The organism is Candidatus Bipolaricaulota bacterium (assembly GCA_035528115.1).
Lineage (GTDB): Bacteria > Patescibacteriota > Patescibacteriia > UBA11705 > DATKZF01 > DATKZF01.
The window spans coordinates 115,343-173,013 of record DATKZF010000001.1; the positions used below are offsets into that span (position 1 = coordinate 115,343).

The window sequence follows — 57,671 nt, forward strand, 5'->3', positions numbered from 1 at the left end:
AATAAAGTAGCCTGGGAATATAAGAAACAGGCCGGCAGACTTATTGATGACTTGAAAAAACAAGGTTATCAAATTATTGCACTGGAAAAAACAAAAAAGAGCCTTAATTATTTGAAATTTAAACCGAAATTTTCGGCGGCTATTATTTTGGGTAATGAGGTAAAAGGCGTGTCCGCAGCGTTGCTCGAAAAATCGGATAAAACCGTTCATCTGCCCATGATGGGAGAAAAAGAATCCCTAAACGTGTCCGTGGCCTGTGGGATTTTCGCGTATTATCTCAAATTCAATGTATAAATCGGGTGTGGTAAAAACTCGATTTTTTTAGTATAATGTAATATATGTTTTCGTTATCGGATTTTGAAAAAAAAGAACTGTTGAAACTGGCCAAAGCCGCCATTGAAGCTCAATTGGAAGGCGCGGATTTTAATCCGGAAACGCAAAATCCCGTTTTATTGGAAAATCACGGAGTTTTCGTCACTCTCTATAAAAACGGTGAATTAAGAGGTTGTATCGGCTACATCGAACCCGTTTCGACGATTTGGCAAGCTGTGATAAATAACGCGGTCAGCGCGGCTTTTGAAGATCCCAGATTTATGCCCTTGCAAAAGCAGGAATTGACGGACATTAAGCTTGAGATTTCCGTTTTGAGCGTTCCGCAAAAAACAAATATTAATCACGTCAAACAGGGGATCAATGGCGTGGTAATCCGTCGAGGAGGCAGGAAAGCGACTTACTTGCCGGATGTTTGGAAACATTTTAAAAACAAAGAGGACTTTTACGCCAGTCTTTGCGTCAAAGCGGGGCTCGAAGAAGGCGCTTGGAAAAAAAATGATGTTGATATTTACGTATATGAGACGGAGACGTTTGGACATGGATCATGTAACACATAACATGAATCATGGAGTATTGTTACGAATTACAATAATCCGTTAGGCCGATTAATATATTTTACAAATTACATTCACCTATAGCTTTAAGCCTGAGAATCTTGTAATTCGTAACAGATAACCTAAAAGCTTAATAGAATATTGTAATTAGTAACAAATTACTCATTACTATTTACTGATCACTGAATTTATAAATTTGTAACCATTAGTAACGATTTATTAAACCAAAAATTAAGGCTAGTATAATAGCCGCAATAATTCGTAACGTGTAACGTATGAAAATAAACTTCGTGGAAAATTTGGAGTTGGGACAAAAATTATCAGGTGAATCTTTTTTCGTAAAAAGCGTTAATAAATCGAAAACTCAAGCCGGCAAAGAATATTGGAATTTGCTTTTGGGTGATAAAACGGGCCAGGTCAGCGCCAAGGTCTGGGCGGATCATTTAAGCGATTGCCATGAAGCGCAAACCGGTCAAATCGTATCCGTTTCAGGCTCTGTGCAGGAATTTAAGGGGAATAAGCAAATAATTGTGGAGTCGTTAAGCATCGCTCAAGACTATGATGAATCCGACTTCATGGGTAAATCAAAAAAGAACATTGATGATCTATATAAAATTGTGGAAAAAAATATTTTTTCGATAAAAAACGAATATCTGAAAAAATTGATTGACGGATTTTTCGGTGATTCTAATTTCGAGGAAAAATTCAAAAAAGCTCCTGGCGCCGAACGAATTCATCACGCTTATTTGGGAGGTTTGCTCGAACACGTGACAGAGATGCTCAATCTCGCCTCGTTAATCGCCGAGGATTATCCGGTAGTCGATCATGATTTATTGATTTGCGGTGTTTTGTTGCATGATATCGGTAAAATGGAAGAGCTCGAAATAAACGGCGGCATTAAAAGAACGATCGGCGGCAAGCTCGTCGGGCATTTGCCATTGGGATTTTTAACCGTTGCCAAAAAAATTGATTCGATTAAAAATTTTCCCGATAATTTAAAATACAAACTGCACAATTTAATATTGAGCCATCATGGCAAGCGCGAATTCGGCAGTCCGATGTTGCCCATGTCGCTGGAAGCGGTGATTTTGTACCGCATAGATGAATTATCATCAAAGGCTAATGTGGCCGCCGAGGAATATGAACGCGGAGTCGAGGCCTCAAGCGTATTTTCCGAAAAAATATTCGCATTGGATAACACTGAGTTGTACATCGGCGATGATCGAGGCCCGGAACAAACTTCACTGATATAAGGTTTAAATTTAGTAAAAAATAAATGAACGTCACTTCTCGAATCAATATTTTGATGTTTAATATGTCTCCATATAGCGATTGGAGGCAAGGCATTTTTAATCGCAATTATTTTATTTTGCAAAACCTGCAAAAAGATCCGAGAATCGGAAAAATTCTGGCGATTGATTTTTTGCCGCTCAAACTCTCCCAAGCTCCAAAATATTATTTTAAAAATTTAATGGCCAAATCAAAAAACAAAAATTTGATTTTCGGAGATTTAACCTCGATGTGCTACCGCGAATCCGACAAAATCTACGTGTACTCATCCATTGACTCGCTGATTTCGCCGAATATCGTCCTGCGGGAAATAAGCGGACTGCTCGGCAAGCTCGCCATGACTAAAAATTTGGTAGTCTGGTCGTATAACCCGATGTTCATGCAATTTGAAACCAAGATCAAAAGAGATCTCTTTGTTTTTGACACCGTGGACAATTGGACGGAACACAAAGGTTATCTGAAATTGATGAGCAAGAAAAAATTGATAAAAAATTACGAACGAGTGGCCGCCAAAGCCGACAGCATTTTTACCGTTTCCAAAGAATTGATCGATTTTTATAAAAAAATGGGCAGAGACGATAACCTTACGCAGATAGCGAACGGGGTCGATGCCGAATTTTTCGATAATTTCAATTTATCGGAAAACTTGCCGGAAATCAAGGAAGGAAATAAAAAAATCATCGGTTATAGCGGCACGATCCAAAACAGGTTCGATGTTGATTTGGCGGCTTATTTGGCGAAAAAAAATCCTGATAAAATTTTGGTTTTACTCGGACCGATTTGGCGGGAGAAAAAAGGCGAGATAAAGAAAAAATTGGGTAATTTGTCCAATGTGAAATTGCTCGGCCGGATTAAATACACTGACTTGCCCGCATATTTGAATCAATACGATGTCTGCATTATTCCTCATAAAATCGATAATTTTATCAAATCAACGGATCCCATGAAATTATATGACTATTTGGCGGCCGGAAAACCGGTGGTAACGACTCGCGGCGCGGGCGTTGAAGTTTATAAAAATGATATTTACATCGCCGACGATTTTGAACAATTCAACAAATTTGTTAATGAGGCCTTAAAAGAGGACTCCGCCGAAATGGCGGAAAAAAGAAAAAATATTGCGCGAAAGCAAGATTGGAAATTTAAAGTCGGCAAAATGATTGATATTGTCGAGAACAAATTATGAAAAAATTATCCATAATCACGGTTTCCTGGAATGTTAAAATCTTATTGATCGATTTTCTAAAATCGATTTTTTCTAATTTGGCGGATATTAATTTTGAAGTTATTGTTGTCGATAATGCCTCGAAAGACGGCTCGGTTGAAGCGATAAAACACGAATATCAAAATGAAATCGCGGGCAGCCGGCTCAAAATTTTGGCGGAAAAAGAAAATCATGGGTTCTCCAAGGGCAATAATCTCGGTTGGCAAGCTTCAAGCGGAGAATATGTTTGGTTTTTAAATCCGGATATGAGATTTTTGGAAGATTCCGCTGAAAAAATGTTGAATTTCATGAAAGCTCAAGAAAATGTCGGGGCCGTTGGCTGTCGATTGATTTATGCGGATGAAACGATCCAGCCGAGCGTTAAGAATTTCCCCAAGGTTTGGGATCAAAGTTTGATTTTGCTGAAATTGCATCATGTTTTCAAAACCAAAAGTTTGAAAAGATATTTGGCCAAGGGCTTTGATTACAATCGGCAAGCCGAAGTCGAGCAATTGATGGGCGCTTGCATTCTGATCAAACGCGACGTTTTTGAAAAAATCGGCGGCTGGGACGAAGATTATTGGTTGTCTTGGGAAGATGTTGATTTGTGCGAAAAATTAAAATCCGCGGGCTTGAAAAATATTTATACGCCAATCACTTCAATCATTCATTTTGAGGGCAAGTCTTTTGAGCAAGTGCCCAGTTTATCAAAGCAAAAAAGGTTTAATAAGGGAATGCGAACCTATTTCAAAAAGCACGAAAGCTTTTTATCTTATTCCATTTTGTTGATATTGTCGCCATTTAGTTTGTTTTTAGCTTGGTTGACACAAATATTCAAGGTAAAGCAAAGGACTCAGTCTAAAATATAAGTTTAAAAACCATTTTGTCTCGGGACAAACTGAAGCGAGCGTCGCTAACGAAATAGAGAAATCCATTCCAGTCCGTTTGGAGAAGATCTCTCGACTGCGCTCGAGATGACAAAAAACAATACGATTCACAAACAAATATGCCAAAACTATTCGATAAAACATTCTACATCGCCCTGGGAATATTCATTCTTACTGAAATTTTGTCGATTATTGGGTTTTTCAACGTCTTCATGGAAAAGCCCTTGTTCATTTTAATATTGCTTTTAACCGCTGTTTTGGGCTGTATAAAATATGAGTTCAGTGTAATTGTATTGATTTCCGAATTGATTATCGGCTCAAAAGGTTATTTATTTTCCTGGCCGATAACTCAAGAAAGTGGCATTTCAATTCGGCTTGGTATTTTCCTAATTGTTTTCTTGATCGGTTTGATTAAAATTATTAGGGATTGTTTGAAAAAAGAGGGGAGATTCATCTTCTGGTATTCCAAATTAAGAAATTATTATTTTCTTATTTTTATTGTTATTTTTTGGGGAGTCATTTGGGCCTTGATTAGAAAAATAAGCCCCGGTGATATTTTCTTTGACTCAAACGCCTATTTGTATTTAGGTTTGGCGCCGATTTTATATCAATTAATCACCTCAAAAGCTCAAATTTTGAATTTATTGAGAGTTTTTCTGGCGGCCACTGCCCATGTTTGTCTCAAATGTTTCGTTTTACTTTATATCTTCTCGCATGGCCTGAGCTTTGCCGAACCGCTTTATCACTGGGTCAGGGACACCGGCTTTGGAGAAATCACTTTATTATCGGGCAATTTTTTCCGCGTTTTCTCACAAGCTCAGATTTACTCCTTAATCGGTTTTTTTATCGCTTTTGCATTACTGATTTCCTTGAAAAATTTAAGAACTAAGAATGCGATCGGGCTGTTTATTATTTCCGCCTCGGCGCTATCAAATGTGATTTTCAGCTTGTCTCGAAGCTTTTGGGTGGCCGCGGCCGGAACTTTTATTATATTGATCGGGGTAATGTTTTTTAAATATCGCCTAAAAATCAAAGAAGTGAGCAAAATAAAAGCTTGGTTTTTCAGCGCTTTGACAATCAGCGTTCTTTTGATCATCGCGGTGGTCAAATTTCCGATACCGCCGGTAAAAGTTGACCTTGACGCTTTGCGGCACAGGTTTCAAATCAGCGACGAAGCCGCGGTTTCCAGTCGTTGGAGCCAACTGCCCGAGCTCGGTCTGGCCATTGCCGGACATCCAATCATCGGCTCGGGCTTCGGTCAAACAGTCACTTACATTACTTCGGATCCCAGGCTTTTGTCCGAATTTCCGGATGGCAAATACACGACTTTCGCTTTTGAATGGGGCTACCTTGATCAAATCTTGAAATTCGGTCTGGCCGGATTGGTCATTTATCTGCTTTATATTTATAAAATATGGCGATTGGGTTGGTTTGCCGCTAAAAACGCGGTGAAGGAATTTGAGCGGCCGCTGATTTTGGGCTTGATCTTCGGCCTACTGGCTCTGATGGCAACGCATATGTTCAGTCCATACCTTAACCATCCTCTTGGAATCGGGTATTTAATTTTGATTGGGATTTGGTTTGAAATTTTACCAATACCTGTCGTTTCAACCTCATCACAAAAATAATCGCTGTCTCTCTATCCCGGCATCGGGGTCGTGAGGAAATAAGAGGGGAATCACTTATTCCTCTTTTAATATTGACAATTTCATTCAAAATGCTATATTTAATCTCCGATCGCAAAAAAGGAGGTGTCACATGTGGGACATTGATCCGTCGGGAACCGCGCTCAACAGAGAAGGCATGCTGGTGGCCATTGCGCTGGCCATCTTCGTTGTCGTCATCTACCTCGTCGTGAGAGGAGTCCTGATTCGACGAGAACTGCGGTACCTGGAGGAGCTCAGAAGAAACAGCGACCCACCCAGTACTGATGAACCGACTCCAATCACGGAATTGGGGGGAGACGGGGAGAAAAATGCTTGATATCCTTTGGTTTCTCAATGACAAGCAGGCCGCGCTCCTCGTGGGCTTCGGCGGCTTGATCATCGCGTACTGCTGCATCTACTTTCTGTTTGCGACTGGAGCGAAAAAAAGCACCTCGCAAGGTTGTCCGAGAAAGTGAATATCCCAAGCGCGGACTGAATCTGGTTCGCGTTTTTGAATTCTTGACAGCGAGCTAAGGCTTGTGTATATTTAGGGGAGGAGGAACCCCTTCGCGGTGAGGAGCTAGTGCCATGAAAGCTATGCCCGAAAACAGTCCTAAGGCGTACCGGTACTTCCCAGTGTTCCTGATCACTTTGTTGATCATCTTGGTGATCATCGAACTCCTCACTAAAACTTTATCCACGTGGCGCTGATCACGCCCCAAAGAGTCCGCCTGCCATAAAGGCGCGACAAACGTGAAGTGAATCTACTTCGCGTTTTTATTGTAATTTTAATCCTATGAATTCCGGATGTCCGTTGATAAAATCATTGGCACCTACTTCTTTTTTCCCTTCCAACTTAACTTTTTTGATTTCCAAGCACCCGTTTTCGCATTGAACCAAAATCCTATCGTCATGTTTAAAAACCGAGCCGACCGGTTTAGCTTCACCGCATTCGGCGACATCAGCCGACAATATATCCAATTTTTTATCGTTAAAAAAAGTAAAAGCGCCCGGCCAGGGAGTAAACGCTCTAATTTGATTAAAAATATGCTCGGCGGAACTTTGCCAGACAATACGGCCTTGGCCTTTGGTGATGGTGGGAAAGTAAGAAGCCGCCGAATCATCTTGTTTTTGCGGATTGATTTGACCTGACAGATAATTAGAAATGGTTTTAGACATGAGTTCGGCGCCGAGCACGGACAAGCGGTCATGAAGCGTTTGAAAATTATCGCTCTTTTTGATTTGCGATTTGTTCTGAGAAATAATATCTCCCGTATCCAGACCGGCGTCCATTTTCATAATAGTAACCCCTGTTTCCTTGTCTCCGTTGAGCAAAGCGGCCTGAATGGGCGCGGCGCCGCGGTATTTGGGGAGTAGGGAAGCGTGAATATTCAAACAGCCATGTTTTGGCAGATCCAAAATTTCCTTGGGTAAAATTTTGCCGAAAGCCACCACCACGCCGAGATCGGGTTGTATTTTTTTCAATTCATCAATGAAATTTTTATCCAACTTTTCCGGCTGTAAAATTAAAAAATCACGCGCTTGCGCGTATTCTTTGATCGGCGAAGCCGATAATATTTTATTTCTGCCCTTTGGTTTATCAGGTTGCGTAACGACCGCTTCGATTGAGAAATTCTCAGCCAGCGCTCGAAGAGTCGGGATGGCAAAATCGGGCGTGCCGAAGAAAATTACTTTTATGTTGTTCATACTTCCATTATACTCTTAAATTAGCTGTTACGAATTACAATCTTCTCAGGCTATGAAAATATTGGATAGCCAAACCTATATTCTTGCATCCTCTTATTTAACCATTTTATCAATAAACAAAATGCCATTTAAATGATCCACCTCATGCTGAATCACTCTGGCGAACATGCCCTCGGCGTTAATTTCAAGCGGCTCGCCTTTCAAGGTCAATGTTTTGACTTTTATTTGTTTATGCCTCTTAACTTTCCCGAAAACGCCCGGAATGCTAAGGCATCCCTCTTCGTCAATTGATTTTCGAAAACTTCTTTTGATTATTTTGGGATTTATCAAAACCAAAACACCATCCTCGGTATTGATCAAACAAACTTGAATGTTTTTGCCTATTTGCGGAGCGGCCAACCCAACACCATCTCGTTTCAACATAGTTTCTTTCATATCTGAAATAAGCCGGTGAAATTCATCGGTTTTTATAAATTCAGGGCTGATCTCCTCATTTTTCGCCCTTAATATGTCGTTTGGATGTTTGACTATATATAGTATCATAAAATATACGAGGTAAATATTGGTGAGTTAATCTGTATAATCTGGTATATTCATCTGTAATCTTGTAAATTCAAATTATATTATAACAGATTCAAAGGGTTTTTGTCAATTATAACATCATCGCTCAAATTGGAGATAAATTCGTTTTCGGCTTCATTTTTCAATAACTTCACAGCCATTTGCCATACGTAATAATCCCTGATTTTTTTGGTATAAGCGGGATAGGGGGGAGAAATTTCAAGGCCCGCGATTTCTTTGATTTTTTCGTAAATATCATCGGCTTTTTTTTGTGCGGCAATTTCTGATTTATCCCGAACAATAATTTTGAACAGCGAAAAATAAGGGGGATATTTGAACTGTTTTCTTACAAATAATTCCTTTTTGTAAAATTCGATCGGGGATAATAAAAAATCGCAGACCGCGAAATTATTCAAAAAATTGCTCTGAATCAAAAATTTCAAATTATTATTTTGTGAATAAAGCATGGCCACCGTTTTTCGAAGATCCCCGAAAATTTTCCCTGAATATGAAAAATCGGGCAAATAAAACAAACTGTCAAAATAGGCCAAAGCGGCTCGATCATATATTCTATCATCATCAATCAACGAGGGCAGCCCGACGGTAATATCCGGGTAAGCGTATTTCTTTTTTATGAATTCGCTGAATCCGGCTTCGCCGATGCCAGAGGAGAAAAGATTCACCCCGCCGCAATTAGAGCAATTTACCGGCATTTCAAAATATTTCAAACAATGATGGCAAAATAATTTATTTCCCGGATAAACGGTCAGGGGCAATTTGCAGTTTTCGCATTCAATGATTTTTTCGCAATCTTTGCAAATAAGCGAGCCGGCCACTCCTCTCTTGTTGACCAAAAGTAAGATCTTTTCTTTTTTTTCAATACCTTTTTTAATGAATTGATCCAAGTTGTCCGTCAAATAATAATTTTCCCCGCCGCTTGAAAAAACCACGCGCTGTATATTTTTTTCAGGCATTGTTTGGCCTATTGATATCATTTTGAATTTTTCTTGCGCGCAGCGATAATAATCCTCAACTTTGGGCGCGAAACCGGACACAATCAGCTTGGCCGGCAAAAACTCTGCGAGCTTAAACGCGAGCTCGCTCGCTTGATATCTGGGACTTTGATCCCATTGCTTGTAATCATCCGCTTCGGCGCGATCAATCACTATTTCCGCAACGTTTTTCAGGTTAAAAAACAAGGCGGAGCGCGTGCCGATAAGCACTTTGAATTGGTTATCCGCGACCAACCGATAATATTCCAAATATTTGTTTTTACTGGTTTTGTAGGCCTTGCTGTCTAAAATCACCGCGACTTTTTTAACCTCCGGAGGCAAGAGATCGTAAAACTTGGAAATTTCAGCCACGGTCGGAAAAAGAAACAATATCTGACGCTTGGATTTGGTTCGCAGCGCGGCCAGATCGGCGTAAAACTCGGTCATCAGACGCGTATTGTTATTTATCAGTAAACAGCCCTTTTCTTTCCCCGAAAATATCGTTTTGGCCAAGTTCAAAGACTTGCCGGTCGATTCGATCTTTTTTCCGGTTTCCAAACCTTCCTTTTTTCCGTATTCTCCTCGTTTTTTCGGAAAATCCGGCAAAATCAATTTAACGGACGAAGCCAAAGAATAATGATAGTATTCGCTGAACCATTTTATGAATTTTATCTGATATTCGGAGATCAACTCAGAGTCCTCAATCGCTAACACTTCCTTTAATTTGTATTTTGAAGGGCCGCGCTGATCAAACACTTCGGCGACCAAACCCAGCATCTTGCTGTTTTTGAATATTATGGAAACAATGGCGCCGGGATTACAGACCGAAATCAAATTTTCAGGCACAATATAATCAAAAGCCTCCAGTTTTCTGGGTAATTTTTTCAGCGGTATAATTTTAGCTGTTTTGTTCATACCCGTATTTTATCAAGGAACGGATAAAATAAACAGGGCGCGGATTGCTCGCGTTCACGCGCGTAGAGGCGGAATAATATTTCACCCCCCGCAATGGCAACGTCGTTATCCGCTGCCGACAAAAAAAACGCCGCGGCAGCGACGATTTGATGTTATTGGAAATTATTTAAAGACAAATTGTCCAACCAAATACCCGACGCCAAAAGGCGCTTCATATGATAAGACTTCGAATTCATAATTCATATTTTTCACCACTCCCAGCAAAATCAAAATTGATCTCAAGCCGCATTCTCCGGCTTCCTCGATCAAATCTTTATCCATATTGACAATGTTTTCCGGTTTTTGGGCTTTGAGCAATTGGATCAACTTTTTATCGAATTCCTTGCCGCGTTTGGAAAAGCCCGCCGGAGCGTCTTTACTCAATCGATGAGACAAATCTCCGGACGCCACGATAGCGATTCTTTTATCCGAATTGAATATGGCTTCTTTTAACGCTTTGCCGAATTCAATGTGACGCTGATAACTCAAAAGGCAATAATTAATCGGCACTATTTTTACTTTTTCAAGTCCGGCCGCCAAATAATAAAGAGGTACCGAACTGCCATGATCCAAATTCTGATGTTGACTTAGGAAAATAGGCAAATCCGTTTCCACCTGTTCTTTGAAACGATTGATGAATTCTAAGTCGGGTTTATACTTGAATTTGGTTTGAAAGTCGCCAAACTGCTCAAAATCAGCCGAGTATTCGGCGTTGGTATTGATATTGAAAGCGTCAGCGAAAAATTCTCCGTGCGGTGATATGACAATAATGATTTCCGGGTTCGCCGCGATCAAATCCTTATTCAGTTCTTTAAGCGAAACGATTGTTTTTTCCACCTTATTAATATTATCCTTGCCGATGCTGGGAATAATAATCGGCGGATGGGGGACGATTGAAGCGAAAACTAATGGCATAATGTTTTATTCGGTTTCCGTGTAATTTAAAGTGATTTCGGCGCCGTTCTCTATATTTACAATAGTAGATGGATCAATGACTTTAATGTTTGTCCATTTGTAGCCGATGGCGTCAAAAACCTGCTCGTTATCAATTAAGCACTTTTTGCCGTTGGAAATGACATAAACATTGGGAGCGTCGTAGGATTTAATCAAAGCACCGTCGCGCATCGAAATGGGCTCGCCTCTGGTGTATTTGGCCAATTCGTCCGAGGTTACTTGCCTCAACGATTGCCCCGCGTAATTGATTTCCAGTAAATATTTATTGATGATCGGATATTTAATGCCGTTTTGAACGAAATATACTCCTCCGGTCTGATTGTCCTGCAACAGGGCTCCGGCCGGATAGGCCGTGTTCATGGTGATGGGTTCGCCGGCCGGATAGGATTCGGCTTCAGCTTTTGTTATTTCAATGATTTCTTCCAAATTGAAACCTATGGTTTTGAAAACATCTTTGCTTTCGACTTTTCTGAGCTTATCGTCGGACAAAAGATAAATAGTTCCATCAGGATCGGACAAAAGCGAGTATTGAGCGTATTTTATCACTGCGCCGGCGGGATACTGACTCAAAGAATTTTTATCAACGATTAAAATATTTTCCGGATTATATCTTGAAACTAAGGCGCCCCAAGAATCAAATGGTTTTTTCTCGCCGTTTCGGATCAGCCATACGCCTTTTTCGCCGTCAGCTCGCACAATTGATCCGTCCGGATATTTTTGAATAAAATATCTATTCCATAACTTCCAAAAATTATAATTGCCGTGCAGGTGCGGCGTGTAAATATAGAGATTGGCCGTCGCCTGATTGTAAATGGTGACATCTTCATCGTCGATTTGATAAGTGCCGCCTTTTTGAAACAAAAATTTGTGGGAATTTTCCGTGTAATATTTCATGGCGCCGGCCGCGCAATCGACTTGTTTGGCAAATCCTTTGAATTTTTGAATGGCCGGATCGTCTTTGGAACATGAATCGCAAACCGCATATCCTGTCGCCCAAGCCAATTGATTTTCCGACGGATCCGGATCTTCCAACAAACTTTGTTCTTTTTGCAAAACAACCATCAAATACTTCGGATTCACTCCGTATCTTTTGGCCGCCAAATAGATGATTTGCGCCGCATCCTTGACCTCGCCATCAATGTCTTCAAAAATCATGTCTTTTAATTTGCCCGGCTGAGACATCAAAAACAATCTGACGTTTTTCTCGTCCATGGCCGAATCATTAAAAAGCTCGAAATCCGAAATAATCAGTCCCGGATCGAATTCCGCCGCCTTGGCAACACCAAAAGCGGGGGATAATAATAAACCGCAAACAGCGACATAAAACAAGATTTTTTTGGCCATATTTATTTTGATGAAGTTATTTGTCATATTTAACATTATAGTGGATAGCTTGCGATAATGCAAAGCGTATAAAGATGAAGACGCCGACCATTATCAATAATTACAAAAACCGCGGTCGGCGACATCGTCGCCGGCGTAGGAACAATTGCCCTGTTCCTACGCGCGCGAACGCGCGACCACGGTTTTTATGAAAAATTGATTTTGCCATCGCTAAAATCAGCCGTAACGGTTTTTTGTTCATTGATTTTATTGGTAACAATGCGCATGGCCAATTCATCCAAAATCTCATTTTGAATAACTCTTTTAAGCGGTCGAGCTCCATAAGCGGGATCAAAACCTTTTCGTGTCAAAAACTCCTTTAATTTATTCGTAAATTCTATAATGATCTGTTTTTTGGCCAATCTTTCCTTTATTTTAACCAACTGAAGTTCAACGATCGATGCCAAATCGCTTTTAGATAAGCTTTCAAAGACAATAATATCATCAACTCTATTTAAAAATTCCGGTTTGAATCTTTCTTTCAGTAAATCCAATACTTTATTTTTCATATTATCTCTCGATGAGGCTTTGTTATTCGCTTCGGCAAAGCCTATTTCTCCGCGCTGCGCCATTTGCAAAATCAAATCACTGCCGATATTTGAAGTCATTATAATAACCGTATTTTTAAAATTAACCACTCGACCTCGAGAATCGGTCAATCTGCCGTCATCTAACAATTGCAAAAGGGAATTGAACACTTCCGGATGAGCTTTCTCGATTTCGTCGAACAAAACCACGGAATACGGTTTTCTTCTGACCGCTTCGGTCAATTGTCCGCCTTCCTCGTGTCCGACATAGCCCGGAGGGGAGCCGATGAATTTGGCCACCGAGTGCCGCTCCATGTATTCGGACATATCGATTCTGATCATGGCGTTTTCGTCATTGAACATGAATTCCGCCAAAGCCTTGGCCAATTCGGTTTTACCCACGCCCGTCGGACCCAAAAAGATGAACGAGCCTATTGGTCGAGACTCTTCGGACAAGCCGGCTCGCGAACGTCGCAAGGCGTTGGCTACGGCGCCCACGGCTTTTGTTTGCCCGATAACTCTTTTTTGCAATTCCATTTCCGCATCCGCCAATTTTTCTATTTCGGATTGAAGCATTTTGGTAACGGGAATGCCGGTCCATTTCGAAACCACCGCGGCAATATCCTCGGCAGTGACCTCTTCTTTCAATATTTGCTTGCCGCCGGGGCCGGTCTGGAATTTAGCCAACGCTTCTTTTTGAGCCAAGATTTCCTTTTCGAGTTCGGGTATTTTGCCGTATCTGATCTCGGCCACCTTGTCGTATTCGGACTTTCTTTCCAAAATCTCCGCTTCTTGTTTTAATTTTTCAATTTCTTTGCTGGCTTCCTGAATTTTGGAAATGATTTCCTTTTCTTTTTTCCAATGAATTTCCAGCTGATTGGAAGATTCCTTCAATCCCGCCAATTGCTTTTCAAGTTCAGCCAATTTGGCAACGGAGTCTTCGTTTTTTTCCTTGCTTAAAGCCTGCTTTTCGATCTCCAAGGTTTTAATCTTTCTTTGCAATTGATCCAATTCGTCAGGCATGCTGTTAATTTCAATTCTAAGCGCGGAAGTGGCTTCGTCAATCAAATCAATGGCCTTATCAGGCAAAAATCTGTCTGAAATGTATCGTTGAGACAAGGCCACGGCCGAAACAATGGCGTCGTCAGTGATTCGCACGCCGTGATGGACTTCATATTTTTCTTTGATGCCTCTTAAAATGGAGATGGCGTCTTCGCTCGACGGCTCGGAAACCAAGACGGGCTGAAATCTTCTTTCCAGCGCCGCGTCTTTTTCAATATATTTTCGATATTCTTTGATGGTCGTGGCGCCGACGCAGCGCAATTCGCCTCTGGCCAAGGCGGGCTTTAGCAAATTTGAAGCGTCCATGGCTCCTTCCGTGGCTCCGGCGCCGACAATGGTGTGGAGTTCATCGATAAAAACGATGAATTTATCTTTATTATTGTGAATTTCTTTCAAAACCGCTTTCAACCGGTCTTCGAATTCGCCGCGAAATTTGGAACCCGCGATCAAACTGCCCAAGTCAAGAGCGATGAGTTCTTTATTGGCCAAATTTTCCGGCACATCGCCTGAGACGATTCGTTGAGCCAATCCTTCGGCAATGGCCGTTTTACCCGTGCCGGGCTCGCCGATCAATACCGGATTGTTTTTCGTTCTTCTGGATAAAACTTGCAGCACTCGTCTGATTTCGTCATTTCTGCCGATAACCGGATCCAATTTTTCTTCTCTCGCCAGCTGAGTTAAATTAACGGTGTATTTTTCCAAAGCTTGGTATTTATTTTCCGGTTCTTGATCAGTGACCTTTTGCTTGCCCCGCACCTCGGATAATATTTTCAATACTTGCTCGTATGAAATTTCATTTTCAAACAATATTTTTTGCGCGTCGCTATCCACGTTGATCAGTGTCAAAAACAAATGCTCGGTGCTGATGAATTCATCACCCAGACTTTCCGCCATCTTTTCCGAATTGCCCAGAACGTAATTGAAAGCGGGGGAGACCAGCAATTGCCCGGCTTCGTTCGCCGTTTGGCCTTTCGGCAGGGCCCTGAGCGCGTTTTCGGTCGAAGCGATGATGGCGTTAACGTTTTTATCCAATTTTTTTATGACCGTCAAAACAATACTGTCGTTTTGCTTAAGTAAAGCATACAAAAGATGCAGGACGTCCAATTGAGGATTCTTGTATTCGAAAGCCGCATTTTGGGCGTTTTGAAGCGCCTCCTGAGATTTTATGGTGAATTTGTTGATATTCATAAGGTTACAAATAATTATTTCGAGTAGGACAAGCTTGGTTGTGGTTTTTCGTTACGAATGGTTACAAATAGTATGCGATCGTCGATTTTGTCACAAATTATATAGTATTTAGCACTCTTGATACATGACTGCTAATATATTGTACCAAATAAAAAATGCCTGTCAAGGCATGCGTCACATAACACGTAACATGAATCATCAAACATGGGGAGACCGATACTTCTTTTTATAAAACAAACGGCAGTTCTATCCCGCATTTTGGACAAACTTTGTTATTTCGATACTTTTCTTCAATAATATACCCGCGGCGCAAAATCAAAAGCTCTCCGCATTCGGTGCAATAAGTGTCTTCGTATTTTGAAGTTTTTAAATTGCCCGCATAAACAAAACTCAAATCATTATCCTTGGCGATGCGAATGGCGTTTTCGATCGAGCTTTCCGGCGTCGGTGGCAATGAATCCAATTTGTATTCCGGACAAAAAGCGGTCAGGTGCCAAGGGGTGTCACTGCCCAAATCAAAACGGATGAATTTGGCCATCTTGGAAACCTCTTCGTCCGAGTCGTTTAAGCCAGGGATGAGCAAAGTGGTAACTTCCAAATGAACTTTGGATTTGGACACTCTGATCAGCGAGTCTTTGACATGTTTGAACTTGGCTCCGCAGATTTTGTTATAATTATCTTCCGTAAAAAATTTCAAATCAATGTTTATGGCGTCCAAATACGGTTCAATCAATTCAAACGTTTCCTTGGTGAAATACCCGTTTGATACCCAAACATTGAACAGTCCCTCTTTTTTGGCTTGTTTCATAACTTCCAGCGCGTACTCGACGTAAATCGTCGGCTCGGTGTAAGTGTAAGCGATGCTTTTACAATTCAGGCTTTTTGCGGAATTGACCACTTGCCAAGGAGCCACGTCTTCTCCGGGAATTTCATCGAGCGGAGAAACTTGAGATATTGAATAATTTTGACAATGCAGACATCTAAAATTACAGCCCACGCTGGCTATCGAGTAAGAGAGAGATCCGGGCAAAAAATGAAACAGCGGCTTTTTCTCTATAGGATCAACATTTTGCGAAATCAATTTGCCGTAATTCAAACTGAAAAGAATGCCGTCAATATTTTGCCTGACCTGACACAAGCCTTTTTGGCCAGGATTGATTAAACAACCTTGCAAGCAATTGAAACATTTTATGGAGTGTTCTTTTGAGTTCTCCCAATTAATGGCTTCCTTCATAAATTATAAAGACGTTACGAATTACAATATTCACAAACATCGTAATTTTACTTATATTTACACTGGCGCTGATTTAGGATATAATTAAATACAATAATATTATATCAAAATTGAGATATAATTGAAATAGACGAATATGCGTTGCTTCTTGGCGATTGAAATACCTCAAAATGTAAAAAATCAAATTTTCGCCATGGTGAAGGAATTAAAGTCTTTGAATACTGAAAACCGGATAAAATGGACATCGCCCGACAATATGCATCTGACCATGCAATTTATCGGCGAAGTGGAGTATGATCGACTTGAAGCGGTCAAACAATCTTTGAGCAACATAAAATTCGCGCCGTTTGATATTGAATTTGACTTCAGGCCGAGCTATTTCCCGAATAAGACCAATCCTAACATTATTAAATTATCAATCATAAAAGGCGACCATGAACTTAAAAAAATCAATGAGTCCATCAAGGCCGGGCTGGACAAAGAGGGGATTGAGTATGAAAAAAAGGATTTTTCTCCCCACCTTACATTAGGCCGAATAAAATATTTGAACGGGGAGTTTAAGGAAATAACTATTAGTAAAATTAACGGGTTTACTGTTCGGAATTTCAATTTATATTGCAGCGATTTGACCGAAGAAGGCCCCATTCACACCAAGCTGGCACAATTTAATTTATGAAAAAATACGATAAAAATATTTCCACGATTTTGGGCGTAAATATTTCCCTCGATAATAAAAGCGAAATATTATTTAAGATCGGAGAATTTTTAAAATCAAAGACCGGGCATAAAATTTATACACCTAATCCGGAAATCTGCTTGCTGGCGAACAGAGATCATAAATTCAAAAAATTGTTGAATTTTGCAGACATCAATATCGCGGATGGCTTCGGCCTTAAGGTTGGCGCGGCCATTTTGGGTCAAAAAATTCCCAATCGCCTGACCGGCGTGGATTTAACTTGGGATATCTTAAACATAGCCAGTCAAAACGGTTATCGAGTTATGCTGCTCGGCGGAGCCGGCAAGGTGGCCAAAACAGCGGCGAAAAACATTAAACAGCAACTGCCAAACATCAACATCGTGGGCGCGGGCGAGGGGATTGAAATAAAATATCAGCGCGGAAGCATTGCTTATGATATCAATAAAAACAATAAAGTCTTGGATTTTATAAATAAGGCTCAAGCAGATATTGTTTTCGTGGCTTTTGACGCGGCCAAGCAAGTTTATTGGATCGATCAAAATTTATTGAAGCTCAAAACCGTCAAACTGGCCATGGGAGTGGGTGGAACATTTGACTTTATGGCCGCCAAAGTAAAAAGGTCTCCAAGCTGGCTGAGAAAAATCGGTCTGGAATGGCTTTTCAGATTGCTGAAACAGCCCAAACGAATCAAAAGAATTCTAAACGCCGTAATTGTTTTTCCACTGATCTGCTTAAAATGGAGAATAGGCTGGCTCTGCAAATATAGACCGAATCTGCTCAACATTATCTACAATAAAAACAATGAAATTTTATTGATGCTTAATCCCAGATTCAATTACTGGACATTGCCTCAAGGCGGGGTGGAAAAAAACGAGGATTTGCGCTCAGCGGGCAAAAGAGAATTGAATGAAGAATTGGGTTTGCCCGAAGATAAAATCGAATTGATAAAAATCCTGCCCGATGAATACAAGTATGACTGGCCCGACTGGGCGAGATTAAAACAGCCATACAAAGGCCAGAAACAAAAATTCGCGCAATGGAGATTTATGGGCGAGGAAAATGATTTCAAATTCAGGCGCTCGGATGAAGCTCAGAAAATACAGTGGGTCAAGAAAGAAAATATTTTCAAGGTGCTGGCCAAAGTGAGGCAAGAAACGATTAAAAAAATCTTTGATAAAATTTAAAATTCGTTACGAATTACAGTCATCTTTTAGGCTTTCAGGTTATTTGTTACAAATTACAATCTTCTCAGGCATAAAGCTATAAATGAACGTACTTCGCAACAACCGCATAGAAGCTAACCGGAAGAATGTAATTTGTAACTTTTTTAAAATACTGAACCCGCGAAGAATGACCTCGCGGGTTTTTGGGTAGGATTTGGGGGTGGGTGAGTTACCGGTGGGAACTACTTGCCGCCGTTCACGAGCTTCAGGCGCACGCGGACGGAGCCGGAAGCGACCTCGGAAGCCGCGCGCTGGAGCTTTCGCTCGTTCGCGCGCTGGAAGCGATTCCACAGCCAGCTCAGCGTGGTGCTGAGAGGCTGAGCCTCCGCCTCAACCTCGATCCTGCTTCCATCGCGGAAGCGAGAATCCTTGAGGCCGGACTTTCTGGCCAGCGCCACGGCCATGGAGGCCTCGCTCGAGTGGAGGAGAACGACCCGATCCTTGTCCTTGACCTTGAAGGTCATGACGAGAATCGGGCAGACGTCCATGCCCGCAATGGCGTCCGGGTGAGGGCCGAAACCGGTCGGGAACAAGCCGCTTTCGACGCAGAAGGCAACGATCTCCTTCCAGTCGAACACCGGCCATTCCACCCGATCGCTCGGGTGTGCGAACCTCTCGGTCTCCGAGTTTTCGAAGACCTCCTTGAGCCGCCGCATGAGCTCGAACGGCTCGAAGTTCAGCGGGTCGCTCGACTCGAGGCGAGCGACCACCTTCGCCGTCTTCTCCTGACGCTTCTTGTCGCGGCCGGCCATGTGCTTGGCCAGCCGGAACAGATCGGCCGCTCCGTCCTCGAGGCGGTCGAAGACCAGATCCTTTCGGACCTGGCAGATCGCCACCGCGTTCAAGCGGCCGAGGATGGCGAATCCGGGCCGTCCGGTCGCCCGCGACACGAGAGCGAAGTCGCGCTCGCTCTTGTCGAGCGCGAGCGCTTTGGCGCGCTCGGCCAACCTTTCGGGGTTGAGCTTGCCCTTGCCGACGATGTCGTCGCCGAGAGCCTCGGTCATGGCTTCGGCCGAGAGGAACTTCCCCTCGCCGGAAATAGCCGCCTTGACCTGCTCCTGCCGAGCGGCCCAGGCCAGAGGGTTGATGAGCGGTACGATCTGCCGCTGATCGATCTTGGCCTGACGGCTAATGCCCAGCCGTCGCGCCTCTTCCTTGTCGCGCGCGGCCAGCACCGCGGCCGCGCACTTGCGGTGGTAGATGTCGCCCTCGCCCTTGACAACGAAGGCTTCTGACACGGAGATGACACCTGTCATTTCCGCCTTCCGGCACACTCTGCAGTGCACCTTCAGCTTGTCTAGGGGGAGCGAGACCTTGCGGTCATCAACTCCCGACTTTATTAGGTGGGTGATCTGGTCCGGGCCGGAAATGGTCGTCTTGCCTTCCTCGCCGATGAAGGTCACCGGCAGGATCTCGTTGTTCCCGTTCTTGACCGCCACGGTCGTGCCGTGGAATGCGATCACCTGGGCCACAGTCTTCAATTCCTTAGTCGCCATGATCATGCTCCTTGCCCGACCTCGCGGGCTTTTCTGGGTGTTCTCGAATCTGGCCGATCTTGCGATCGGATTACTCGCGCTTTAATGCTTGCTTAGCGGAACTTTTTGGCAATATACTAAATAATCGTTCGGCTTTTTCGCCGAATCGAACATTAAATAATATCACATTTTACTCAAAAAGTCAATATAGTGCTTATTTTTAAGCTAATTTTAGCGAATTTTAAAAACATTTCATTTAATCAACCGATTTTAACAGCTAAAATTGACAGCGGGGGATAGCTGGCTTATAATTATAAACAAGTGTTTATAGCTTAAAATTATGGAAAACAAACCCTATTCAAAGGTAAGGGTGCGCATAGCGCCAAGTCCGACAGGATTCGTGCATATCGGCAATTTACGGACAATTTTATATAATTACCTGTTCGCCAAACATTATGACGGCGATTTTTTGGTTAGAATCGAAGATACGGATCAATCAAGATACGTGGAAGGCGCGGTGGAAAATTTACTGAATGTTTTGAATTGGACAGATATAGAATACGATGAAGGGCCTTTTTTGACTGAAGGAAAGATAGCTCAAAAAGGGGAGAGCGGACCGTATTTTCAATCCGAGCGTTTGGATATTTACAAAGAACATATCGCGCATTTGATTGACAGCGGCAAAGCCTATTATTGTTTTTGCGACAAAATCCGTTTGGACAATTTGCGGGAAGAGCAAGCAAAAAATAACCTGCCGCCAAAATACGACAATCATTGCCGTCATTTAAGCAGGGAGGAAATTGAAAAAAAATTAAACAACAAAGCGCCTCATGTGATCCGTTTCAAAATGCCGGAGGAAAAAGATATTGTAATCAATGATGAAATTCACGGGACAATAACGGTCAACACAAAGGATTTGGACGACTATGTTTTAATCAAATCCGACGGTTTCCCGACCTATCATTTCGCCAATGTCATTGACGATCATTTGATGAAAATAACGCATGTTCTACGCGGAGACGAATGGATCCCCAGCACGCCCAAGCATGTGTTGCTTTATGAAGCTTTCGGTTGGCAGCCTCCGATATTCGCTCATTTGCCGCCACTGGTCAATAAACAAAAAAAGAAGTTGAGCAAAAGGGAAGCGTCGGCTTCTGTCCATGATTTTATGGACAAAGGTTATTTGCCCGAAGCATTGATTAATTTCATCGCTCTTTTAGGCTGGAATTCCGGGTCGGATCAGGAAATTTTCACCATGCACGAATTAATCAAACAGTTTAATCTGGACAGAGTGCATAAAAGCGCGGCGGTTTTGGACGTGGACAAATTGGACTGGATGAACGGCTATTACCTGAAACAACTCACGGTTGAAAAATTCATGGCCATGGCTCTGCCTGTTTTGGAAAAAGCCGAATTGATCGCTTTGACCAAAAAGGAGTACAAGGTTCTCGAAACCAAAGAAAAATTGACATATCCCGTGTTGAAACAAATTATAGAATTGGAGAAGAACCGCGTTAAAAAACTTTCGGATTTGCCCGAGGCTTTAAAATATTTCTTTGTGGCGGATATTGATTATGATGTAAAAAGCCTTTTATGGAAAAAGAACACCAAGGATTCCACTGAAAAACATTTGAGCGCCTTGCTTAACTTTCTGTCGAAATTGAAAACCGACGACTTTTCCGTAACCCGCTTGGATTCGCTGATCAAAAATTTTATTCAGGAAAATAGCTTCGAAAACGGGGATGTTTTGTGGCCGATGAGAGTCGCTCTTTCTGGCAGACAGGCTTCTCCGGGACCGTTTGAAATAGCGGCCGCTCTGGGCAAAAAGAAAACCATTGCCAGAATCAAAAAAGCCATTTCCATGCTTTGAGAAATTATGCTATAATATTGTCAGCGTAATATTCACTCAATTTTGAAATGGAAACAAAAACAAAAGGGTTGATTAAAATTTGCGCGATCGCGGCGATAATCGGTTTATTCGCCAATTTTGGTTTTGCCAGAGCGGATATAGACAGCGAAATCAATGACATTAATTCCCAAATAAAAGACAAACAAAAAACCCTGGAATCATTGAAAAAACAAGCTGATTCTTATCTTGATAATATTAATGCAAAACAAAACGAAACGGTCAGTTTGCAAAATCAATTATCAATACTTGAAAATAAGATCGCCAAGGCGGAAATAGATATTCAAACCACGGAAGCCACCATTGAAAAAACCCAGCTTGAAATAAAAGACGTGGCGATTCAAATTTCAAACAGGGAAGCGGATATTCTAAAAAAAGACGACGAACTCCAAGAATTGGTCAGATTATTGTATAAATCGGATCAACAGGGGACACTGCAAATATTATTGGCCAATGACACCTTGTCCGACTTTTTCGATCAAGTTAAACACACCAAATCATTGCAAGGAAACCTGCAGAACTCATTGATTTCCGTCAAATCATACAAAGCTCAATTGGAAAGCAAAAAAGATACTTTGAATAAAAAAAATGATGAGTTGGACAAGTTAAGGAAACAAGCTGAGCAGCAAAAAATAGCTTTGCAAGAAGAATTGGATTCCAAAGGATATTTATTGAAAGAAACGAAAAATTCCGAAGAAAAGTTTTACAATTTATACTGGCAAACCAAACAGGAACAGCAAAATTCCAGCGCGGAAATTTATTCATTGGAAAAAGAAGCGAGATTAAAACTCGAAGAGTTGGAAAACAAAAGAAAAGAAGCCTCCCCATCAAAAACGGAGTCCGGATTTAAGCCTTTGAGCGATTCGACCATAATGTGGCCGATCAAAGATATTTCCAGAGGCATTTCTGCCACTTTTCACGACCCGACTTATCCGTTCAGACATTTGTTCGAGCATCCCGGCATCGATGTCAGGGCTTATCAAAGCACGGCCATATACGCGGCATCCGATGGTTATGTGATATCAGCCAAGGATAACGGCTATGGCTACAATTATATTTCAATCATGCATGCCAACGGCATTTCCACGGTTTACGGCCATGTCAGTAAAATTCTGGTCAAACCGGATCAATATGTCATCAAGGGGCAACAAATAGGCCAAACCGGCGGCATGCCCGGCACGCTTGGAGCGGGCAATCTGTCCACCGGGCCTCATCTTCACTTTGAAGTCAGATTAAACGGTATTCCGGTCAATCCGCTGGATTATCTGCCGGATATGGGATTTTAATAAATAGCAAAATAAATAAAAAATCGCCTCAAAAAGGCGTTTTTTCTTTTAAAATGATTCAGCCGTCCACTTGTTAGCAGACGGCTGAAAATGTCGTAGAGTCCGACCAAGATCTGCCATCACTCGATGGCTTCACTCAGTCGGCGCCGCCGGGTCACTCGGTCAGGTCGCGTCGCGCTGGCCGTCACGATGCCGTCGTCGAGGCACAGACATTTGGAACCGTATGCCGAAACAGCGACTCACTGGGAACCCTCCATGGCTTTCCTCCTTGCCATGTGAGTTTTAGACACCCTCGCACACCTTTGTGCAAGAGATCCAAAGAAAAGAACTGACAACATTATAGCAAATATTTATATATTGTCAATAGCCAGAAGGCATTATTGATGTTTTTTATCTTATTTTAGACAAAAAATCAAAATTCATCCATTACATTTAAAATTAAAAAACCGTCCGCTCAAGAGCAACGGACGGTCAGGTTGTGGGCGCCACTTGGTGGACGCCGGTTGCCGGTTTCGGAGCTCTCCCGAGAGACGCTCCAGCCCAACGGACAGGACCAGAACCAGCACATCGAGCTATCTTTCGCTCTTCCAACCTAACGCTAGTCCATTTTTTTGGCCAACAGCTGAAGCGTTAGGGCGCTTGCGAATTAGCTCGATGGCATAATAATATCAAACATCGTAAAACCCGTCAAGTATATCAATATTTGCATTTCGTGGGTCATAAAACTCAAAAACCATGGGGGATAGCAAAAATTTGTCTATAATTTGAAATGAGCGATATTATTTACAACAAGTTAAGAAGAAGGAAAACAAGCAGCCGTTGATTTATTATTTATTTAATTGTCTTTGCTTCAAGCTCAGATTTTGAGATTCAGGCGGGGAGAGTAGCGCTCATCGCATTGGATTGGAGGATATGAAGCGTCGCACAATATACCTTATGCGACACATTAACCAACTTTCCTTGGGCTATGTGTCGCATAAGGTTCGCATATTTTGCAACGCTTGCGGTGCAATCTCGCAAAATATGCGTAATAGGCCTTAAAACGCAATTTTGAGCCTCGCTTTTGGTCTATTTTGTGTTAATATTATTGACTTAAACGAATCTTCAACAGAAAAAAATTTCAGCTCCTTTAAGACATTTAAAATTTAAAAATCCGGATTTGCCATCCGAACCCTTTTTCCATGATTTATTTTTTATTTTCTATTACTTAATACTCGTTACCTATTGCTGGTTTATAAAAACCCATTTCCCCATTATCTTCATCGCTCTCTCCCACTATGCGTCGCAAAACATGATACCAAAATTTTAGCAACCGGATTAACTTGAAATATCTATTGATAAAACACTTTCTCCCCGAAACGCAGGTCAATATAGTTCAATCTGTCCAGCTTGTCCGAAAGCCCCTCTTCCCTAATCAATAGATTCAACCTCTTCAGTTGATCGGTGATGCTCAGCTTTTGGTTGAAGTATATCTCAAACCCTTTTTCGGTCATCACTCGAAGATCCGAATTTGAATCGGAAATTTGCTTAAATGTCTTTACCTTGTTGCCTTGGCCTTCCAACTGGTCATTCAATTCAATGATATAGTTTATTTCCTCCGACGACAGTACATTGTCTCCCACGCCGACGCTCTTATCCCCTTCAAATCTGATTTGAATAAACTCGGAGCTTCGATCATTGCATTTCTCAACGATATCTCCCTTAATATCTATATTAAAACAATTTTCCTGCGTGATGTAAGCCAAGGTGGAAACTTTTTCTTGTAAAATTATTGACACATAGGCGGGATGAAAGCTTTTTTGAATTTCTATCCATTCCAATAAATAAGTTTGAGCTATTTCACTCTGCAGATCATTGATATTGAACAAAAAAACATTATTATGTTTGAATAAAACCCCTCTTTGCATCTCCTGCTTGACTATGTTATCGAAATCTTCATTTTTAATGTATTTCAACCCAAAAATCTCCACTTGCTCTATTCTAAAATAAGAAGACAGATAAAAAAAATAAACAAACGCCATGCCTAAAATAATAACCGCGATCAAGGTTATTATCAAATTTTTCTTTTTCAAAACTTTCCCGTCTCTGACCTTTTTCGGATTTTGATAATTGGACACGACAAAATCCTTTGACAAGTGACTTTTGTTTTGGTCCATTCTCATAATCATTTGATTTTTCGCCTTATGGAGCTATTTACTCTGACCAATATTTCGTATGAAATCGTATTAATCTGTTGGGTGATACTGTCCACGGAATTCAAATCCCGGGGGTGTTCACTGATTATCGTTATTTCATCGCCTATTTTCAAATTATGATCCTTCAAGTCAATCGCCGTCAAATTCATGCAGACTCTCCCCACAATGGGTAAAAAATCGTTTTCATATTTGACTTTGCCCAAATTGCTCAAGCGGCGATCCAAAAACTCATAATATCCCACGGGTAAGATTCCTATTTTTATCGGTTTGTCAGCGCTAAAGGCGCAATTGTAGCTGACCTTTTCGCCTTCGCTCAGCGATTGAACCGACACAATGGTGCTGATAAGCCGCAAAGCCGGCCTTAGATTGGCATCAAACGGCTTTATGGGATTATAACCGTATAAGCCGATGCCAAGCCTAATGGCGTTTATTTCAGGGTTTTTAATCCGAAAAGAACCGCCGGTGGCCGAGATATGTCTATATTTGGGATTAAAGCCTTCTTTTTCAATAATGGTTAAAGCTTGGCTGAATTTTTGACGCTGACTCTCGGTAAATGATTGGTCCTCATTGTCCGCGTCAGCCAAATGTGAACACACTCCTTCCAGATTTATACGTGAATACTTTTTTAGTTCGGCCAAATACAGCGGTAAATCGTCCATGGATATTCCCTCGCGATTCATTCCCGTGTTGATGAACAAATGAATGTTTATCTTCTTACCCAAATTCCCTATCGCCTTTAAACTCCCTGAATCAAAAATGGCAATCGAGAGATTTTTCCATTTGAAATTTTTATAATTTTCCGGTTTGGTATAACCGATCAGCAATATTTTTCTATTCGTAACCTCTCTTATCTGAAGAGCTTCATAATAACTGTCAACCACGTAATACTCCACTCCCCTCTTCTCCAATATTTGAGTAACTTCTTTTAAGCCATGGCCGTAAGCATTTGATTTTAAAACCGGGAAAATTTTAGCTTGGGGATTTTCTTTTTGAAAATAATCGAAATTATGCAAAATATTGGCCGAAAGAATCTCAACCCTGCTTAAAGTTGCCACCTGCCGCTCAAATTTCGATAAATATCTGTTATATAACATTTTAAACATAAACAAAATCAAACTTTTCGCTCAATTCGCTTTTGGCCATCCATGTATGGCCTTAAAACTTCCGGGATTTCCACCGAGCCATCCTGATTTTGATAAATTTCCAGCAATGGAATTAAAATCCTGGGCGTGGCAATGGCCGTATTATTCAGCGTATGGCAATAATGGACTTTGCCATCCATGTCGCGGTAGCGCATATTGAGTCTCCTGGATTGAAAATCGTGGAATGTGGTGCAAGAATGAGTTTCACCATAGCCTTTTCTCGATGGCATCCATGTTTCAATATCATTGGCGTAAACCTTACACATACCCATGTCTCCTGTGCATAAAACCACCACTCGATAAGGCAGTCGCAATTCCTGCAATATCTCTTTGGCGTTTTGCATCAATTCCTCATGCATGCGCTCGCTTTCCTTGGAATCGTTTTTGCAAACAATCACTTGTTCGACTTTATTGAATTGATGGACTCGGTACAATCCTCTGGTGTCTTTGCCGTAGGTGCCGGCCTCTCTGCGAAAACAGCTGGAAACGCCGATAAACTTTTTCGGCAAAGTCTCTTCATTCAAAATTTCATCCGCGTGATATGAAGTCACGGCCACCTCAGAGGTTCCGGCCAAGTACTTGTCATCTTTTTCCATGAAATATGTTTGTTCTTCAGCTCCGGGGAAATAGCCGGTGCCAACCAGCGCCGCTTGATTAAGCAAAACCGGCGCGCTCATTAACGTGTAACCTTTATTTATCAATTTGGACATGGCGAATTGCAAAAGAGCCTGCTCCAATCTGGCTCCATCGCCCACCAAAAAATATGACCTCGAACCGGCGATTTTCACGCCTCTGACGGAATCGATAATTCCCAGTTTTTCGCCTAATTCCAAATGATCCTTAATATTGAAAGCAAACTGCGGTATTTCTCCCCAACTTTCAATTTCAACATTTTCCGAGTCATCTTTGCCTTCGGGGATCCGAGGATCCATAACCGCCGGCACAAAAAGCATCAAATGTTCGAATTCTTCGTATATTTCTTTATGTTTTAATTCCAATTTCTTCTCTTTTTTCGATTGTTTTTTGAGCGATTTCAAAACTTTCTTTTTCTCAGCCTCGGATATGCCGCTCATTTTTTTGCTGAATTCTTTTTTTTCTGCCTTGATTTTTTCTATTTCCTGTTGCAATTCACGCCTTTTCTCGTCCAATTTCAAAAGCCGCTTCAAATCCAAATCAATACCTTTCAATTGCGCGGTTTTTTGGATAAGTTTTGGATTTTCTCTGATGAATTTTATATCCAGCATATTTTACATCAGATCAACGGATAACAACGGATGAAACGGACTAAACTAAATTTCAATGTATCGGTTGCCAATCCGTCGATCAGTGTTAATTATTCTTTTGTTTTCATAAGAGGAAAAAAGACCACGTCTCTCAAATTCTCCTGCCCCGTTAAAATCGTCATCAATCTGTCAATTCCAATCCCCCAGCCGGAAATGGGAGGCATGCCGTATTCCATGGCCGTGATAAAATCCTCATCAATCTCAGACGCTTCCTCGTCTCCCGCGGCCCTGTCCTTCATTTGTTGCTCGAATCTTTGTCGCTGATCGATGGGGTCAACCAATTCGGAATAAGCCTTGGCCAGCTCCCAAGTATTGATTACCAATTGAAATTGATCGACGACTCTGGGGTCTTTATTGTTTCTGCGAGCCAAAGGCTGGAGCGATTCCGGGTAGTAATATAAGAACGTGGGCTGTATTAATTTTGGCCGACTCACTTTTTTATACAGGTTATCTATCAGTGTATACAGGTTCATTTTTTCCATGCCCTCAATCTTAATCCCTTTCTTTTTTATATCTTTCAACAATTCTTTGACGTCGGTATAATCCAAAACATCAAGTCCCGTATCCTTTTTTAATAAATCAATAAAATTCACTCTTTTAAACGGCGTGCTGAAATCGACTTTTTTCATTTTGCCGTCTCTGTCAGGCACGTCTATTTTTCGATCGAGGCCGAGTTTATCAAATAAATAATCAAACATCTTTTCCGTAAAAGCTATATTATCCTCAAAATTCCAATAGGCCGCGTAATGCTCCAAATGCGTATGCTCGGGCAAATGCGATGGATCAATCCCTTCGTTTCTGAATGCTTTGCCAAGCTCAAAAATCTTCTCATAACCTCCGACGATCAGCTCCTTGAGCGGCAATTCATGCGAAATCCTCAAATATACATCCATATCAAGCGCGTTGTGATGAGTTTTATAAGGTTTTGCATGCGCTCCGGTCGCTTCATGCAGTAAAACGGGGGTTTCAACCTCTTGGAATCCTTGCTCCCAATAAAACTCGCGCAGGCTTTTAATCAAGCGACTGCGCAAATTAAAAATCTGTCTCGCTTCATCATTCATTATCAAATCCAAATAACGCTGCCTGTATCTGGTTTCAACATCTTTTAAACCATGCCACTTCTCGGGCAGAGGCCTCAAAGCTTTGCCCAAAAATTCATATTTTTTAACCAAAACCGAAATTTCTCCTTTTTGGGTGGTAAAAATCTCTCCATTAACTCCCAAAAAGTCCCCAATGTCAAAATTCTTAACAAAAACCTTGTACGCTTCCTTGCCGACCTCATCTTGTTTCAAAACAATCTGCATTTTACCGGAAGCGTCCAATAAGTGGCAAAAAGTCAATTTGCCCATGTCGCGCAAAAGCATGATTCTGCCCGCGACGCTGACTTTTTTGCCTTCAAACAATTTTTTCGCCTGAGCCAAGGTCTGCTTTTTTTCAAATTTCTCAGGATATGGCTCAATACCGGCCGCTCTGATTTTTTCAAGATTTTGCAATCTCGCTTCTTGCTCTTTGGTTATTTTTTGGTCCATATTCAAATATTACTATTACGAATAATTAAATGTATTAGGATTTAGCTTGGTTTTCAGCATTTGATTTTAAGTTTTACTGCAAATAGTTGCGAATATCTAATATCTAAATCCAAAAGGACTATTAATGTCTATATTTTACCGCATTCGATTACCTTTGGCAAATTCAAAAACCGGACAAAAGCCCGGCTTGAAGCGCCAACGAGCCAAGACGTCTGGCTCTCTATCTTATCTCTATAATCTCATACGAGATCACCCCGGCAGGGACTTCTACTTCCACCACTTGCCCTTTTCTCTTGCCTAAAAACGCGCTGCCCAAAGGAGATTCATTGGAAATAAAACCGGCCGAAGGATTGGCCTCATTATATCCCACTATTTTGTAAGTTTGTTCGCCGAATTTGGATTTAACCACCACTTCGGATCCTACCCCTACTTCTTCCTTGCTGCCGCTGGCTTCGGACACCACCGCGCTTTTCAACAAACCTTCAAGCTCCTTTATTCTAGCTTCAACCATGCCTTGTTCGTCTTTGGCCTCATGATATTCCGCGTTTTCAGACAAATCGCCCAGTTCCTTGGCTTTTTCTATTTTTTCGCTAATTTCTCTTCTTTTTTTATTCTTTAAATAATCAAGCTCTTTTTTAATCTTTTCCAAACCATCTGGAGTTAATACTGGAACCATAAAATATTTTTTTAATTATATTGATAAATACTACAATTTTTTAATTATCGCGTCAAGAAGCTATCCACATGAATGATTGTTATGAATTACAATCATCTAGTAGGCCGATGAATATATGTTACAAATTACATTCATCCATGGCTTTAAGCCTGAGAATCTTGTAATACGTAACAAATTACCTAAAAACTAAATGGACGCTTGTAATTCGTAACACTTTACCCATTACCCTTTACTAATTACAACTTCTTATATTCAGCAAAATACCATTTCAAAAAATCGTAGGCCACGGGAGCGGCGGTGACGCTGCCTTCTTCTCCCTCTTCAATTAAAACGGTAACCGCTATCTCCGCGTCTTCATACGGAGCGAAAGCCGTAAACCAGGCATGCGCGTCCTTATCAGTTCCCCACTGAGCGGTCCCCGTCTTGGCCGCGGAAGTGACCGGCAAGCCGGATAGAATCTTGGCGCTGCCAAAGGTCACCGCCTGCCTCATGCCTTGCCTGACGATATTGAGATTGTATGGCGATATGAAATTCTCCCTTTCCACTTCATAATTGACGTTCTTCACTTCTCCCGTATCAACGGAAATAAATTTATTCACCAAATGAGGTTTGATAAACTTGCCCTTATTCGCCATGATCGCGGTCATATTGGCTATTTGCAAAGGAGTAACCAGAAAATCTCCTTGCCCGATGGCCAAATGATAAGTGTCGCCGATGTACCACTGCTCGCCCTTTACTTCGAATTTCCATTCCGGGGTTGGCAGAAATCCTTGATTTTCTCCGGCCAAATCAATTCCGGTCGCCTGACCGAAGCCAAACAAGGCCGCGTAATAATTTATTTTCTTTACGCCAAGTCCTTCAAAATTGTTATATCCTCCGCCGATAATGTAAAAAAATGTATTCACCGAATCCGACAGAGCTTTTTTCACGTCCGTCAATCCGTGGCCTCCCGCTTTCCAGTCAGGAAAAAACCACTCGCCTATTCGAATGCCACCGGTGCTCAAAAATGAAGTGTTTTCCGTGATTATTTTTTCTTCGAGCGCGGCGCTGGCGATAACCGGTTTAATGGTTGATCCGGACGGATACTCGCCTTTAATAACGCGATTAAAAAGCGGATTATCTTCATTGTCGATCAATTGCTTGTATTTATCCGCCTTCATGCCTTGAGCGAAATCATTATTGTTGTAACTCGGCAAACTTACCATGCCCAAAATCTCACCGTTTTGCGGATTCATCGCTATGGCCACTCCTTTCTTTTTCTCCGCGAGAAGTAGTTCGTTTCGCAACAATTCTTCAAGTTTTTTCTGAATATCCAAGTCAATGGTCAGCACTACGCCTTGACCTCGTTCGGCGTCTTCTTGCGCGATTATTTTCTTTTCCTTGCCTTGAGAATCGACTTCTATTTGCTTTTTCCCATGCTTGCCCTTCAATGCTTTTTCATAACTCAATTCTATGCCGCTTTTACCCGTCCGGTCGCTCAACAAATAGCCCGACTCTTTCCAATCATCGTATTCTTGCTCGGAAATCTTTCCCTCATACCCGATAATATGCGATAAACTGTTATATAAATATTCATTTGCCGACACTTCTTCAATAAATTCATATTTTCTTTTGGCGTCATACAAAACACCGACTCCGGATAAATTAGACGTGTAAACATCCAACCTCAAAGCGATGTCGTAAGGAATGTCCTCGCACAAATCAAGCGGCTCGAAATACTCACGTTGGCGCGGAGTAAACTTCCTTATGTCTTCCAGACGATCTCCCAGCGGGTAACCCACGATTTTATCCAATTCGGCAATTATTTCATTTTGCTCTTGTTCATCTTTGGGAAAATCAAACGGCGTGATGTACAAATGAAAATTAGGCACATTGGAAACCAGCGCTCTGCCCGCTCGATCATAAATAATGCCGCGCGGCGCTTTAACATACTGAATTCTGATTCTGTTTTGTTCGGCCGTGGCCAAATATTCATCCCCTTTAATCACTTGCAAATGCACCGAACGAGCCAAAAGCAAACCCAACCCCAAAAAAACGATAAATAAAAAAATATGAATAACCTTCTGGTTGATCGACAAGCCGAAATAAATTTTGTCGGATCGGTTTATATCTCTATCCGAATAATTGATATACGCTTCTTCGGTCCAAAACACACGGCTGTTTCTGGATAACGCCTTGTCTTTTATTTTCGTCAAACTGAAAATATCGGAATTCTCGGATGATTTTTTCTCTTGATCCTTTTTTTCCATAATTATGTTGCGGAATCCAAATAAACCGTCTTTAATTTTCTGGAAATAAAATTCACCAAGTAAAAAACGATTATGACGAAAATCGAGGACAAGATCAATTGCCAAACAAAACCGCTCGCCAAGAAAGACAACCTGACAAAGCCTTCCACTGTTTTATTCACATAAAAATAGTAGGATAAATACAAACTCGCGGAAAGCGACTGATAAATCAGCAAAAATATGAAATTTAAAAAAATTATAGAATAAAGAGATTTGTTGGTGAAGAATTTGTTATAAATCGCGATTAAAAGGATCGAAGCGAAAGGCACCGAAATCATGACAAAAATAAACGGCAAGGAAGATGTTAATGAGATAAATATCGCGAACACGACCGCAAATATCAAAGTGATTTTTTCTCCGTATAAAATCATGATGAAGATCAACATGGGCAAAAAAATATTAAAAGCGCTGATCGGATAAAAAAAACCCGTAATTAAACTGGTATGAAAAACATACAAGGCCGCCAACGACAAAACGATTTTGAGCCATTTAATCAGCATATTCTATGGTCAAAACATTTACGTAGTGTATTTTGTTAAAATCTATCGGGGATCTCACAAAAGCCGTTTGGAACAATTCTCCCTCGGTGTAAACGACATTATCTATTTGACCGACCAAAAGACCTCGAGGCACGGCTTCTTCCAGCCCGGAAGAGATGACAAAATCTTCTTCGCTCAATTTTTCAGTTTGGGGTATCAAATCTATCTTCATGCCCAGACCGAATTCCCCGCTCAAAATGCCGACGGAATTATCGTTGTTGTTCACGGACACAGCCAACTTGGAAAAACTGTCATTGACAAGCAATGCTTTGGACGTGTATTTGGATACTTCGTAAATCTTCCCTACAATGACATTTTCATTGGTCACCGCGTTGCCGACCTTGATTCCGTGCTTTTCTCCTTTATCAATTATTAAAAAATTTTGATAATTGTCGTTGCTTTTGCCGATAACGTCGGCGATCACGCCTTTAACATTCCGACTGTTTTGAAAATCAATTTGTCTTTTATAAAAATCGAGCTGCGATTTCAATTCCTGATTTTCGCTTTCCACAATTTGCATTTGTATCAACTCTTCATGTAATTTGTCGTTTTCCGCAATCAATTCATTTTGTTTTTTCTGATTGTAGTAAAAGTCATTGATCCTGCCGGACAATCGATAAACCGCTCCGCCGACCGGCTTAACCGCGGCCATGAATAAATTTTCAACGGGAGAGAGCGCTCCCGTGTAATGCAAAATCACGATAATTAAAATCGAGGCAAAAGAAACAATACTGATTTTTTTTAGATTACCGCTTTGCATATAAAAAAGGTAGCAAGCTTAAGGCTTGCTATCTCACCATTTTTTCTTCATTGGCCGGAGGCAGCACTACCTCATTGAGCAGTTTATGGTCATCGAGCAAGATACTCAGCCCCCTGATGGTGCAAGTTTGCGGGTCATCAGCCACTCTGACCGGGATCTCAATGCTTGACGAGATGGCGATATCAAGCCCTTTGAGCAAAGCGCCTCCTCCGGCCAGAACAACTCCGCGCTCATATATGTCCGCCACAAGTTCGGGCGGAGTATTTTCCAGCGTGGCTTTAATATTATCAATAATCTGGCTAATCGACCCTTTGATCGCTTCCCTGATCTGATAATCATCCACGATTATTTCTTTCGGCAAACCGGAAACCAAATCTCGTCCGCGCATTTCTATCGAGGCGGATTCGCCCGTTTGATAAGCCGAGCCAATGGCGATTTTAATATTTTCCGCTATTTTCTCGCCGATCAATAAATTAAAATGATCTCTGGCGAAATAAACAATATTTTTATTGAGCTCTTCGCCGGCCACGTCCAGTGACTTCCAGGTGACCACCCCGTTGAGCGAGGTGACGGCGATTTCGGTTTTGCCGCCTCCGACATTGATGATCATGCTGCCCGACGGATCCTGAATCGGCAATCTGGCGCCGATGGCGGCGGCCATAATTTCCTCCACCAAGTAAACCTGGCCGGCTCCGGCGGACAAAGCGGCGTCTTCAACCGCCTTTTTTTCCACTTCCGTGACGTCCAGCGGAATGCCTATAACCACCATTGGCCTGGCCGAAAGATTAAAACTTTCTCTTTGAATTTTATCGATGAAATACTTTAGCATTTTTTCCGTAACTTCAAAATCCGAAATAATCCCATTCACCAATGGTTTGGAAATCGTAATGAACTTCGGCGTCTTGCCCAACATTTTTTTGGCATCTTCGCCCACGGCGATAATTTGGTCAAATCTGTTATTTACCGCCACAATCGAGGGCTCATTGATAATAATCCCCTTTTCTTGAACGCAAATAATGGTATTGGAAGTTCCCAAATCAATACCCAATCTTTTCGAGAATTTATTGAAGAATTTTTTAAACATAATACTTGATCAACTCTTCATCAAACTTTTTAATCTTTATCAATTCACTTTCCTTCTTATTTCTGTGTTTGATTTCAAAACTGTTTTTTTCCAGGCTCTTCGGACTGACGATAATCCTCAGCGGCAAACCAAGCAAATCGCTTTCCGCCAATTTTTCTCCGGCGGATTTATCCTCGCGATCGTCAAATAATATTTCATCCGGATGCTGTTTCGACAAGCGGTCGTAAAGCTCTCGAGCTTGCTTCATCACAACGTCATCTTCCGCTCCTATGGCCACCAAATGAATCTTAAAAGGCGCTATTTCCCACGGCCAGATCAGACCGCTTGAATCATGGTGAATCTCGGCCACCGCGCCCATCACTCTGCTCGGACCCAAGCCGTAACAACCCATGATTATCGGCTTTTTCACTCCTTTTTCATCCGTATAATGAGCCTTCATTTGCTCCGTATACTTGGTCTCCAGCGTAAATATATTACCAACCTCAATCGCTTTGTCAATTTTCAATTTTGCTCCGCATTTGGGGCAAAGATCGTTCAACTCTTTCTCCACAATTTCCTTATTCTGAGAAAAATCGCAATCCGTGCAGTGGATGATGGTATCTTCTCCGCTCGGACAAATCACTTGAAATTCATGAGAATATTTTTCCGTAAAATCTCCGCCGGACGCTTCGGTGATGATCGAATCCAGACCGCATCTTTTGAAAATACTGAGATAAGATTCCTTCACTCGCGCGTAAAATTCATCAAAGTCGTCCATATCTCGATGAAAACCGTACAAATCTTTCATGGAAAATTCCACGCCGCGAAGCAATCCTGATTTCGCTCTGGGTTCATTTCTGAATTTGTCTTGAATTTGATACAACGCGACGGGTAAATCCTTGTACGAACTTATCTTTTTTCTGATAATGTCCGTGATAATTTCTTCATGAGTCCAGCCCAAGCCCATTTTCTTCCCCGAACGTCCTTCAAACTGGAACATAATTTCCTTGCCTTCTTCCCAACGGCCCGTTTCCTCCCAAATTTCCTTGGGGTGAAGCGCGGGCATCAACAGTTCTTGCGCGTCCAGCTTATTCATTTCATCTCTGACTATGTTTTTAATGTTATTCAAAACTCTAAATCCGATCGGCAAAAAGGAATAAACACCGGCCATTAATTTATCGATGAAGCCGCCGCGGATCAATAGTTCCGCGTTAATGGACGTTTCGTCCTTTGGTTTTTCCTTGGTGGTTTTTAAAAAATACTTTGATTGAAGCATAATTTTTATTTAAGAAAAAAAAACAATTATTGAATTTTTTAATTTTACTTTTTACGGTTATCTGAACTTGCGATAAGAAATTAAGAAAATTTCAATCAGCAACGTAATCGCCAGCAAAATGATGAAGTTCCACCAGGTCAAAAGACGTTGTGATTGCAAAACCAAAGCGACAATGAAAAGCAATCCCAAAATGATCGACTGCCTGGACGAAATATCAATTTTTTTATAAATCTTTTCATCCTTGTTGAAAATCATTCGAAACACGAAGCCAAGCAGCGAAAACGAACCCACGATCGACACGAATAAACTCAGATAAAAGAATGAAAACCCCAACCAACCGGCCGCGTTGGGATTTGTGTAATTCACGGCCAAAGCGAAAGTCAACCAGCATAATGCCGTGCAGGCGGTCAAAAAAATTAAATATTTACGTAAGGTCATAATTTACGCTCTCTGTTTTAATTTTAGCAAAAAATATCGGATTTTGCAAATGAATGGATAGCTATTCCGAATTGATAATTATGGCTATTTTTACGGTCATAGACCCCTTCAGTTTGGCGCCTAATTGAAGAATCAATTCCCTTTCGCGCAATTTAATCTCTTGCGCCACCACGGAGCTGGAACAGCCGATTTTAATCGTTTTATTTTTATAACTCACGAATTTCAGGCTTCGATAAATATCAGGACTTAACTTTTCCCGGCACAGCATTTTAAACTTATCCAAAACAATGCTGGCGTAAAGCGGTCTAGCCAGTTTTGATCTTGCTTTGCCGGAAAGCAAATTTTTCAGTGATTCCAAATCTTTCATAAAATCTATAACTTTTTGTATTCACAAATATCTTTGAAGTCACAAAAACCGCAGACGTGCGAACCGGGCGTCGGAGCAAAATCCAAATCATGTATCCGGCGGATATCTTCCAATATTTTCTGAACCAATTTCTCCTTGTCTTTTTCAACTCCTACAAACGGCAATTTTTTATTTCCTTCCAAAAAATAATAAACCAAATTCCCGGCTTGTTTGTTCAATTCTTTTTCCACGGCCAATTGATAAAGCAAAAGTTGCCGTTTGGAATCGGCGTCAAGGGACTCTTTGGCCTGGCCGGTTTTATAATCAATAATTTCCACTTGGTCGCCGGCGATTTTATCGATTCTGTCGATTCTGCCGGAAATGGTGTAATCCCCCACTTTCATGGTGAACGGCCGCTCGAGCAACCAGACGTCAGGCCGTGTTTCTTCAAAATCGCGATAAAAATTTTTCAAAGCGACGCGTCCTTTTTTCCGATATTTCATTTCGGTTTCTTTATCCGGATACCAATCAGAGCTCCAGTTTTTCTCATACATCTCCAGCAAATCTTTTTCCGACAAAACATCGGCGGATTCTTTGGACTGGGAGCCGAAAAGATCGGCTTGCGGCGAAGCGCCCGCATTGGCGCGAATGGCCAAAAATTGATTCAAAGTGCGATGAATAACGTCGCCGAAAGTGAACTGAAATTTCCCGGGCACCGGAATTTTTAAAACATTGGCGAATTTATATTTCAGCGGACAGCTCTCGTAGGCGGTCAGCTGACTGTGGCTGAATCTTTTGGGAATTTCATAAAAAGGTTTTTCATCTTTTTTCTCCTGAGTTCTTTCCATTTCCAAAGCAGGCTCAATCTCCTTTTTTTCATAACCCATTTCCGCCAAAAACCTGGAAGGTTTTCTGGCGCGGCCGGAACCGAAGTCCTTGGCGGACAGAAAAAACAAACCGTTTTTGGCTCGCGTGGCCGCCACGTAAAAAAGCCGGCGTTCTTCCTCAATATGAACATCTCCGGACGGCAGTTCAAGGTGCAACAAAGCGTCGGGAATCTCGATCGGGTCTTTTCGGCGATCCGGCGGAAATTTTCTTTCCACCAAATCAGGGATAAAAACATATTTGAATTCCAAACCTTTGGCTCCGTGTACGGTCATCACCTTCACCATGTCCGGCCCGCTGTCAAAATCAATTTCCACGGCGCCGGTTTCCCCTGACGACAATTCCAGAGTCATCAATTCTTTGAAATCCGCCAGCTTGGCGCCAATGGCTTCTTTTTCGAATTGTTGAATTTTTTTGTAAAAAGTTTGCAAATAAGAGAGGCTGAGTTGATTCTCTTTGTTTTCTTTGGATTTTAAATAATCAATACAACCGGAATCATACAAAAAGCCGACAAATACTTTAGATATTTGATCTTTTTGCGACAAATTCAAATATTTATCTATCAATTGAATCAAGCCTGACGCTTTCGAGTATGTCCGTTCTTCCAAACCTTTGATCGCGTTGATTTGTTTTACGGTCTCATAATATGATTCGTTTTTTCTTTTGGCTTGATAAATGATTTTAACCACGTCCTTTTCCGGCAAACCCAGCCAAGGACTGATCAAAACGCGATACATGGCCGAGGCCTCATGATAATTGTCCAGTAAATTAAAGAAAGCCAGCGTGTCCAAAATAACCGGTTTGGAATATAAACCTTTGAGCGATAAAAATTGGTGCGGCACGTCGGCGTCTTCGAGCAGATGATTGAAAAATTCTCCGGAGTCGTTTGATCTGACCAGGATCGCGAAATCATTCCATTCTGCGTTGACATCGTTTTTTTTCAATTCAATGATTTTTTTGATAATAATATCGGCCTGATCTTTCTGGCTTTGAGCCAAAAAATATTCGATTTGACAATCTTCGTCTTTTTGAGAAATCAACCGCTTGTTGATGTTCAATTCAACCTCGAGTCTGTTGGGATTGTTCAGTTTGATGAATTCATAGGCTTTGTCCAAAATTTTCTGGCAAGAACGGTAATTGTTTATCAAAACTATTTCCTTGGCGTCAGGATAATCTTTTTTGAACTGCATGATATTGCTAACCGAAGCGCCGCGAAACCTGTAAATGGCCTGGTCATCGTCTCCGACCACGGTCAAATTATTCGTTGGCGCGGCCAGCATTTTAATCAATTCGTATTGAGCCGTGTTGGTGTCCTGAAATTCGTCAACCAGAATGTATTTGAATTGTTTTCTAAAACGACTCAGGATCGCCGGCCTTTTCTTGAAAAGCTCGATCGCGTAATTTATCAAGTCGCCGAAATCCAAACAATCATTGTCCAGCAACAATTGCTGGTAAACATGATACGCCTCGGCCACCTCGCCGACTCTGAGAATTTCCTGCTTGGTCGCCTCTTCCCTTTCCGACGAGGACATGTTTTCCAAATCCAGAGTCTGCACGAAATCAGCGGAATCGGTGTTCAACTTCAATTCCTCGGCGTATTTTAAATAATCGGCCGGGGAAATCAATTCATCCTTGCAACGCGAAAAATGCCTAAGCAGAGAATGAATGTGTTTATTGGGATTTCCCAGCGGACGATAATAATCGAGCTTGAATTTGTCGAAATTTTTCTTTACCAAAATCCATTGGCCGGTCTGGTCCAGCAATTTGTAACCAATGGGCAGGCCCATGTCCGAGCCGTAAAGCCTCAAAATTCTATCCGCGAAAGAATGAAAAGTCAGAATCCAATTATCGAAAGTCCCGTACGGCAACAAGCGATCGACTCGCTCGGCCATTTCCTCGGACGCTTTTTCGGTAAATGTGACGGCCAAAATTTGATCCGGAGAAATCTTTTTTTCCTCGATCAAATAAGCTATTCTGCTCGTAATCACCGTTGTTTTGCCCGTGCCCGCGCCTGCCACGATCAAAAGCGGCCCGTCACTATGAACAATAGCCTCTTTTTGCTCTTGATTGAACTTAGATATATCCATATGAGCCTATTTTATCGCAAAAACATTTAAAAATCAAAAGGCGCGATCCTCGCGCCTTTTCATACCGATTTCATTATTTCAGGGCAACTTCAACGGCCGAAATAGCCTTGTGCAACGCATTCACTTGAGCCATCAAGTTTTGAACTCTCACGTCAATTTTTTTCTTTTTTACTTCAACTCTTGTTTTGTGCAAAAACGAGAACATCAACCATTTTCTGAAAGAAGAGGCCAAACTGCGATTGAGAAGGATCAATTTATTGGTTTCCTCATCAAGCTGTTTTTCCACCATAGACATCTGCGACATGAGCTCCTTTTTCGCTCTGACTAATTCTTTTTTCGTGTCTTTATCCGCCGATTGTTCCCCTGTCGTCTTCTCCGCGGCTACCGCTTCCTTGGCGACTTCGCATTCTTTTGCCGCCACCTCTTTTTCTCCGGATGCTTCCTTTATCTCTTTTTTTCTTTTTTCTATTTTGGTTTTCAATTCTAATGCCCGCATTTTCTCTTCAAAAGTCAATTGACTGGTCGGCAAGGCCGCATGCTCCAATATATCTTCATATTCGAACGCGATTTCAATCACCTTGGCCTCCTTGTCCTTTAACCCGCTGACTTCGCTTTTCTTTTTTGGAATATTAAATTCGTTATCCAAAGCCTTCATTTTTTCCTCAAAAGTCAGCTGACTTGACGGCAAATAAGCGTATTCAATATTTTTAAATTGTTCGGCTTCTTTTTCAAGCGAGCCCAGCTCTTTTTCAGCTTCCGCCAATCTTCTCGAGGATTCCATTTGAAGCAGGGTATCTTTCCAGACCGTAAATTCGGGAGATGAGTTATTAAATTCCACTTTTTCTCCGGCTTCGATTTTTTGTCTTATTTGATCCGCGATTGTCAAAGCTTCTTTTTTTAATTCTTTATTATCCTTTCCGCCCTCAAGAAGCGTCAAGACAGGTTTTTCACCGGTTTGTTTTTTCCCCCCATCAAACTTATTCGGCGCATAAAAATTTCTTTCCGCAAGAACCATAAATTTTCAATTATTTGTTAGAAACAAGTTATATTTTATCAAAAAAATCGACTTATTAACAAATTTTATCCACAATTCAAAAAGCGTCGCTTGGCGACGCTTATTCGTAATATTGTCTCTCCCACGCGTCGGGCATGAAATCCCTGTGAGTCCGACTGAAATAATTAAACGCGTAAATGGCCCCAATCTCGAGCAGAACCCCGCTTGGATTTTGACCCAATCTTGACGAGGGGGAAAGCCCACTCAGCCGTTTGGCCAAACACTCGATCTCCCTCCTCTCTGTCATTAACTGGCCTTTTGGCTTGTTTGTGTAGTAACTCGGAGACAGGGCTTCACAAAAAGACCTCCACAATGAGCTTCTGGCTCGCTCTTTTTTCAGTATGATTTGAAGCCGGTTCTCGGAATCAATCGAAAAAAGTAGCCCGTTATCCTCTCGCGGATACCAAAGACGATATCCGTCTTCCCATTTGGCAACATTGCCAAAGCCCGAGCTGATTGAGGAAACCGCGTAAAACATACCGATTTCTTGGTAGCTGGGCCTTTCCGCGACTTGAGCGACAAAGCCGAGGCATTTCAACAACCGACTTATTGAAACTCTCATTTCATTGCCAAGACAGCCATTTTTGAATTTACTCCAAGCCTCTTGCCGAACGCGTCTCGGGCACAACATGCCAGGGTCGGTCAGAATCGGCGCGCCAGTTCTTCGCGCAAAACATCCATCGCCCTCGAATGCCTGACGCGTATTTTCGAACGCTTCTTTTTCTGTTCTTCCGGACAAATCCTCTCTGGCATCAAACTTTCCGCCAGGGCAGGTTTGGAAAAACGGGACAAATCGACGGTTGGCTGTCTTGACAATCACGAAGATGGACGAAACATCCCGAGGATCGTCGCTTTTTAGCATGTAATTTACCGCGCACTTCATCTCGATCTCGTTCATGTCCTCCCTCCCTTGCCCTGAATTGAATTATTAACATTCCACCTCGATTTTGTCAAATTTAAAAAACGCCATAGTGATGACGTCTATTTCTTGTTCGGAGTCCAATCGGCGAGCCATTGACACCAGAGATCAAAATTGCTGATAACTTCTTTGGTTGGGAACATCTCCCCGAATACCTGAATTTCGGCTTCGAGCTTGGACACGCCGGATATCCTCGCCGCTTTGACTGCTTCTTCGATTTTGGCGCGAAATTGCGCTGACAAGCACTGCTTCTTAAAAAGCAACCAGACCGAGGACATCACTTCCAGCGGCAGTAGCATCTCGGTCATGAGCTGAGCCGCCAAGCCCTGGGCATTGAAGTGATTAAGCGCCTGGCGAAAAATCAAGGCCGGCTGCTCTCCTGCGAGGCTATCGAGCAGAGTCCTCGGCTCGAGAGGCAATTTCTGATGCCAAACGTGGTAGGTTTTGCCGTCTACGTCGAGCGTGAGCCCGAAACGGCCAACAATGGATCCTCCTTTTAGGAGAAAGAACTTCTTTTCGGTCATGCCAGGCTCCTTTCCGTCGTTGTTCAATAAAAAAATACCATTGAACTCTTTATTTGTCAATGATATTTTACAACCTCTTTTAGGTTAAGCGATCATTTCAAACGATATTTCCCCACTTTCAGCCAGATTCGCCAGGTATTTATGAACCGTTAAATTTTCGAAATTTTCCAAAATAACCGATTTGGCTTTTTCCAAATCTTCAAAATAAGTTTGCTTTTGTTTTTCCTCCGAGTCAAAAGCCTTAATGCCGCCATAAGCTCCGCAATCCCAGTGCGCGATCAAATAAACATCGGTTGAGCCATGGAGCTTTTGCGACAATTCCACTTGTTTCAAAGCTGTCGTTTGAGTGGCTTCATCAATAAAAGTTTTCTGAGTGCCGGCAATGGAAAACAAATCGTATTGGCCTTCAAGACCTTTTTTTTTGGCGAAATTCGCTATGGCTGTTTGAAATCTAAAGTCCATACAGCAAACGAGCAGGGCTTTGCAATTGTGAGACATAATTTTTTTTGTTACGAATTACAACATTCTGTTTAGCTTTTAGGTTATTTGTTACGAATTACAAGATTCTCAGGCTTAAAGCTATAGGCGAATGTAATTTGTAACATCTGTCTATAGACCAAATGGAATTTTGTACTTCGTAACACATATTAATCGGCCTATCAGATGATTGTAATTCGTAACTATCTATTTACCAATCCCTCGAATATTATCCAAATTTTTATATTTTCTACCAACCCGAATGCGGGCCATTTCCTTTTCGATTTGCGCGGCCAAAGCGGCGAATTCAATGGCATCCATATTTTTCTTGCTCATGGCTTCTTGCGCTCTCTTTTGGGCCTCCTCGGCTCTAACAATATCAATCTCCTCTGCGCGCTCGGCCGTGTCAGCCAGGACTATCACCTTTTCAGCTTGCACCTCGATAAAACCTCCGGAAACAGACATGGCGAAACTGGAATTGCCGCGTTTTACCCTGATTTCTCCGGGAGCCAAAACCGAAATCAACGGGATATGATTCGGCAATATGGTGATTTCCCCGATTTTGGTGGGCAAAGTGATTTGATCCACTTCATCCTTAAAAACGACTCGCTCGGGCGTGGCTATTTTGAAATTGATTAATTTTTCCATATTACAAGTGTTACGAATTACATTCACTGTTTAGCTCTTTAGTCCATTTGTTACAAATTACAATCTTCTTAGGCTTTAGATTGATGTAATTAGTAACAGCGGTAATTATTCATAGAAACCTAATCGTTGATGTCGTTTGTAACGTTTTCAACGTCGGCTGACGCTGATTTTATTAATTCGATATTTTCAATGACAATATCCTCGAGCGGATGATCATTGTCGTTAACTTCAACTTTTTCGATTTGCGAAACGATATCCATGCCACTGACAACATACCCGAAATTGGTATGAACTCCGTCAAGCCAAGGAGTTTCCGGCGCGGTGACAATGAAAAACTGCGAACCGTTGGTGTTGGCTCCGGAATTGGCCATGGCTAAACTACCGACGACCAATTTATGATCATTGATTTCGTCTTTGAAAAGATAACCGGGATTACCTCTGCCGTCATCCGACCAATCATCGTCTTTACTGTTCGGATCTCCGCCCTGAATCATGAATCCGTTCATTACCCGATGAAATTTCGTCTTGTCATAAAAGCCCAATTTGGCCAGATTCATAAAATTGCTCACGGTAAAAGGAGCGTCGTCAGCGAAAAAAACTATTTCAATATCTCCCAAATTGGTTTTTATTCTGGCTCGATCATATAGCGCGGCCAAATCTTCATAATTCGCCGGATCAAATTTTCTGACCGGTTCGGTTTGGATCGGATTCGGCGCCTCCGGTTCCTCGATCGACCTCGGCCGTTCGCCGTTTGAGCAGGCGGTAAAAATCAACGAGAACAAAATGATTGGCAAAACAATTGTTTTTTTCATATTAGAATTCGTAACAATGTTTCATGTTACGTGCTATGTGCTATATGATCCATGATCCATGTTTAATGCTACTTGGTAACTTCGTCAATGCCGCCCTTCATGTAAAAAGATTGCTCCGGCTTGTCATCGTGTTTACCGTCCAAAATCTCTTTGAAGCCTCTGACCGTTTCCTTAATCGAAACGTATTTTCCGGGCGTGCCCGTAAAGGCCTCGGCCACGAAGAACGGCTGCGACAAGAATTTTTGAATTTTTCTGGCGCGCGAAACAATAATTTTATCCTCCGCGGACAATTCTTCCATGCCCAAAATGGCGATAATATCTTGCAACGATTTGTAACGTTGTAAAATCCTCTGCACTTCTCTGGTCACTTGATAATGTTCTTCGCCGACGATGTCCGGACTTAAAATGGCGGAAGTGGAATCCAACGGATCCACGGCCGGATAAATTCCAAGCTCCGATAAACTTCGAGCCAATACCACGGTGGCGTCCAAATGCCCGAAAGTGGTGGCCGGAGCGGGATCGGTCAAGTCGTCGGCCGGCACGTAAACCGCTTGAATTGAAGTGATGGAGCCCTTGTCCGTTGAAGTGATGCGCTCCTGCATCTCGCCCATTTCCGTGGCCAATGTCGGCTGATAGCCCACGGCCGAAGGAATTCTGCCCAAAAGCGCCGATACTTCCGAACCCGCTTGAGTGAATCGGAAAATATTATCAATAAAGAATAAAACATCCTGCTTTTCTTCGTCGCGGAAATATTCGGCCATGGTCAGTCCGGTCAAAGCCACTCTGGCGCGAGCTCCGGGCGGTTCGTTCATCTGTCCGAAAACAAGCGCGGTTTTTTCCAAAACGCCCGACTCCTTCATTTCTTTATATAATTCATTGCCTTCTCTGGTTCGCTCACCCACGCCGGCAAAAACGGAAAATCCTCCGTGTTCTTGAGCGATGTTTCTGATCAATTCCATAATCACCACGGTTTTGCCAACGCCCGCGCCTCCGAACAAACCGACTTTGCCGCCTTTGGTGAACGGGCAAATCAAATCGATAACCTTAATGCCGGTTTCAAAAATCTCAGTTTTAGTGGATTGCTCCGCGAAAGCCGGCGCCGGTCGGTGAATGGGATATTTCTTTTCGGCTATAATGGCTTCTTTATTGTCGATCGGCTGACCAAGCACGTCAAACATTCTGCCGAGCGTGTTTTTGCCCACCGGCACTTCAATCGGCAATCCGGAATCGACAACGTCCAGATTTCGCCGTAAGCCTTCCGTGGTTCCCAAGGCAATGGCTCGGATCATTGATCCTCCCAAATGATTTTGCACTTCGAGCACCAATTTATTATTTTCGCTCACGTTTACTTCCAAACTATTCAATAAACCGGGCAAACCGTCTTTGAATTCCACATCGACAACCGGCCCGATGACTCGCTTTATTTTTCCAATGTTTTTCATATGCGATATATTGATTAAAGATTAAATAAATTGGAAACCGGAAACTGGAAACTAGAAATTGGGGTTGGACAAGAAAATTGCCTCATTGTTACATTGTTCCATTGTTACGTGATTCCCGCCTCCGCTCTTAAGCTACGGCGGGCAGGCATGCTCCATGTTTCATGATACGTGATACGTGTTTCATTATACGGACTCCAAAGCCGCCTTGCCCGACGATATTTCAATAATTTCTTTGGTGATGGAAGACTGTCTGGCCTGATTATAAACCAAGCTAAGATCATCAATCATGTCTCCGGCCGCGTCCGAAGCCTGCCTCATGGCCATCATTCTGGCGCTGTGTTCGGAAGCGTTCGATTCAAGGGTCGCCTGATATATCTGAACTTCAACCAAACGCGGCAAAAGCGCTTCCAAAACCCGGCGCGGATCGGGCTCGAACAAATATTCATATTTAAATTCACCTTTGGTCAAATGCTTTGTTTGTTTTTCCTTCGCGAATTCCGGCGTCATGTGAATGCCTTTGCTTTTTCCCACCGCGCCCAAAAATTCATCTTCCATGGTAATAGGTAAAATCTGTTTTATTCTGGGAGTTTGTTTAATTGAAGAAAAGTAGTCGGTGTAACCGATCAACACTTTATCATAAACGCCCTCCATATATTTTTCAATAATCATGTGCGACAATGAAGAAATTTCAGCGGACGATAAAATAATATCTTCTTTTGGAAAATCCGCATCGATTTGATAACCGCTTCGAATCAACGCGTCGCGTCCCCGATTTCCAAAGGTTATCAATTCATGCTCGGCGGAGGCGTGTTTTTTTATGGAATCAATCGCTTTCTGGGTTATTTGATTATTAAAACCGCTGCACAAACCTCTATTCGAACTTATTAAAACAATGGCCACTTTTTTCACTTTATCTCTCAATTTCAGCAACGGATGATATTTGGTCTCCGTTTTTTCCGCGATACTCAAAAGCATCTCCCAAGCCAAGTTGGAATAATCTCTCGTCGCCAACACGCCATCCACGGCCTTTCTCATTTTCGCCGCCGCCACCATTTCCATGGCTTTGGTGATTTTTTTCGTGTTTTTGACGGATTTTATGCGTCGTTTGATTTCTCGCGATCCCGCTTGCATAGTTTTTCCCGGTAATTATTTAGCTTCGCCCTCTTCGGCGTCCGAGGACACCAGCATTTCCTTGACAGTTCCCTTATATTCTTCCACCAATCTTTTCATTTCATTTTCGATTTCTTCACTGAGATCTTTCTCCTTTTTGATTTTATCCAAAAGCCCTTTGGCTACGTTGTCCAAATATTTATGATAACCGGCTTCAAACAATCTGATCTTATCGGTTTTAACGTCGTCCAAATAACCGTTAACCGCGATATACAAAATCGCGATCTGATGCTCCACGGCCATGGGTTCGTATTGACCTTGTTTCAATATTTCAGTGACTCGCTCCCCTCTTTCCAATTGCTTTCTGGTCGCTTCGTCAAGTTCGGAAGCGAACTGAGCGAAAGCCGCCAATTCTCGATATTGCGCCAAATCAAGTCTCAATTTGCCCGCCACTTTTTTCATCGCTTTCAGCTGAGCGGCCGAGCCCACGCGAGAAACCGACAAACCTATATTCAAAGCCGGTCTGATACCTTGATAAAACAAATCCGATTCCAAATAAATTTGCCCGTCCGTGATTGAAATCACATTGGTTGGAATATACGCTGACACATCTCCGGCCTGGGTCTCGATAATCGGCAAGGCCGTCAACGAACCGCCGCCTTCTTCTTCGCTTAATTTCGCGGCGCGCTCCAAAAGCCTGGAATGCAGGTAAAAAATATCTCCGGGATAAGCTTCTCTGCCCGGCGGTCGGCGCAAGAGCAAAGAAATTTCTCGATAAGACACGGCGTGCTTTGACAGATCATCATAAACAACCAACACATCCTTGCCTTTGTCCATGAAAAACTCGCCAATGGCGCAACCGGAGTACGGCGCGATAAAAGACAACGAGGCCGAATCCGAAGCTCCCGCCACGACTATAATGGTGTAATCCATGGCTCCCTTTTCTTCCAATTTGGATTTGATACGGGCGATTTTCGATTCTTTTTGGCCGATAGCCACATATATGCAAATCATGTCTTGCCCTTTTTGATTGATAATGGCATCAATGGCAATGGCGCTTTTGCCGGTCTGACGATCGCCGATAATCAATTCCCTTTGGCCTCGGCCGATGGGAATCATCGAATCAATGGCTTTGATACCCGTTTGCACCGGCTGATTGACCGAGGATCTGGTGATCACTCCGGGCGCGATTTTTTCAATCGGATAAAATTGCTCGGCTTTTACCGGCGTTTTACCGTCAATAACATTACCGAGCGGATCGATGACTCTGCCAATCAAGCTTTCGGACACCGGCACTGACAGAATTTTTCCCGTGCTTTTTACTATGTCGCCTTCTTTAATTTTATGAAATTCACCCAAAACCATGGCTCCGACGCTATCTTCGTTTAAATTAAGCGCCACGCCGAGAACACCATCGCCGAAATCAAGCATTTCCGAGGCCATCACGTCCGATAAGCCCGTGATTTTGGCAATGCCGTCGCCGACTTCAAGCACCTTACCCGTTTTTTCAATGGCCACGTCTTCTTTGAAATCTTCAATCTGCTTTTTCAGCATTTCCACTATGTGATCTTTTTTCAATGTTTTCTCCATAATATTTGAAATTTATGAATTACTTTATTAATGGCCGCCCTCAATTTATTTCGCGGATATTATTCCTTAGCCTGTCCAGTTTTCCCGCGACCGATGAATCGATAATCATGTCATCGATGGTTATGCGCAACCCTCCGATCAATTCCGTCGAAATGACATTATTTAATCTTATTTCTTTTTTTGTTCTTTCAAATAACGCTTTTTTGAGTTGATTCGCTTGATTCTTGTCCAAGGGCACGACCGATTCGATCACGGCCAACGAAATATTCGATCCTGCCAATCGTTCAGCCTTGGCGACTTCGTAGATTGGTCCCAAATTCAAAATATTATCGCTTTGAATCAACAACCGCAAAAAATTTTTGTTTTTTTCTCCAATCGATTTTTCAAAAACAATATCCAACGCCTTTTCCTTGTTCGAGAATTTGACTTCCGGGTCAGCGAGATAGTTTTTTATTTCGATTCGTTTATTTAAAACTTCAACCATCGAATCAAGCTCTGACAATAACTCATCGGCTTCTGTTTCCGACTTGGCGGCGGCGATCAGAGCTTTCGCCAATTGATTTATGGAAAAATTATTCGCGGACATAATTAAATTTTAGCGGTTTTTAAATCTGAAATCGCTTCTTCGATCAACTTTTTCTGCGCCCGGGGATCGATTGAATCTTTAGTGACTCTGCGCGACGCCAAAAGCACTAATTCTCCCAATTCATTCTTAACGCCATCGACCATCGATTTTCTCTCCAAAACTATCTTTTCCTTGGCTTCCCTAACCACTTCGGCGGCGTCCTTTTTCGTCAAATCCAATTTGCTTTTGCGGGCTTCTTCAGCTCTGAGTATCGCCTCTTCAACTATCTTTTCGGCTTCCTTTCTTCCCAAGGCGATTTGATTCTCCCTTTCTATTTTGGACTTTTTCAAATTTTCCTCGACTTTTTCAGCATTTTTAAGACTCGTGGAAACTTTATTTTCCCGGTCATGCAAAAGTTTCAAAATCGGCTTGTAGGCGAATTTATACAGCACGAAAAGCACTATGCCGAAATTCACGGCCTGCGCCAACAATAATTTCCAGTCTATACCGAGTTTATGAAGTAATTCTTCCATAAAAATTTATAATTAATTCACAGCCGCCCTGTAACTTATATTTTACAGAGCGGGTAGAAATAACTAAACGAATTTTACAATCAAAGCGATCACCAAAGCGTAAATGGCCACGGCTTCCGCGAAAGCGATGCCGATAATCATCGGAGCTTGAATTTTCGAGGCTGACTCCGGATTTCTGCCGATCGAGTCCAGGGCCTTTGAACCGATTTTGCCAATGGCGAGTGTCGGACCGAAACCGCCCAAAGCGATGGTCAAACCGGCGATAATCGTTTTAAATACATCTTCATTCATAAATATTCGATAACGTTTCTCGACTTTAAATTTTCACTTGTTTGTTTAGAGTCTGAGACGTTATCTTTAATAATAATCAATCAATGTTCATGCTCCATGGTTTGCACGCTCAAGAATACCAAGGTCAACATGGCGAAAACCACAGCTTGAATCAAGCCGACGAATATTTCCAAAAACAAAAAAGGCAATGGAGCGATGTACGGCACCAAAAACGCCACGACCGTCAATAATACTTCGCCGGCGAAAACATTTCCGAATAACCTGAACGAAAACGAAATCGTTTTGGCCACCTCTCCTATCGTTTCCAAAATCCCGATGAAAAACATAATCGGATTTTTTATCAAATTTTTCAAACTGATGAATTTGCCCACGTGCTTGACCACTCCCAAAGTGACTATGCCGAAAAAATGAGTGGCGGCCACCGCGATCACGGCCACGGCCAGCGTCATATTCAAGTCAGCGCTGCCCGCTCGAAAAAGAGGCACGAAAGCTTCCTTGCCCTCATGCAATTCGTGAAAACCGATGGAACCGACGCCCGGCAACAGGCCTACCCAATTGCAAAAAATAACGAATAAAAATATGGTGGTTACGATCGGAAAAAATTTGATCGACAGTTTTCTGGAACCCGTGACTCCATCCATGACATTCAAAAAACCGTCAAAAATCATTTCCACCAAATTTTGATAGCCTTTCGGTTCTTTTTTTAACTTTTTTTTCAAAACGACAGCCGCCACTATCAAAAAACACACCACGACCCAGGTGGTCAAAAGTGAATTGGTGATCGTGAATTTCCCAAGATGAAATATTGGTTCGGCGGACAGGGATATCTCCATACGTTACACGTTACGAATTATTACTTCTGAATTAGCTAGCCTTGGGTTTTGTCTGTTTCTTTTATTACGAATAATTACAAATACGTTACGAATACGTTACAAATTACTGCAGCTGGTAAGTTTGCCTTGGCGTTATGTTTATTACAAATACGTTACGAATTATTACTTCTAAATTAGCTAGCCTTGGATTTTGGCTCTTTGTTTAGGTGACGTTACGAATATCTGGCTAGCCTTGGTTTTAAAAAACTGCAACCGCAATGCCGATTTCTACTCTCTCTTGCCTACTGCCTCCTTTTTATCATCATCCTTGTTTATTTCGGCGAAGATTTTTATTATCTTGAAATATATCAACCAACTGGATATAAACAGCGAAAGAATTATCCCGATCAATAAAAGCCAAGGCGAGGTCTCAAACCTTTCATCCAAAAACCTGCCGATCAAAGCCAGAGCCACCAATGGGACTGCGATGGTATAGCCGAGCTGAAAAGTCAGGCCGAGCGCGAATACCCATGGTTTTTTGTCTTTTTCTTTGTCGTTTTCCATTTTTTCAAAATAAATAAATTTCATCCCTCTGTGGATAAAAATCACTTATATAATAGAGAAAAATTTTAAAACGGTCAAGCCTAAAAAAACGTTTAATCCCCCATTGGAAGATTAAACAGTCTTTTCGCGTTTTGAAAAGTCAGCTCAGCGGCCTCGACGTACTCAATTTTTCTCAAAGCGCTTATTTTTTCAATTATATATTCAACAAAAATCGGTTCGTTTCTTTGCCCACGATAAGGCGCGGGAGTCAAATACGGACAATCGGTTTCGGACAATATTTTATCTTCGGGCATTTTTGAGACGACCTCAAGCAATTCAAGCGATTTGCTGTAAGTGATGATACCGGTAAAGCCCAAATAAAAGCCCAAGTCCAGAAATTCTTTGGCGACTTGCCAATCACCGGCAAAACAATGCAAAACCCCTAATCCTTTCACCTCATGCTTCTTTAAAATTTCAATCAGATCTACGTAAGCGTCTTTGGGACTATTTTGGGAGCCGCGGCAATGCAAAATAACGGGTAAATGCAGGCCGTTGGCCAGTTCGAGGTGATCGATCAATAAATTTTTCTGCGTTTCCTTTTGCTCCGCGACCGAGACTCGCGAATTAAGATGATAATAATCCAAGCCGGTCTCACCAATGGCCACGCACTCGGATCGGCCGGCCAACAGCTCAAATCCCGCGAAATCAAAATTCTCGGCGCTCGTTTTTATTTTCTCTCCCTCCTCTTCGAAAATCTGTTCGAAAAGATGCACGGGATGAAGACCGATCGCCGCAAACACATTTGGGCGCGCGTCCGCCAGTTCAACGGCCTTTTGGCTGGTCGAAAAATTGGAACCGACATTAATCATCGCGGTTTTCTTTTCTTTGGCTCGCGCCATCACTTCGCCGCGGTCTTTATCGAACGCTTTGAAATTCACGTGACTGTGAGTATCTATAATCATAAATGGCTTTTTATTTCTCTGTAAATTTTCGGCACCAGCGGAATCCAAATATAAGCGATGGTCATCAATGGAGCCAATAATCTGGATTGATCAATTTGACCGGACAACCAAGGACTGATCACCGACAACTTAATGGTCATCCACATAAGAAACGAAGCGAATAAAAGTCCGCTGACAAGTCCCAAACCGGAGCCCAGCAGGCGCCCCAGCGTTTTCGAACCGGGGATGAAAGAGAATACGCCGAATATTTTTTCCACGATCCAAATCGCCAAATGAACAATCAATGATATGGCGATAAGCGCCAGAATGAAAATTATCACTTTACTTAAAAATCCATCGACTTTTGACATTAACCAAGGATAAATTCTGGCCAAAATCAAAATCGTTAAAACAAAACCCAAAAGCGAACCGAGACTTTGAACAAAACCTTTTTTGTAGCCTCCGATCACAAAAGCGGCGACAAGTATAACCGCGATTATGTCTAAAATCATATATTTTTATTTTCTGGGGAATAGAGCTTCCCCTTTATTTATTTTTGATCCGGGTTTCAATCCGCCCCATTTCATCCGTTTCTCTAATTTTTCATTCAATTCATTTTTGAGGGCGAGCCGGGAAAAAATATCGCCGGCCGCTCCGGGCATAATCGGATAAATCATTCTAGCTATATGCCTGAGAGTCTCGCAAGAGACATAAATCGCCTCGGCCAATTCAGTCTTGTTTTTTTCGTCCTTGGCCAATTCCCACGGTTTTTTTTCGGCGATAAAGGCATCCAGCGCTTTTGAGAGACTGTTCACCAAACTTACCGCATCGAATATTTTCAAATTCTTAAAACAGTCCAAATATTTTTCCCAATATTTTTTCATGCCAAAAGGCTCATGCTTTTTATCTTTCGGCGCGGGAACCACATTGTCAAAGTACTTTTCGGCCATGCTTAAAACCCGGCTGGTCAAATTGCCGATGCCATTGGCCAAATCGGAGTTGTATTTATTGGCGAAAGACTCCGCTTTGATGTGGCCGTCTTCTCCGAATTGAAATTGGGAAACAATCAAGTACCTGGCCGCGTCCAAGCCGTATTCATCGATCAAATCCATCGGATCAATGGTGTTGCCCAAAGTCTTGCTCATTTTTTTGCCGTCAATGGTTAAATATCCGTGCACAAATAATTTATCCGGCAAGTCAAGCCCCAAAGATATCAATATGGCAGGCCAAATGACCGCGTGAAATTTCAAAATGTCTTTGCCCAGCAGCTGAAGATCAGCAGGCCAAAAATTGTTGAATTTCTTTTGATCGTTCGAGCCATATCCCAAAGCGGTTATATAATTCATCAGCGCTTCAACCCAAACGTAAACCGTTTGTTTCTCATCAAACGGCAGTTTTATCCCCCACTCAACCTTAGTCCTGCTGATGGCAATGTCTTCCAAACCGCCTTCCAGCAATCCCAACACTTCATTTTTCCTTTTTTCCGGAAGAATTTTCAACTCGCCTTTGGATATTTTTTTAACGATAATGTCTCTGAAATCGGACAGCCTGAAAAACCAATTTTTTTCGCTGACCGCTTCCGGCTTGGTTTGATGATTCGGACACAAACCGTTTTCCAAATCTTCTTCTTTCAAATAAGCTTCACAGCCCACGCAATACAAGCCTTCATATTCTTTTTCGAAAAAAATATCATGGCCGAGCGGCGTTTTCTTTGTTTTCAAAATATTTAAAATATTTTTGACCGCGTCTTCATGCCTTTTTTCCGTAGTTCTGATGAAATCATTATTGGAAATATCGAGGGAATCCCAGGCCAATTGAAACTTGGCGGAGACCTCGTCGCAAAATTTTTGAGGCGAAACATTGTTCTTTTTGGCGGCCTGCTCCACTTTGGCGCCATGCTCATCCGTGCCGGTCAAAAACCAAACTCTGTCGCCGCCCAGCAGCTGACGATGAAATCTGGCCAAAATATCGGCCATCAAGGTGGTGTAGGCGTGGCCGATGTGCGGTTGGGAATTAACGTAATAGATCGGCGTGGTAATATAATATTTTTTCATATGTCTGTGTATTTGATAATGCTCCGGAAATAGCGACTTGACAAATCAATCTGATTCAGCTATTTTATACAGACGGGCTTGAGGCGGTTGTTTCCCATTATTCACCTTGGTCCGGTTGACTCAAGTTGTGTTGACCGCCGGGGAGCTACGCTTTGCGCCTTCCTCCCGCAGAGCGTAACACACATAATGAGAGATAAACGCTTCGCCCGTCACCTTACTCTGATGCTTGCGACAATCGCGGCATCTTTTTATTTCCGGCGACAATGACAGCGAATTCTCCTTTAACTTCGCTGTCGGAAAAATTTTCTTTCAATGATTCGATCTTGCCGCGATAAATCGTTTCATGCATCTTGGTCAGCTCGCGACCGATAACCATCTGCCTCTCCGGCATCAATTCCGCCAAATCACCCAATGTTCTCATAATTCGATGAACCGATTCGTAAAAAATGACCGGGATCTCCGAATTCATTATTTTTTCATAAATTTTTCTTCTGCCTTTTTTGTGAGGTAAAAACCCCAAAAAAATAAAATTATCCATGGGCAGTCCGGCCACGCTGATCAAAGTCGAAAAAGCCGCCGGACCTGGCAAAGGAATCGTTGTTATTCCCGCAGCAGCAGCGGCTTCGGCCAATTTGCCTCCGGGATCCGAAACATTGGGCGTGCCCGCGTCGCTGACATAAACAACGTTTTGTCCGCCTTTGATTTTTTCTATCAACTCCTTGATTTTATGCGGCGAAGAATGCTGATGATAACTGATTGTCGGCTTATCGATGCCGTAATGCGTCAAAAGCTTTCGAGTGTGCCTGGTGTCTTCGCAAACAATCAAATTTGCTTCTTTCAAAGTCTCAACAACGCGATAAGTTATATCTTTCAAATTCCCTATCGGCGTGGCCGCGATATATAAATTTCCTGATTCCATATGTTTTCATTATAGCAAAAACTTAACTTTTTTCAATTGCCGGCTTCATGATATAATAGGCTCATGAAGTCCAAACGAAACAAAACCATCACCGCGTCAAATGAAGAAATCGAAAACTTCTCCTTTTTGAGCTTGCCCCGAGAAATAGATTCGATTTCAGCTCTTGAGAATCGAATTTTCCTGACCGATTCTCTGAAATCAATTAAATTGCTTCCGAACAATTCAATTGATTTGATTTTAACCGACCCGCCATATAACAACCGCAAAAACTTCGGCGACGGCACGGTTAATTTGAGCGAGACCGAATTTGAAAAATGGAATGACTCATGGATCAAAGAATGTTTCAGGATTCTAAAGCCGAACGGCTCGATTTACGTCTGCATCGACTGGCAAAACTCCGGTCTGATTCAGGACGTTTTAAAAAAATATTTCATTATCAAAAATCGCGTCACTTGGAAAAGGGAAAAAGGCAGAGGTTCTAAAACAAACTGGAAAAACAACATGGAAGACATCTGGTTCGCGACCAAGTCAAACGATTACACTTTCAACGTCGATCAAGTCAAAATAAAAAAAGAAGTCATTGCTCCTTATACAGATTCAGCCGGAAATCCGAAAGACTGGATTGAAGAAGATGGGAAAAAATTCAGAATGACTTGCCCATCGAATATTTGGACAGACCTCACCGTGCCTTTTTGGTCCATGCCCGAAAACACCGAGCACCCCACCCAAAAACCGGAAAAACTTATTGAAAGAATCATTTTGGCCAGTTCCAGTGAAGAAGATTTGATTTTCGATCCGTTCCTTGGCTCGGGAACGACATGCGCGGTCGCCAAAAGATTAAAAAGAAAATATCTCGGTTTTGAAATTAATAAAAAATATTATATTCTGGCCTCCAAAAGATTGGACAAATAAATCTCAATCGAACAATTCGTTTCTCAAATCCTTGGCGTCATTGAAAAAATCCTTACCTTGCTCAATCGCCGAATCCATTTCTTTCAAATGTTCATCGGCTGACGCGGCCGCGTCTTGAGCTTTTTGCAATGATTCACGTCCTTCGCTTATCTCCACGCTTATTTGCGCCCTGACCGTCTGATAAAATTTATACAAATACAATCCGCCGGCTATAACCGCCGCAACAAAAATCAGCCAACAGCCGGTTTTTATTTTTGTCAAAATGCCGGTTTTATATTTGACGATTTCCTTTGGTTTGGCCGTCTCATTATTTTCTTTTGTTGAGCTGTTGCTGGAATGCTTCATAATCAAATCAATTCCCTGATTTTAAGATCATAAATAATCTGCTCGATCTGCCTTTGATTTCGTTTGGCTTGATCGAATTTGGTTCGTAAAAAACTGGTCAGATTCATTTCGAGTAAAATCAAAATCACCTCATTAATGGTTTTTTGAATGTCGAAAATTTTGGCATATTTCCCCTGATTGACCAAAAGCACCGCCCAGCGCACCAATTCCCCGGAAAAATCGGCAAGTCCGCCCAAGTATTCGTCAAACTCAAGCGACACGCCGCTGATCTCCCCCACTTTACCCGTCTTTCTATATTCGAAATACAAAGCCGCTTCCGCGAATTCTTCATTGGCGGCCTTCCATGAGCCTTCGGCTCTGCTTTTGTGATTTTTGCCGAATTTTTTTTCCAATTCAACCAATGTTTTCTTGCTCTCATCAAGTTTCGCTTTGGCGTCTTTAATATTGTCTCGATGAAGCGCGAAGATCGCTTTTTTGGCGTTATTTAAAGCCATGCTCGATTGCCCGATAATAATCGATCTGTTTTTTTGATAATCAGCGTGTTTTTTTTGAATTTGTTTCCAAAATGTTTTGTTTAGCATAAATTTTCAAATATTTGACTAATTTTAAATTTCTTCATATAATTTTAACTCGACAACCAAGGAGGACGGACATGGACATTCATCCGTGCAAAAATTGCGCTCAGGCCAGCGTCTGCAACATCAGACTGGCGTTCGAGCGCTTCGGGCAAACGAACCCTGACATGAAAAGCGTCACCTTCAGCTGTCAGCGCTTCGAGTCGCTAAATAGAGCCCCGCCCGACATTTTGCAGGCGCGGACATCATCCTGCAGACGTTGCGGCGAAGCGAACAACTGCCGGATGAAAAAAAATATGTCTCTTCTCTTCACCCGCTACGACAACAGCATCTCGCTGATCGCCTTGTTCTGTACGAAGAGACTCTACGATCTGGCAAAGTTCCTCGAAGGATGCCTCTCCTGCCAAAGAACCGGTTGTCCGATCCGAGACGCGCTCAATTTCAAGCTCGTCTGCTCGTATCACCCCGACCGCTAAACCGCTTTCTCAAAGCGGTTTTTATAATTATTGCAAATACTTTTGCTTATTGGCCACGTGCTCTTCAAATGTTTTGCTGTAAATTATTTCGCCGTCTTCGGTATTCAAAAAATAATAATAATCATTAGGCTCGGGATAAACGACGGCCTTGATCGCCTCAATGCTCGGATTGCAAATAGGACCGGGCGGCAAACCTTTATTTTCATAAGTATTATACGGATGCTGAATTTCCAAATCAGCGAAGCTGGGACGAGTTGTCCCCTTTTTCGTGATGTAATTGATGGTGGCGTCGGATTGAAGCGGCATGCCTATGTTCAATCTTTTCAAAAAAACATCAGCTACGATTCTCCTATTTTCATAGCCATGCATTTCTTTTTCCACGATTGAAGCCAAGGTCAAAACCTCAAAAATAGTTTTCTTTTGTCGTTTTATTTCAGTTCTCAATTCAGGCGTCAACTTTTGATCTAAATTTTCCAACATTTTTTCAATAACCCCGGCCGAACCGGCTTGCGGATCAAAAAAATAAGTGTCCGGATATAAATAACCTTCAAGGTCCGCC

55 protein-coding genes and 1 pseudogene (2 of these 56 running past the window's edge) are annotated in these 57,671 nt (G+C 42.1%); 14 read left to right on the top strand and 42 right to left on the bottom strand.

Annotation, left to right across the window (positions count from 1 at the left end; genetic code table 11):
- The 8 genes from VMX18_00575 to VMX18_00610 all read left to right on the top strand — a co-directional run.
- A protein-coding gene (locus tag VMX18_00575; GenBank protein HUT21883.1) for a TrmH family RNA methyltransferase crosses the window boundary here: on the top strand, positions 1-294 show its 3' portion. Its footprint begins 168 nt before the window's first position; only the last 294 of its 462 coding nucleotides appear in the window; its start codon lies off the left edge, out of view; its stop codon occupies positions 292-294.
- Between the two features lie 44 nt (positions 295-338).
- Positions 339-890: an AmmeMemoRadiSam system protein A gene (gene amrA / locus VMX18_00580; GenBank protein HUT21884.1), complete on the top strand. Its 552-nt coding sequence runs from the start codon at positions 339-341 to the stop codon at positions 888-890.
- A gap of 272 nt (positions 891-1,162) precedes the next feature.
- Positions 1,163-2,140 carry an HD domain-containing protein gene (locus VMX18_00585; GenBank protein ID HUT21885.1) on the top strand — a complete coding sequence of 326 codons (978 nt, stop codon included), beginning with the start codon at positions 1,163-1,165 and terminating at the stop codon, positions 2,138-2,140.
- A gap of 62 nt (positions 2,141-2,202) precedes the next feature.
- On the top strand, positions 2,203-3,363 hold the full coding sequence (locus VMX18_00590; GenBank protein HUT21886.1) for a glycosyltransferase: 1,161 nt from the start codon (positions 2,203-2,205) through the stop codon (positions 3,361-3,363).
- Positions 3,360-4,250, top strand: a complete 891-nt coding sequence (locus VMX18_00595) for a glycosyltransferase family 2 protein (protein ID HUT21887.1) — start codon at positions 3,360-3,362, stop codon at positions 4,248-4,250. Before VMX18_00590 ends, VMX18_00595 begins: the two co-directional genes overlap by 4 nt.
- Before the next feature lie 137 nt (positions 4,251-4,387).
- Positions 4,388-5,896 carry a hypothetical protein gene (locus tag VMX18_00600; protein ID HUT21888.1) on the top strand — a complete coding sequence of 503 codons (1,509 nt, stop codon included), beginning with the start codon at positions 4,388-4,390 and terminating at the stop codon, positions 5,894-5,896.
- A 130-nt stretch (positions 5,897-6,026) separates the two neighbouring features.
- A complete protein-coding gene (locus tag VMX18_00605) occupies positions 6,027-6,251 on the top strand; it encodes a hypothetical protein (GenBank protein HUT21889.1) in 225 nt (74 codons plus the stop codon).
- On the top strand, positions 6,244-6,390 hold the full coding sequence (locus tag VMX18_00610) for a hypothetical protein (GenBank protein ID HUT21890.1): 147 nt from the start codon (positions 6,244-6,246) through the stop codon (positions 6,388-6,390). The genes VMX18_00605 and VMX18_00610 overlap by 8 nt, the downstream gene beginning before the upstream one ends.
- Before the next feature lie 301 nt (positions 6,391-6,691).
- On the opposite strand, the gene fmt is transcribed toward VMX18_00610, so the two are convergent.
- The 7 genes from fmt to amrS form a co-directional block, all read right to left on the bottom strand.
- Positions 6,692-7,621: a methionyl-tRNA formyltransferase gene (gene fmt / locus VMX18_00615; GenBank protein HUT21891.1), complete on the bottom strand. Its 930-nt coding sequence runs from the start codon at positions 7,619-7,621 to the stop codon at positions 6,692-6,694.
- A gap of 93 nt (positions 7,622-7,714) precedes the next feature.
- A complete protein-coding gene (gene def, locus VMX18_00620; GenBank protein HUT21892.1) occupies positions 7,715-8,164 on the bottom strand; it encodes a peptide deformylase in 450 nt (149 codons plus the stop codon).
- An 80-nt stretch (positions 8,165-8,244) separates the two neighbouring features.
- On the bottom strand, positions 8,245-10,089 hold the full coding sequence (locus VMX18_00625) for a hypothetical protein (GenBank protein ID HUT21893.1): 1,845 nt from the start codon (positions 10,087-10,089) through the stop codon (positions 8,245-8,247).
- Positions 10,090-10,251: 162 nt separating this feature from the next.
- Positions 10,252-11,043 carry an AmmeMemoRadiSam system protein B gene (gene amrB / locus VMX18_00630; protein ID HUT21894.1) on the bottom strand — a complete coding sequence of 264 codons (792 nt, stop codon included), beginning with the start codon at positions 11,041-11,043 and terminating at the stop codon, positions 10,252-10,254.
- A gap of 6 nt (positions 11,044-11,049) precedes the next feature.
- The gene (locus VMX18_00635) at positions 11,050-12,426 is read right to left on the bottom strand and encodes a hypothetical protein (protein HUT21895.1); all 1,377 of its coding nucleotides are present in this window, start codon (positions 12,424-12,426) and stop codon (positions 11,050-11,052) included.
- A gap of 185 nt (positions 12,427-12,611) precedes the next feature.
- Entirely contained in the window at positions 12,612-15,242 is a 2,631-nt protein-coding gene (clpB, locus tag VMX18_00640; GenBank protein ID HUT21896.1) for an ATP-dependent chaperone ClpB, read from the bottom strand.
- Positions 15,243-15,468: 226 nt separating this feature from the next.
- Positions 15,469-16,476 carry an AmmeMemoRadiSam system radical SAM enzyme gene (gene amrS / locus VMX18_00645; GenBank protein ID HUT21897.1) on the bottom strand — a complete coding sequence of 336 codons (1,008 nt, stop codon included), beginning with the start codon at positions 16,474-16,476 and terminating at the stop codon, positions 15,469-15,471.
- Between the two features lie 136 nt (positions 16,477-16,612).
- Here amrS and thpR point away from each other — a divergent pair, with 136 nt between their 5' ends.
- Both thpR and VMX18_00655 read left to right on the top strand, forming a co-directional pair.
- Entirely contained in the window at positions 16,613-17,152 is a 540-nt protein-coding gene (gene thpR, locus VMX18_00650) for an RNA 2',3'-cyclic phosphodiesterase (GenBank protein ID HUT21898.1), read from the top strand.
- Positions 17,149-18,357: a WecB/TagA/CpsF family glycosyltransferase gene (locus tag VMX18_00655; protein ID HUT21899.1), complete on the top strand. Its 1,209-nt coding sequence runs from the start codon at positions 17,149-17,151 to the stop codon at positions 18,355-18,357. The genes thpR and VMX18_00655 overlap by 4 nt, the downstream gene beginning before the upstream one ends.
- Before the next feature lie 221 nt (positions 18,358-18,578).
- On the opposite strand, the gene VMX18_00660 is transcribed toward VMX18_00655, so the two are convergent.
- Positions 18,579-19,898, bottom strand: coding sequence for a hypothetical protein (locus VMX18_00660; GenBank protein HUT21900.1), 1,320 nt, complete (start codon positions 19,896-19,898; stop codon positions 18,579-18,581).
- Positions 19,899-20,211: 313 nt separating this feature from the next.
- Between VMX18_00660 and gltX the strand changes: the two genes are divergently transcribed.
- Both gltX and VMX18_00670 read left to right on the top strand, forming a co-directional pair.
- The gene (gene gltX, locus VMX18_00665) at positions 20,212-21,741 is read left to right on the top strand and encodes a glutamate--tRNA ligase (protein HUT21901.1); all 1,530 of its coding nucleotides are present in this window, start codon (positions 20,212-20,214) and stop codon (positions 21,739-21,741) included.
- A gap of 47 nt (positions 21,742-21,788) precedes the next feature.
- The gene (locus VMX18_00670; GenBank protein HUT21902.1) at positions 21,789-23,063 is read left to right on the top strand and encodes a peptidoglycan DD-metalloendopeptidase family protein; all 1,275 of its coding nucleotides are present in this window, start codon (positions 21,789-21,791) and stop codon (positions 23,061-23,063) included.
- Positions 23,064-24,394: 1,331 nt separating this feature from the next.
- Here VMX18_00670 and VMX18_00675 read toward each other — a convergent pair.
- From VMX18_00675 to rsmI, 31 genes and pseudogenes are all read right to left on the bottom strand, one after another.
- The gene (locus VMX18_00675) at positions 24,395-25,225 is read right to left on the bottom strand and encodes a hypothetical protein (GenBank protein HUT21903.1); all 831 of its coding nucleotides are present in this window, start codon (positions 25,223-25,225) and stop codon (positions 24,395-24,397) included.
- Between the two features lie 2 nt (positions 25,226-25,227).
- Positions 25,228-26,361, bottom strand: coding sequence for an alanine racemase (alr, locus tag VMX18_00680; GenBank protein ID HUT21904.1), 1,134 nt, complete (start codon positions 26,359-26,361; stop codon positions 25,228-25,230).
- Positions 26,362-26,369: 8 nt separating this feature from the next.
- Complete coding sequence (gene serS, locus VMX18_00685) at positions 26,370-27,644, bottom strand: serine--tRNA ligase (GenBank protein HUT21905.1); 1,275 nt, start codon at positions 27,642-27,644, stop codon at positions 26,370-26,372.
- Positions 27,645-27,733: 89 nt separating this feature from the next.
- Complete coding sequence (gene lysS, locus VMX18_00690) at positions 27,734-29,212, bottom strand: lysine--tRNA ligase (protein ID HUT21906.1); 1,479 nt, start codon at positions 29,210-29,212, stop codon at positions 27,734-27,736.
- Positions 29,213-29,432: 220 nt separating this feature from the next.
- Complete coding sequence (greA, locus tag VMX18_00695) at positions 29,433-29,888, bottom strand: transcription elongation factor GreA (GenBank protein HUT21907.1); 456 nt, start codon at positions 29,886-29,888, stop codon at positions 29,433-29,435.
- Between the two features lie 236 nt (positions 29,889-30,124).
- Positions 30,125-32,137, bottom strand: a complete 2,013-nt coding sequence (gene mrdA / locus VMX18_00700; protein HUT21908.1) for a penicillin-binding protein 2 — start codon at positions 32,135-32,137, stop codon at positions 30,125-30,127.
- 2 nt (positions 32,138-32,139) lie between these two features.
- Positions 32,140-32,676: a hypothetical protein gene (locus tag VMX18_00705; GenBank protein HUT21909.1), complete on the bottom strand. Its 537-nt coding sequence runs from the start codon at positions 32,674-32,676 to the stop codon at positions 32,140-32,142.
- Positions 32,666-33,475 carry a rod shape-determining protein MreC gene (gene mreC / locus VMX18_00710; GenBank protein HUT21910.1) on the bottom strand — a complete coding sequence of 270 codons (810 nt, stop codon included), beginning with the start codon at positions 33,473-33,475 and terminating at the stop codon, positions 32,666-32,668. The genes VMX18_00705 and mreC overlap by 11 nt, the downstream gene beginning before the upstream one ends.
- A 28-nt stretch (positions 33,476-33,503) precedes the next feature.
- Positions 33,504-34,559, bottom strand: a complete 1,056-nt coding sequence (locus tag VMX18_00715) for a rod shape-determining protein (GenBank protein ID HUT21911.1) — start codon at positions 34,557-34,559, stop codon at positions 33,504-33,506.
- Entirely contained in the window at positions 34,552-35,814 is a 1,263-nt protein-coding gene (locus tag VMX18_00720; protein ID HUT21912.1) for an aminoacyl--tRNA ligase-related protein, read from the bottom strand. The genes VMX18_00715 and VMX18_00720 overlap by 8 nt, the downstream gene beginning before the upstream one ends.
- Before the next feature lie 57 nt (positions 35,815-35,871).
- Positions 35,872-36,252, bottom strand: coding sequence for a hypothetical protein (locus VMX18_00725; GenBank protein HUT21913.1), 381 nt, complete (start codon positions 36,250-36,252; stop codon positions 35,872-35,874).
- Positions 36,253-36,313: 61 nt separating this feature from the next.
- Complete coding sequence (locus VMX18_00730; GenBank protein ID HUT21914.1) at positions 36,314-36,619, bottom strand: hypothetical protein; 306 nt, start codon at positions 36,617-36,619, stop codon at positions 36,314-36,316.
- A 5-nt stretch (positions 36,620-36,624) separates the two neighbouring features.
- Positions 36,625-39,570, bottom strand: coding sequence for a UvrD-helicase domain-containing protein (locus VMX18_00735; GenBank protein ID HUT21915.1), 2,946 nt, complete (start codon positions 39,568-39,570; stop codon positions 36,625-36,627).
- A 73-nt stretch (positions 39,571-39,643) separates the two neighbouring features.
- A complete protein-coding gene (locus tag VMX18_00740; protein ID HUT21916.1) occupies positions 39,644-40,585 on the bottom strand; it encodes a hypothetical protein in 942 nt (313 codons plus the stop codon).
- Positions 40,586-40,685: 100 nt separating this feature from the next.
- Positions 40,686-41,522: a hypothetical protein gene (locus VMX18_00745; GenBank protein HUT21917.1), complete on the bottom strand. Its 837-nt coding sequence runs from the start codon at positions 41,520-41,522 to the stop codon at positions 40,686-40,688.
- Between the two features lie 83 nt (positions 41,523-41,605).
- Positions 41,606-42,127, bottom strand: coding sequence for a hypothetical protein (locus tag VMX18_00750; GenBank protein HUT21918.1), 522 nt, complete (start codon positions 42,125-42,127; stop codon positions 41,606-41,608).
- Between the two features lie 24 nt (positions 42,128-42,151).
- A complete protein-coding gene (locus VMX18_00755; protein ID HUT21919.1) occupies positions 42,152-42,565 on the bottom strand; it encodes a carbonic anhydrase in 414 nt (137 codons plus the stop codon).
- Between the two features lie 186 nt (positions 42,566-42,751).
- Complete coding sequence (locus tag VMX18_00760) at positions 42,752-43,192, bottom strand: F0F1 ATP synthase subunit epsilon (protein ID HUT21920.1); 441 nt, start codon at positions 43,190-43,192, stop codon at positions 42,752-42,754.
- Between the two features lie 119 nt (positions 43,193-43,311).
- Positions 43,312-44,004 (bottom strand): peptidylprolyl isomerase, encoded by a 693-nt coding sequence (locus VMX18_00765; protein ID HUT21921.1) that lies wholly within the window; start codon positions 44,002-44,004, stop codon positions 43,312-43,314.
- A gap of 68 nt (positions 44,005-44,072) precedes the next feature.
- A complete protein-coding gene (gene atpD / locus VMX18_00770; protein ID HUT21922.1) occupies positions 44,073-45,446 on the bottom strand; it encodes a F0F1 ATP synthase subunit beta in 1,374 nt (457 codons plus the stop codon).
- A gap of 183 nt (positions 45,447-45,629) precedes the next feature.
- Positions 45,630-46,577 carry an ATP synthase F1 subunit gamma gene (gene atpG / locus VMX18_00775; protein ID HUT21923.1) on the bottom strand — a complete coding sequence of 316 codons (948 nt, stop codon included), beginning with the start codon at positions 46,575-46,577 and terminating at the stop codon, positions 45,630-45,632.
- Between the two features lie 15 nt (positions 46,578-46,592).
- The gene (atpA, locus tag VMX18_00780; GenBank protein HUT21924.1) at positions 46,593-48,146 is read right to left on the bottom strand and encodes a F0F1 ATP synthase subunit alpha; all 1,554 of its coding nucleotides are present in this window, start codon (positions 48,144-48,146) and stop codon (positions 46,593-46,595) included.
- Positions 48,147-48,186: 40 nt separating this feature from the next.
- Positions 48,187-48,732: an ATP synthase F1 subunit delta gene (atpH, locus tag VMX18_00785; protein ID HUT21925.1), complete on the bottom strand. Its 546-nt coding sequence runs from the start codon at positions 48,730-48,732 to the stop codon at positions 48,187-48,189.
- A gap of 2 nt (positions 48,733-48,734) precedes the next feature.
- Positions 48,735-49,244, bottom strand: coding sequence for a F0F1 ATP synthase subunit B (atpF, locus tag VMX18_00790; protein HUT21926.1), 510 nt, complete (start codon positions 49,242-49,244; stop codon positions 48,735-48,737).
- A gap of 63 nt (positions 49,245-49,307) precedes the next feature.
- Positions 49,308-49,535, bottom strand: coding sequence for an ATP synthase F0 subunit C (gene atpE / locus VMX18_00795; protein ID HUT21927.1), 228 nt, complete (start codon positions 49,533-49,535; stop codon positions 49,308-49,310).
- Positions 49,536-49,615: 80 nt separating this feature from the next.
- On the bottom strand, positions 49,616-50,368 hold the full coding sequence (gene atpB, locus VMX18_00800) for a F0F1 ATP synthase subunit A (GenBank protein ID HUT21928.1): 753 nt from the start codon (positions 50,366-50,368) through the stop codon (positions 49,616-49,618).
- Positions 50,369-50,635: 267 nt separating this feature from the next.
- Positions 50,636-50,935, bottom strand: a complete 300-nt coding sequence (locus VMX18_00805; protein ID HUT21929.1) for an AtpZ/AtpI family protein — start codon at positions 50,933-50,935, stop codon at positions 50,636-50,638.
- Between the two features lie 68 nt (positions 50,936-51,003).
- Positions 51,004-51,852 carry a TatD family hydrolase gene (locus VMX18_00810; protein HUT21930.1) on the bottom strand — a complete coding sequence of 283 codons (849 nt, stop codon included), beginning with the start codon at positions 51,850-51,852 and terminating at the stop codon, positions 51,004-51,006.
- Positions 51,849-52,343: a CvpA family protein gene (locus VMX18_00815; GenBank protein HUT21931.1), complete on the bottom strand. Its 495-nt coding sequence runs from the start codon at positions 52,341-52,343 to the stop codon at positions 51,849-51,851. Before VMX18_00815 ends, VMX18_00810 begins: the two co-directional genes overlap by 4 nt.
- A 6-nt stretch (positions 52,344-52,349) precedes the next feature.
- A pseudogene (gene metG / locus VMX18_00820) lies at positions 52,350-53,906 on the bottom strand (methionine--tRNA ligase).
- Positions 53,907-54,099: 193 nt separating this feature from the next.
- Entirely contained in the window at positions 54,100-54,804 is a 705-nt protein-coding gene (rsmI, locus tag VMX18_00825) for a 16S rRNA (cytidine(1402)-2'-O)-methyltransferase (protein HUT21932.1), read from the bottom strand.
- A gap of 63 nt (positions 54,805-54,867) precedes the next feature.
- Between rsmI and VMX18_00830 the strand changes: the two genes are divergently transcribed.
- On the top strand, positions 54,868-55,716 hold the full coding sequence (locus VMX18_00830) for a DNA methyltransferase (GenBank protein ID HUT21933.1): 849 nt from the start codon (positions 54,868-54,870) through the stop codon (positions 55,714-55,716).
- A 3-nt stretch (positions 55,717-55,719) separates the two neighbouring features.
- Here the strand turns inward: VMX18_00830 and VMX18_00835 are convergent, their stop codons facing one another.
- Positions 55,720-56,061: a hypothetical protein gene (locus VMX18_00835; protein ID HUT21934.1), complete on the bottom strand. Its 342-nt coding sequence runs from the start codon at positions 56,059-56,061 to the stop codon at positions 55,720-55,722.
- Between the two features lie 2 nt (positions 56,062-56,063).
- On the bottom strand, positions 56,064-56,642 hold the full coding sequence (locus VMX18_00840) for a hypothetical protein (protein ID HUT21935.1): 579 nt from the start codon (positions 56,640-56,642) through the stop codon (positions 56,064-56,066).
- A 14-nt stretch (positions 56,643-56,656) separates the two neighbouring features.
- Here VMX18_00840 and VMX18_00845 point away from each other — a divergent pair, with 14 nt between their 5' ends.
- Positions 56,657-57,112: a hypothetical protein gene (locus tag VMX18_00845; GenBank protein HUT21936.1), complete on the top strand. Its 456-nt coding sequence runs from the start codon at positions 56,657-56,659 to the stop codon at positions 57,110-57,112.
- 27 nt (positions 57,113-57,139) lie between these two features.
- On the opposite strand, the gene mltG is transcribed toward VMX18_00845, so the two are convergent.
- Positions 57,140-57,671, bottom strand: partial view of an endolytic transglycosylase MltG gene (mltG, locus tag VMX18_00850; GenBank protein HUT21937.1) — the 3' portion only. 473 nt of this gene lie beyond the right edge of the window; the window shows 532 of its 1,005 coding nt (coding positions 474-1,005); its start codon lies beyond the right edge, outside the window; its stop codon occupies positions 57,140-57,142.

What these genes read in the sequence shown, in the direction of transcription:
- amrA (HUT21884.1), top strand. Translation starts at nt 339, where the DNA reads ATGTTTTCGTTATCGGATTTTGAAAAAAAAGAACTGTTGAAACTGGCC.
- VMX18_00585 (HUT21885.1), top strand. Translation starts at nt 1,163, where the DNA reads ATGAAAATAAACTTCGTGGAAAATTTGGAGTTGGGACAAAAATTATCA.
- VMX18_00590 (HUT21886.1), top strand. Translation starts at nt 2,203, where the DNA reads ATGTCTCCATATAGCGATTGGAGGCAAGGCATTTTTAATCGCAATTAT.
- VMX18_00595 (HUT21887.1), top strand. Translation starts at nt 3,360, where the DNA reads ATGAAAAAATTATCCATAATCACGGTTTCCTGGAATGTTAAAATCTTA.
- VMX18_00600 (HUT21888.1), top strand. Translation starts at nt 4,388, where the DNA reads ATGCCAAAACTATTCGATAAAACATTCTACATCGCCCTGGGAATATTC.
- VMX18_00605 (HUT21889.1), top strand. Translation starts at nt 6,027, where the DNA reads ATGTGGGACATTGATCCGTCGGGAACCGCGCTCAACAGAGAAGGCATG.
- VMX18_00610 (HUT21890.1), top strand. Translation starts at nt 6,244, where the DNA reads ATGCTTGATATCCTTTGGTTTCTCAATGACAAGCAGGCCGCGCTCCTC.
- fmt (HUT21891.1), bottom strand. Translation starts at nt 7,621, where the DNA reads ATGAACAACATAAAAGTAATTTTCTTCGGCACGCCCGATTTTGCCATC.
- def (HUT21892.1), bottom strand. Translation starts at nt 8,164, where the DNA reads ATGATACTATATATAGTCAAACATCCAAACGACATATTAAGGGCGAAA.
- VMX18_00625 (HUT21893.1), bottom strand. Translation starts at nt 10,089, where the DNA reads ATGAACAAAACAGCTAAAATTATACCGCTGAAAAAATTACCCAGAAAA.
- amrB (HUT21894.1), bottom strand. Translation starts at nt 11,043, where the DNA reads ATGCCATTAGTTTTCGCTTCAATCGTCCCCCATCCGCCGATTATTATT.
- VMX18_00635 (HUT21895.1), bottom strand. Translation starts at nt 12,426, where the DNA reads ATGGCCAAAAAAATCTTGTTTTATGTCGCTGTTTGCGGTTTATTATTA.
- clpB (HUT21896.1), bottom strand. Translation starts at nt 15,242, where the DNA reads ATGAATATCAACAAATTCACCATAAAATCTCAGGAGGCGCTTCAAAAC.
- amrS (HUT21897.1), bottom strand. Translation starts at nt 16,476, where the DNA reads ATGAAGGAAGCCATTAATTGGGAGAACTCAAAAGAACACTCCATAAAA.
- thpR (HUT21898.1), top strand. Translation starts at nt 16,613, where the DNA reads ATGCGTTGCTTCTTGGCGATTGAAATACCTCAAAATGTAAAAAATCAA.
- VMX18_00655 (HUT21899.1), top strand. Translation starts at nt 17,149, where the DNA reads ATGAAAAAATACGATAAAAATATTTCCACGATTTTGGGCGTAAATATT.
- VMX18_00660 (HUT21900.1), bottom strand. Translation starts at nt 19,898, where the DNA reads ATGATCATGGCGACTAAGGAATTGAAGACTGTGGCCCAGGTGATCGCA.
- gltX (HUT21901.1), top strand. Translation starts at nt 20,212, where the DNA reads ATGGAAAACAAACCCTATTCAAAGGTAAGGGTGCGCATAGCGCCAAGT.
- VMX18_00670 (HUT21902.1), top strand. Translation starts at nt 21,789, where the DNA reads ATGGAAACAAAAACAAAAGGGTTGATTAAAATTTGCGCGATCGCGGCG.
- VMX18_00675 (HUT21903.1), bottom strand. Translation starts at nt 25,225, where the DNA reads ATGAGAATGGACCAAAACAAAAGTCACTTGTCAAAGGATTTTGTCGTG.
- alr (HUT21904.1), bottom strand. Translation starts at nt 26,361, where the DNA reads ATGTTTAAAATGTTATATAACAGATATTTATCGAAATTTGAGCGGCAG.
- serS (HUT21905.1), bottom strand. Translation starts at nt 27,644, where the DNA reads ATGCTGGATATAAAATTCATCAGAGAAAATCCAAAACTTATCCAAAAA.
- lysS (HUT21906.1), bottom strand. Translation starts at nt 29,212, where the DNA reads ATGGACCAAAAAATAACCAAAGAGCAAGAAGCGAGATTGCAAAATCTT.
- greA (HUT21907.1), bottom strand. Translation starts at nt 29,888, where the DNA reads ATGGTTCCAGTATTAACTCCAGATGGTTTGGAAAAGATTAAAAAAGAG.
- mrdA (HUT21908.1), bottom strand. Translation starts at nt 32,137, where the DNA reads ATGGAAAAAAAGGATCAAGAGAAAAAATCATCCGAGAATTCCGATATT.
- VMX18_00705 (HUT21909.1), bottom strand. Translation starts at nt 32,676, where the DNA reads ATGCTGATTAAATGGCTCAAAATCGTTTTGTCGTTGGCGGCCTTGTAT.
- mreC (HUT21910.1), bottom strand. Translation starts at nt 33,475, where the DNA reads ATGCAAAGCGGTAATCTAAAAAAAATCAGTATTGTTTCTTTTGCCTCG.
- VMX18_00715 (HUT21911.1), bottom strand. Translation starts at nt 34,559, where the DNA reads ATGTTTAAAAAATTCTTCAATAAATTCTCGAAAAGATTGGGTATTGAT.
- VMX18_00720 (HUT21912.1), bottom strand. Translation starts at nt 35,814, where the DNA reads ATGCTTCAATCAAAGTATTTTTTAAAAACCACCAAGGAAAAACCAAAG.
- VMX18_00725 (HUT21913.1), bottom strand. Translation starts at nt 36,252, where the DNA reads ATGACCTTACGTAAATATTTAATTTTTTTGACCGCCTGCACGGCATTA.
- VMX18_00730 (HUT21914.1), bottom strand. Translation starts at nt 36,619, where the DNA reads ATGAAAGATTTGGAATCACTGAAAAATTTGCTTTCCGGCAAAGCAAGA.
- VMX18_00735 (HUT21915.1), bottom strand. Translation starts at nt 39,570, where the DNA reads ATGGATATATCTAAGTTCAATCAAGAGCAAAAAGAGGCTATTGTTCAT.
- VMX18_00740 (HUT21916.1), bottom strand. Translation starts at nt 40,585, where the DNA reads ATGGTTCTTGCGGAAAGAAATTTTTATGCGCCGAATAAGTTTGATGGG.
- VMX18_00745 (HUT21917.1), bottom strand. Translation starts at nt 41,522, where the DNA reads ATGAACGAGATCGAGATGAAGTGCGCGGTAAATTACATGCTAAAAAGC.
- VMX18_00755 (HUT21919.1), bottom strand. Translation starts at nt 42,565, where the DNA reads ATGTCTCACAATTGCAAAGCCCTGCTCGTTTGCTGTATGGACTTTAGA.
- VMX18_00760 (HUT21920.1), bottom strand. Translation starts at nt 43,192, where the DNA reads ATGGAAAAATTAATCAATTTCAAAATAGCCACGCCCGAGCGAGTCGTT.
- VMX18_00765 (HUT21921.1), bottom strand. Translation starts at nt 44,004, where the DNA reads ATGAAAAAAACAATTGTTTTGCCAATCATTTTGTTCTCGTTGATTTTT.
- atpD (HUT21922.1), bottom strand. Translation starts at nt 45,446, where the DNA reads ATGAAAAACATTGGAAAAATAAAGCGAGTCATCGGGCCGGTTGTCGAT.
- atpG (HUT21923.1), bottom strand. Translation starts at nt 46,577, where the DNA reads ATGCAAGCGGGATCGCGAGAAATCAAACGACGCATAAAATCCGTCAAA.
- atpA (HUT21924.1), bottom strand. Translation starts at nt 48,146, where the DNA reads ATGGAGAAAACATTGAAAAAAGATCACATAGTGGAAATGCTGAAAAAG.
- atpH (HUT21925.1), bottom strand. Translation starts at nt 48,732, where the DNA reads ATGTCCGCGAATAATTTTTCCATAAATCAATTGGCGAAAGCTCTGATC.
- atpF (HUT21926.1), bottom strand. Translation starts at nt 49,244, where the DNA reads ATGGAAGAATTACTTCATAAACTCGGTATAGACTGGAAATTATTGTTG.
- atpE (HUT21927.1), bottom strand. Translation starts at nt 49,535, where the DNA reads ATGAATGAAGATGTATTTAAAACGATTATCGCCGGTTTGACCATCGCT.
- atpB (HUT21928.1), bottom strand. Translation starts at nt 50,368, where the DNA reads ATGGAGATATCCCTGTCCGCCGAACCAATATTTCATCTTGGGAAATTC.
- VMX18_00805 (HUT21929.1), bottom strand. Translation starts at nt 50,935, where the DNA reads ATGAAATTTATTTATTTTGAAAAAATGGAAAACGACAAAGAAAAAGAC.
- VMX18_00810 (HUT21930.1), bottom strand. Translation starts at nt 51,852, where the DNA reads ATGATTATAGATACTCACAGTCACGTGAATTTCAAAGCGTTCGATAAA.
- VMX18_00815 (HUT21931.1), bottom strand. Translation starts at nt 52,343, where the DNA reads ATGATTTTAGACATAATCGCGGTTATACTTGTCGCCGCTTTTGTGATC.
- rsmI (HUT21932.1), bottom strand. Translation starts at nt 54,804, where the DNA reads ATGGAATCAGGAAATTTATATATCGCGGCCACGCCGATAGGGAATTTG.
- VMX18_00830 (HUT21933.1), top strand. Translation starts at nt 54,868, where the DNA reads ATGAAGTCCAAACGAAACAAAACCATCACCGCGTCAAATGAAGAAATC.
- VMX18_00835 (HUT21934.1), bottom strand. Translation starts at nt 56,061, where the DNA reads ATGAAGCATTCCAGCAACAGCTCAACAAAAGAAAATAATGAGACGGCC.
- VMX18_00840 (HUT21935.1), bottom strand. Translation starts at nt 56,642, where the DNA reads ATGCTAAACAAAACATTTTGGAAACAAATTCAAAAAAAACACGCTGAT.